Source organism: Parabacteroides leei (assembly GCF_023369805.1).
GTDB classification, from domain to species: Bacteria; Bacteroidota; Bacteroidia; order Bacteroidales; family Tannerellaceae; genus Parabacteroides; species Parabacteroides leei.
Window position 1 is genome coordinate 1 of record NZ_JAMBQG010000026.1, and the last position, 57,671, is coordinate 57,671.

Here is a 57,671-nt window from a genome sequence, read left to right on the forward strand (position 1 = left end):
TTGCCGTAACGACAATTTCGGAAAGGTTTTGAGTATCAGATGCTAGTCTGATATTTACAACCGGTTGAACAGAGGCTTCTTGGCTTTTCATACCTACATACGAAATTACCAGAGTCTTTGCAGAACTTGGTACATCCAAAGAGAACGCACCATCAAAATCAGTCACTGTACCGACCATCGTACCCTTTACGACAATCGATGCACCAATAATTGGCTCATTATCATCCGCCGAGATAACAGTACCTGTTACCTTCGTCGTCTGAGCAGTCGCCAACCCAATACCTAAAATTAGGCAAAACAAAAGATAAGTCAACTTTTTCATAGACACACTTTTTTATTTAACTTATAAATAACTAATTTGCACTATATTTGTGAATACTTTGCCAAAAACCTATTATAAAACATACCTGAGAGACCGCAAATGTAATAATAAATTTATTATAACAACAAAAAACTAATAAGTTTTTACAAAAAAAGGACTGTTAATTAACAAAATAGCGACTAATACGAGCCTTTCGGGAGTTAAAAAGCGGTCTTTTTTTAATGTTTTCTGCAAAGTCACAAATTAAAATTATCTATTTTTAACCCCCATTCGTTTTATGCTTCAGATCAAGATTTATTTGGCCTGAAAAGGTGTGGGTTCCACTCTGGTAGAAAATGCAAACGTTTTTTATCTTTTAATTATGGCAAAAAAAAGAATCTTCGGTTGAAATGTAAAGCGAAAGGAATTCGTCTCTTATTATTTTTTAATAGAAAAATCTGTCCAGCGTTCTGTTCATTTTCTAAAATTGAGAAGTAAATGGAGAGTTTTCTATTTCTGTTTTAATTAGATAAAAAAGTATATAAAAGATACCAATATATATATTCACTCATTTTCTTAGAAGCCTTTGCCTTTGAATTTTGATAGATTGACGCATAAAGAACCGAGTTCTGCAAAGACTTTGGTGATATCATACGTAGGTATGGAAAATCAAGAGCTCCCTGTATCTCCTATTGTTCATGTCAGATTGAAATCCGATACTCAGAATCTTGACGAAGTTGTCGTTGTAGGGTATGGAACTCAACGTAAAAAAGACGTAACAAGCTCTATTGCGAAAGTTGGAGGCGAAACCCTCAGTAACCTGGTGGCATCCTCATTTGATACCCAGTTGGCAGGACGTGCCGCCGGGGTTCAAGTTACCACTCCTAGCGGGGTGCTTGGTGCAGGACCTCAATTTAAGGTTCGTGGTATGAGTACCATCAGCTCCAGCTCTCAGCCTCTGTTCATTGTAGATGGTATGCCTATCGCTACCGGAGACAATGGAGATGGTAAAACCGGTCTGGGACAGTTGTATGCTTCGTTCAATGCGATGTCGGATATAAACCCGAACGATATTGAATCTGTTGAAATATTGAAAGACGGTGCTGCTACAGCTATTTATGGTTCGCGTGCAGCCAATGGCGTTGTTTTGATTACTACTAAAAAAGGAACAAAGGGACGTGCTAAAGTGACCTATGACGGATATGTAAGTGCAGCCAGTGCAGCTAAATTACATGACCTTTTAGGTGCAAAAGATTTTGTCATGATCGCCAACGAAAAATTTGAAAACTGGGATGAGAAAGGACAAGCGGTTTATAATGCTTCAGATCCTGATACAAAATGGAACGATTATATATTCCAGACCGGTTTTCAGCATAATCACAACGTTGCAGCCAGCGGTGGTACAGACAAAAGCCAGTATTATGTATCTTTCGGATTTACAGAACAGGAAGGTATTGTCCGTTCAAATGATATGAATCGTCTGACTTTGAAAGCCGACTTGACCCAGCAGGCGACAAAATGGTTACGCATTGGTTTGAATGGGCAGATGAGCCGTACAAAACTGAATGGTATATCGAATTCTGAAAACTCACTGGGGGGTGTTGGTTTTGCCGGAGTCCGTATGCTTCCGAATGTTGCCGTTTTCGATGCGACCGATCCGACCGGATATAATATTGATAAGGAAAGTCGTAAAACATTGGGACGTGGTAATAACCTTTCTTATATAGATAATGGTATTCAAAACATTATCTGGGCATTGGATAATAATGTGAATCGCTCTACCAATACACGTACCATCGGTGGTGGTTGGGCTGAAATCACTATTATGGACGGACTTACACTAAAAACTCAGGGAGGTCTCGATATCTCTAACGTAAAAGACTTTATGTATTGGGACTCTGAATCAGGTGACGGGTACGGACGTAAAGGTTTGCTCGAAGAAGTAAATACAACTTACGAAAACTGGAACTGGCAGAATATACTGAATTTCAATCGTTCATTTAATGATGTACATAATTTAAGCGCAACTGCTGTTCAGGAATACACTCACAGTGAGTATGAATATACAGATGCTGCTGTTCAGCAGTTGTCTGACAGGTTCTTTACAGACCATATTATCTCCAATACTTTTGGTATAAAAGATATCGGCGGATACAAAACATTTAACGGACTTGCTTCTTATATGTTCCGCGCAAACTATAATTATGATAGTAAGTATTATGCAGGTGCATCTATCCGTTACGACGGATTATCCAGCTTACCGGAAGATACTCGTTGGGGTACATTCTGGGGAGCTTCCGTTGCATGGCGTTTATCTCGTGAGAATTTCTGGAAAGACGCTCAGGTGAACGAATGGTTCAACGATTTGCGTATCCGCGCCAGCTACGCTACATTAGGTAATTCCGATCTGGGTAATAACTTCCCATATCTGGGAACTTATGGTGCAAAACTGTACGGATCGCAATCCGGTATTGCCTGGAACCGTATGGGTAATAACAACCTGAAATGGGAAACGACTGAAACGTTCGACTTGGGTCTGGATGGTTCTTTCTTCAACAACCGTCTGACATTTGAGTTGGCTTATTGGCAAAAGAATTCAAAAGACCTTGTATTGGAAGTTCCGACTCCTCCGACAATGGGTATTCCTTACAACTCATATTACGATAATATCGGTAAAATCAAAAACTCCGGATTTGAGTTGACCGTAAGCGGTACAGTTATCTCAACGAAAGACTGGAACTGGCGTTCAGAGTTGAACTTCTCTACTGTAAAAAACACGGTTAAGTCATTGTATAGCGGAAATGATATTGTTGATAATTACACAATTATCCGCGAAGGTGAATCTTATCGTTCGCTATACGGATACGACTATTACGGTGTCAATATGGAAAACGGTAACCCTATCTGGAGAAAAGCTGATGGCAGCCTGGTTCAGTTCGATACATTCGGTTCGTATGACTATGTTGAATATGATCCGTCCAATGCTAAAGACGTATCCAAACCATCCTCTTTAGGATCCAGCGACCGTAAAATATTAGGTTCATCCATGCCTACCTGGTATGGTGGATGGAACAATACAATTACCTATAAAGATTTCGATTTGAATATATTCCTTCGTTTCTCCGGTGGTAATAAAATCATGAATGCCTCTCGCCAAAGTGCTCTGATGAATATGGAATTTGCCAATAATGGTAAGGAAATTTTAGGCAGATGGGTGTCTCCTACACAAACGGGTGACGGTATGACTCCTAAAATCGGTTATGGAGACCAGTCTGTTTTGTTCAATGACGGTTTTACCGATTCGCACTTTGTAGAAAAAGGAAATTACCTGAAACTCTCTAACCTGGCTCTGGGATATACTTTGCCGAAATCTGTTTTATCGGCAATAAACATAACCAAGATCCGTGTGTATGCACAGGCTCAGAACTTATTCACTATCACAGGATACTCAGGTTTGGATCCGGAAACTAACACTCGTTTAGGCGTAGACTGGAATGGTATGCCTCAGCAGCGTTCGTTTACTTTTGGAGCAAATGTTACATTCTAAGATTATAAAACAGTAGAAAAATTACAATTATGCTAAATAGAAAACTATATAAAAATATATCAGTTGTAGCATTGGGCGCAGCCTTTATTTCGCTACCCCTATTCAGTGCTTGTGAAAGCGATGTGGTGGATCTGTCTCCGGTCGATAAATTCTCCGATTTGACAGCTTACGGTACTCCGGCACGATGTGAGTTATCTATGATCGGAGCTTATGATGCAGCCCAGTGTGGTATGTATATTAACTCCACTAATGGTTGGCAACGTGGTTATCCATTTGGGGCTGCCAGTATACAACAAGGAGAAATGAGAGGTGAAGATATGAACCTGACGGCCGTATTTTACGATTACACCTATTCAGCGACCTACAATTTGTCTACAGCGAATAATGTCGCTATGTGGGAAACCTCTTTTGAGGCTATAAACCGTTATAATACAGTGTATGCAGGTCAGGAATATGCCGGTAGCAATGGTATACTCGATGAAGCGACAGCCAATCAATATAAAGGCGAATGTCTGTTTTTGCGTGCCTTGACATACCATAATTTAATGATTCATTATGCACTTCCTTACAATGTGGATGGTAATAATAATTATGGTATGCCCCTTTATACTACGGCAATTAATACACCGGAAGCTATTCAGGAAGCATTACAGATTGGCCGTTCGACAGTTGCCGAAACATATGCGCAAATCCTTAAAGATCTGGATGATGCAGAACGATTATTGCCGGAGGTTGTCACTGCTGGTAAGATATCCCGTGCATCTAAAGGGGCAGCTATTGCTTTAAAGACCCGTGTTTACTTGCATATGCGGAATTGGGCTAAAGTTATCGAAGAAGCTGAAAAACTGGAAGGCGGACGTTTCCAACTGGAATCAGACCCGGTTACCCCATTTACTTCAAGTGCCGATAACAAAGAATCCGTTTTCTCGATCGAAAATAGTACGGAAGATAATCCGGATGTTAATGGCTCTTTAGGTCAGATGATGTCGGGACGTGACGGAGGACGCGCAATTATAACGTCATCTCCTACCGTTTATAACTCCAAATACTGGACGAAAGACGACAAGCGTCGTAACTTGTTATTATATCGTGAATCCGACAAATATTATTTCTGTGATAAATACCAGGATCCAACTTCTCAGGATGCATGGGCTCCGATTCTCCGTTATTCAGAAGTGCTTCTGAATGAGGCAGAAGCTGCAGCACGTAGTAATAATAAGACATTGGCTCTCGAAAAATTGAACGAAGTGCGCGACAGATCATTGGCAAATCCTGCACAGGAAAGTTATAAGGCTTCGGATTTCGCTGATACCAAAGCCCTGTTAGAAGCTATTCTTTGGGAACGTCGTATTGAATTTCACGGTGAAGGCCGTCGCTGGGAAGATATTCATCGTCTTGCAAATGATGATCTATTCCCTTCCGGTGGTATCCCTGCTAAAATAGAATACAACAACAGCAAGGGCGTAGGTGCATTCGTTGTAAACGGAGAAGTAAAATCTGAATGGTATAGTTCCAGCAAAAAGTTTATTCCTTATACTGATAAACGTTTTATCTGGCCTATTCCGTTAAACGATATTTTAAGAAATCCGACATTAGCAAAACAGCAAAATGCTGGCTGGGAATAAAAGGATTTTTCATAAAAGGAGTGAACCCAGGTAGTCATCTTAGACTTGGGGTTCACTTTTTTTCAGGCTATATTAATAATGTTGAACTACTTTTTTATCGGATATCAAAATGATAATTTAACATTGGTTTGCAGGGAGCATACGAGCTCCTGGTTGAGATTGTTTTCATACAGGCCATTCTGCGTGAGTTTTGAAATGGCATATACACTGAGTGGGTTTGTTATTTCTGTAAAAAAGGAATAAATATGTAGACAAAACGAGTTTTGTGTTTTCAAATTATCTATATTGGTGCATTTTTGGCACTTTGTTTTATTTATTATTTTGTAGCTTCCAGGGCCGATGAGATGTTGTTTAGCATATAAAATCAATCTTTTAACAGGCTATTTTCTCGAAATCCGGACTCCTTTTTGCGTAAATCTCGCTTTAAACGGATCTCAATTTCGTTTAAACAGAAATTATTTTCGTTTAAAACGAAATTGAAGTTTGTTTAAAACGAACTTTCGAGATTGTATTTTGAAATATTTGTGTTAAAATATGTGTGTTCTCATTTTCTGGAAGAGGATTTATGCGTGATGTATGTGTTTTTGATTTATCTTATATAGCATCAAAATGACATTGATATTTGTGTATAAAAATCAATATGTTATTTCAGGCAAGTGTTTTTCCATTTGTTTGCGGAAATACATGAACTCTATCCTTTTGCTTTTTTGTTTCCGTGCAATTTTCATTAGAATTACTCTTTTATAAAGGATGTAATTGAATGGTTTGAAATAGATCGGTTTCAAATTTGTTGGTTAGGTTTATTATATTTATCTTTGTTTTAATCAAAAATACAGAAGAATATGAATACTCCCTTTGTTTATGGTCGTATAGCAGATAAGGAGAACTTCACGGACAGAAATCAGGAAGTGAAGTTACTTACTCAAAACTTCAATAGCCTGGTTAATACCGTCATTATCTCTCCCCGTAGATGGGGAAAAACATCTTTGGTCAACAAAACGGCGCAATTATTGCTCAGTTCAAGTAAAGACTTTTATATCTGTCAGGTTGATATTTTCAATTGTCGCACAGAAGAAGAGTTTTATGTCGCTTTAGCGAATGCGCTCTTGAAAGTATCGACTTCTGCCTGGGAAGAATTCGTTTCCGGAGTGAAAAAATACCTCGGACGGATGGCTCCTATAATTTCCATGTCTGACACCAGTCAAACTTATGAGTTATCATTTGGTATAAACTTCAAGGATAACAAGATGAGTTATGATGAGATACTGGATTTGCCCCAGGTGATAGCGAATGACACAGGTAAGAAAATAATTGTTTGCATTGATGAATTTCAGAATATCAACGAATATGAAGACTCTTTGGCTTTCCAACGAAAATTGCGCGCCCATTGGCAGAAGCAAACCTCTGTTTGTTATTGCCTCTACGGAAGTAAAAGGCATATGCTTCTGGATATCTTCAATGATTATAGTATGCCTTTTTATAAGTTCGGTGATATATTATTTTTACATAAAATAGGCAGGCTTGATTGGATAACGTTTATATCCAGGCGTTTTACCGATACGGGAAAAGAGATTTCTGAAAATTTATGCGATAAAATAGCTGCTAAGGTAAAAGATCATCCGTATTATGTCCAACAGTTGAGCCAGCAAGTTTGGTTACGCACAAAAAAGAAATGCACCGAAGATATAATAAATGAGGCGTTTTTAAGTCTGACAGGCCAACTCAGCCTTCTTTTTGCCAATATTATAGATACGTTGACATCTAAACAAATCAACTTTTTATTGGCTGTGGCGGAAGGTGTTGTCAATTTCTCATCCAAAGATGTACTTACTAAATATAAATTGGGAACTTCTGCGAATATAAAGAATTTGAGAAAAGCTACATTAGAAAAAGATCTGATAGATATTTTACCCGGGAATATAACAGAACTTCAGGATCCGGTTTTTGAATATTGGCTTAAAAATATTTATACAGGCTCGTTAAAATAATATCTTTTATTCCTTTTTCAGGGTAGAATTTGAGTATTTATTTCAATAATATTTGAATTCTGCCTTTTTTATTATTGCAACATTAAATGCCTGATTAGCAGTGTTGTACATACGGTGTTTTCTTTTGCTTATTAATTAAAAATAGAATCTTATTTGATCTTAAGCGGCTCACAAATAGTATTAACTGCTTAAATAACAGAGGATTAGAAAATGCGTAGTTCTGCAAAGACTCTGGTGGTTTCATACGTAGGTATGGAAACTCAGGAGATCTCTGTTAAACCCCAGATTAGAGTGCTTTTACAAACCTCCAGCCAGGCATTGGAGGAAGTGATGGTTGTTGCCTATGGCACTGCTAAAAAAGCCTCTTTTACAGGTTCTGCAAAAGCCGTTAATGCTGAAGAAATTGTATCTGGTTCAAAAGAATCTCTGGATAAAGCATTAGCAGGTAAATTGACAGGTGTACGTGTAACTACTACTACAGGTGATCCAGGTTCTCCTGGTGAGATCAACATTCGTGGTGTTGGGTCCATCAGTGCGTCAAAGTCGCCTCTGTATGTAATAGATGGCGTTCCTGTTAAAAATGATAGCGATATGAGCTATTATGGTAAAACATCCAGCATCCTTAGTTCTTTAAATCCGGATGACATTGAAAACATGACAGTGTTGAAAGATGCTGCTGCTGCTTCTTTGTATGGATCACGTGCCGCTAACGGTGTAATTATTATTACTACTAAATCCGGTAAAAAAGGAAAAACAAAAGTTTCCTATACAGGTGAAGTTGGATGGTCTAATATGGCTGTAAAACAGTTTGTTCCTATGACTGCCAGTCAAATACTAGAATACGGCAAAGAAGCATTGTCGAACTATTACATTTTGAATGGAGATGCCACCAATCGTGATGAAGCATACGCTATCATTGATTCAGAAGGTGATATGGCTTCTTTCTTTAATGATCCTTCCGGTAAGACTGATACTAATTGGAGAGATGAAGTGTATCGCACAGCATTGACTCAAGATCATCAGGTTGCAATTAGCGGCGGAGCGGATAAGACACAATTCTATGTAGGATTCGGCTACAACAAGTCTGAAGGTATTGTTATTGGAACAGATTTTGAACGTTTAACAGGCCGTTTAAACTTAGATCATCAAGTAAATGATTGGTTGAGTTTTGGTGTTAAGCAATCTATCGCTTATTCTAAACAGGCTGGTGGTCGTGACCAAGGTAGCCAAGAGCAAGGGATTGGAACATCGTCTCCTCTTAGTTTGGTATTCTCTTCCGATCCGACAGCTCCGGTAAAGAATCCTGATGGAAGTTATAACGAAAATGCCAATTGGGGAGCAGCTTCCAATCCTCATTTAATGCTGGGTATCGATCAATGGATCAAATCCAAAACAATGCGTAGTTTGACAAATGCAGATGTTCAGGTGAAACTTTCTGATAAAGTTACTTTCAAAAGTATTTTAGGTTATGACTTCATCGATACAAAACACTTCGAATATTGGAGTCCGAACAGTGTGGATGGTGAATCTGTTAAGGGGTTAGGCTCACGTTACAATTATGAAAACCGTAATTTGACAAGTTCTTCCACTTTGCGCTATGCAAACTTGTGGAATGATGTACATTCATTCGATGTATTGGGCGGATTTGAAGTTGAAAATCAACAGTTGACAAACATAATAGCTACCGCTAAACAATACTCGACCGATAAATTGCCTGAATTAGGTAACGGACAGCCTGATAACGCTTACAGTAATGTATATGAATCCGGACTAGTTTCTTACCTGGCAACTGCAAACTACAATTATGACAACAGATATTATTTATCTGCCAGTTTTCGTCGGGATGGTTCTTCCCGTTTAGGTGCTGATAATCGTTGGGCTAACTTCTGGTCTGTATCAGGTGCTTGGAGAATCAATAAAGACTTCCTGAAAGATAACGATCTGTTTTCTGATTTGAAATTACGTCTCTCTTATGGTACGAATGGTAACTTGCCTAGCGATTATTATGCAAACTTAGCTTTGTATTCATTCAGTTCAGGGTATGGTCCTTCTTCTGCTATCTATTGGGATCAGGCCGGAAATACTAAATTAGGCTGGGAAAAATCTCAGAACTTTAATATTGGTTTGGATTGGAATATGTATCAACGCGTAAATCTAACAGTTGAATATTATAATAAAAAGACAACCGATCTTTTATTTAAAGTTCCTACCTCTATTGTAACTGGTTTTGAAAACAACTGGCAAAATTTAGGAGAATTAAAAAATAGTGGCCTTGAAATAGAAGTAAATTCGCAGAATATTAAAAACAACGATTTCTCTTGGGATACGAACTTCAACTTGACTTATCAAAAAGTAAAGATCAATAAGCTTCCTGACGGCAAAGACATCCAATATGGCGATGGAGAAATGTATTTACATCGCGAAGGAGAATCAATGTATACGTTCTATCTGCCGGAATGGAAAGGGGTTAACCCGGAAACCGGATTAGGTGAATTCTGGAAGGATCCGGAAGATCATAGCAAAGGCGTAGTTAATTACTACTCAGAAGCAGAAAAAGGTATTGTAGGAAAAGCTGTACCTGATGTAATCGGAGGTATGACGAATACTTTCAAATATCGTGATTTTGATTTATCATTCCTGATCACTTACCAGTTTGGCGGTGATATGTTTGATTATCCTGGATATTTTTTCCATCATGATGGATTAAGACTCGGTTCGTTTAATGTTGAAAACGATGTAGCCGGCAATTACTGGAAAAATCCGGGTGACGTAGTCGATTATCCTAAGCCTATATATGCCAATCCATATCGTTCAGATCGTTTCTCAAGCAGAACTATTGTATCTTCTGATAATATCCGTATGCGTGAGATCACTTTGGGTTATAATATTCCGGTATGGAAAAATGTATTCAACAACCTGAGAGTCTATTTCCGGGCAAATAATCCGTTTATGATCTGGTCTAAGTGTGATCGTGTAGATCCTGATGTGCCATTGAATGGTTATCGTCAAACAGATACACCTCCTACCAAAAGTTTTGTTTTTGGTGTTAATATCACTTTATAATCTAATTAAAACAGGGAATGAATATGAAAAAAATATATTTGGTTAGTTTAGCATTTATGCTGTTGGGCACAGCCTGTGACGATGTTTTAGAGAAAACACCAGGAACAAGCCTGCCGGTAGATGAAGCTATTACTTCCGTCGATGATTTACAAAATGCAGTAAATGGTGTCTATGCTTATCAGGCAACAGAAGTAGGCTCGTATGGTGCGGATTTTACTTTATTTGCCGATCTGCGTGGCGGTGATTTTCAATCTATATCTACTGTGAATCACGCTGGTCCTATGTACCGTTATCAACTGGATAAAAACCATTCTTTGGTGTTCAGTTTTTATAAGGTATTCTATGTGTCTCTGGCAAGAATTAACAGTGTTTTAGCTGCTTCGGAAAATTTAGAAGGAGATATTACTAATCTTCAAGGGGAATTGTATGCAATGCGTGCTTTGTATCATTTTGATCTGGCTCGACTGTTTGCAAAGTTACCGACAACAGGAGATATGAATGGGTTGGGAGTCGTATTGTCTGATAATGTTTTTGAAACCAGTTATATTGGTGAAAGAGCGACCTTGCAGGCTACTTACGATTTTATAATCAGCGACTTGAATAAAGCACTTCCTATGCTGACAAAGGATAAGGCTCAGGGACATATAAATTATTGGGCAGCCTTAGGTATCCGTGCACGTGCTTATCTGTATCTGGGTAAATATGCTGAAGCATTGAATGATTGTAAGGAAATAATAGCATCTTCCCCTTATAAACTTTATTCTATAGATGAATATCTTTCTGTTTGGGATAAAGAAGGAACAAATGAAGCTATGTTTGAAATACTGACAACTTCCATTTATAATGCTCAACGTAACTCTATCGGTTATTATACACATGCAAAAGGCTATGGAGAATGTGCATTCACAGAAAGTTTTAAAGCCGAATTTGATGCTCGTCCAAATGATATCAGAACACAGCTTATTGCAGAAGAGTCTGATAATGGCTATACTGGATTCTATCCGCAAAAATATAAAGGGCGTGACGGACAAATTTATGTGAACAATCCAAAAGTGATTCGTTTGTCTGAAGTTTATCTTATTGCTGCAGAATGTGCTTTGAAAGAAGGTAATGCTGGAGAAGCTGCTCAGTATATTAATACGCTCCGTCAGAATCGTATAGCCGGTTATGTAGATGTGACTTCCGTTACATTGGATGATATATTAATGGAAAGACGTTTAGAGCTGTTTACAGAAGGACATACTTCCTGGGATTATTGGAGAAATGGAAAATCAGTAAATAATAAGTTTGCAGGAGAAATCAAAGCAGACGATTATCGTACAATTCTTCCTATGCCTATGACTGAAATAAATGTATCTGGTGGAAAGTTACAACAAAACCCTAATTATTAGCCAGAGTATAATCTATAATATGAAGAGCCGCTTCTTTGAGGAGCGGCTTTTTTTATGAATGTAATTGAGTGATACCTACAATGAATTTATGTAATTTCATAAACTGGAAGATAGTTTAGATGCTTTTACCAAGTGCTATAAATTGGGAGGATTAAAAGCCAATTATCCCAAAATGATTATACAATGGATGAGTTAGAAGGAAGTTCGTATGAAGGAATTAAACAAATCCCAATACGAAAGATTTTACGAGAATTCAAGTAGTTTTTCTATATTGCTTGCATGGATAAATGTTAATAATTCTGTTTTTGAGGTAGAAATTTGGTATTTTAAATTGAATATCAGATTTTACCTTTTTTATTAGCTGTCAATATTAATATATTAATTATCAGTGCTATATAGAGAGGTGGATTAAAATTAAAAGTTAAATTGAATATTGTTTTCTCAGGTAATATATATTTTCTCTTTAAATTTAACATGCTGATTATGAATGTATTACACAAAACGTAGTTCTGCAAAGACTCTGGTAATTTCGTATGTAGGTATGAAAAGCCAGGAGGTGGTTATAAAACCTATGGTAGAAGTGGTTTTGAAAACCAATTCCGAATTATTAGAAGAAGTAGTTGTTACTGGTTATGGCTCTTTTAAAAAGTCTACTTTCACCGGAGCTGCTTCTACGATGACAACGGAAAAGTTACAAGATATCCCAACCATGGCTATGGAGGATAAGCTGGCGGGAACTATTCCAGGGGTTCAAATTAGTTCATATTCCGGTGCACCAGGTGCTACGACTTCAATTCGAATCCGCGGTATGGGATCAATGAATGCAGGAAATGATCCATTATATGTTATTGATGGTACTCCGGTACAATCGGGCAATATTAGTGCTTTTAATACTCCGAAAACAGGAGATGGCTATAATAGTACCGGTACAAATGTATTGGCAACTTTGAATACGAATGATATTGAATCTATTACTGTAATCAAGGATGCGGCTGCTGCTTCCCTTTATGGCTCACGTGCTGCAAACGGCGTAATTGTTATTACTACTAAAAGAGGAGCAGCGGGGAAAACTCAGTTTAATTTCCGTAGTGACTGGGGATTTTCTAATATGGCTATAAATTATCGTCCTACACTTAATGGTGACGATCGTCGTGAAATGATTAAGTTCGGTTTGAAAAATTACTACATGGATGAGGAAGGAATGTCTGCTGCACAAGCGGAATCGGCATTACTCGAGGATCTTGATTATTTTGCAACAAAACCTTCAAATGGTTGGACAGACTGGAAAGATATTTTGTTTAAAAATGGTAGTCATCAAAATTACGAAATTAGTGCTCAGGGAGGAAGTGAAAAAACGAAATTCTATACATCTCTGGCTTATGGTAAACAAGATGGTATTACGGAACGCTCTGGACTGGAGCGTATGACTGGTAATGCAAATTTGTCTCATGAGGCGGGGCGTATAAAACTTGAGGCATCGACCTTGTTTTCGCGTATACATCAAAATATGACTAATGAAGGAACGTCTTTTGCAAGTCCGATCATGAATGCTTTTTGGACTGCATCACCTTCCACGGTACCTTATAATGAAGACGGAACTTTTAGTTCGAACTTCCCTTTGACAGGTGGAGCGAATCCTGTTGAAACAAGTACATATAATTATGACCGCAATGATATAACCCGTTCGTTCAATACAGTTGCTGCAACTGTTACTATTTGGGACGAATTAAAATTGCGTGAAAAGATTGCCTACGATTATACTTCTTCTGTGGAATCTGTATGGTGGGATCCACGTAGTAACGACGGCCGTTCTTCCAATGGTGTGTTTCAACGTTATAATCGGTCACTTGGAACATTAACCACACAAACTCAGTTGAGTTACATTAAAACATTTGCTCAGAAGCATAATGTAGATGCACTACTTGGTTTTGAAACAGAAGATTATACTGATTTATGGGTTTATACTCATGGTTCTCAGTATCCTGGTTATAAGAATGAAATTTCTAATGCAGGAGAAACTTCTTCAGATAGCAATCGCGACAAATCACGTTTAACATCTTTCCTGGGGCGTGTAAACTATAATTTTGATAATAAATATTATGCAGGTGTTAGTTTTCGTCGTGATGGCAGCTCCCGTTTAGCAAGAAGCAACCGTTGGGGAAATTTCTGGTCGGTCTCCGGATCTTGGCGTTTTATGCAGGAATCATTCACGGAATCAATCAAAAATGTTTTAACTGATGGGAAATTGCGTTTGTCATATGGTGTTAATGGAACGCAACCAGATGATTTTTATAGCTATATGACTAATATGTATAGGGCAGGTCAAATTTATAACGGACAGTCTGGTATGGGGATCATCGGTATCGGTAATCCGGATTTGAAATGGGAGAAAAATAAAGCTTTTAATATTGGTCTGGATTTGACATTATTGGAGCGTCTGAATTTTACGTTTGATTATTATACCCGTAAAACAAGTGATCTATTGATGAACAAACGTATTTCATATATCCCCGGTTATTATGATCCGATCAGTTATGCCCCGACAACTTTACAAAATGTTGGATCATTAGAAAATAAAGGTGTTGAGTTTAGTTTAACTTCTACAAATATGCAAACACCAGATCTGGTTTGGACAACTACATTTAATATCGGACATAATAAGAATAAGCTGGCTAAATTAGATGGCATTCAAACAGAAGAAATAGACGGTGCTTTGATACATCGTGTGGGTGAATCGTATTATTCTTATTATATGTTTGAATATGCAGGAGTGGATTCAAAGACTGGAAATGAGATGTATTATAAGAATGACGGAACAAACGAAACAACAACAAATGTTTCCGAAGCACAGAAAGTTATCGTTGGATACCATGATCCGAAAGTAGAAGGGGGATTGACTAATTTCCTGAAATGGAAATTTATAGATTTAAACCTGACATTAACTTATTCTTTAGGTGGACAAGCTTTGGATTATGCGACTTGGTTGCATGATAATGGTGGTGACTATACAACGAATGGTGCTATTCCTTCATATTATAAATTGGAAAATATGTGGAAGCAGGAAGGAGATAATGCTAAGTTGCCTAAATTTAAATATGGTAATACCCGTGTACTTTCATCACGTTGGTTAATGCCAACCGACTATCTTCGTGTTAAGAATTTGTCGTTAGGATTTTCTGCACCTAAGACACTCTTATCTAAGAGTGGAGTTTCTAAAGCCAGAATCTATTTTTCTGCAAATAACCTGCTAACTTGGAAGTCAAAAGATTTGTTGGTTGATCCGGAGATGCCGGTGGATGGCTTATGTACTTTTGAAATGCCGGCTTTGAGAACATATACATTTGGCATCGAAATAGGTTTTTAATGATTAAAAAAAGATATAAGTATGAAGAATATAATATATAAGGCATTGGTTGGTGCTACATTGGTAGCGGGCTTATCGTCGTGTGTCAATAACTGGCTCGATGTAGAGCCGGGCAATCAGGTAGAGGCAAATGAGGCTGTCACTACAAGTGCTGACCTTTCTTCTGTACGTGCTGGTATGTATCAGATGATAAAAGGAACTTCTAGTTTTAATGATTATTATGCTGCTCGTATGTTTTATTATGGGGAAGTACGTGGGGATGACATGCAATCTGATAAATCAGGAAGCCGTTCTCAGTTATGCTATAACATGACCTATTCAACAGCTGATAATGCTCCGGATATTTGGCAGACTCCTTATGTGGTTATCGGACGTGCGAATCGAATCATTGAAGCTGCTGAAAGTGGATTGTTGACTGATAAGGAGGATGCAGCTGATATTATTGCACAGTATGCCGCAGAGGCTAAAGTGGCTCGCGCAATGGCACACTTTGATTTGGTTCGTGTTTATGGTAAAACCTATACGGCTCCCGGTGCTCCGGTTTCTTTGGGTGTACCATTGGTTACTTCAGTGATGGATTCTGAAATTAAACTACCGAGAAATACAGTTGAAGAGGTCTATACACAAGTTGTTAAGGATTTGAATGATGCAATTGATTCTAATGCTTTGTCTGAAAAATCCACTCCTGGTTATATTAATTTATGGGCTGCTAAAGCTTTATTAGTCAGAGTTTACCTGACTCAGGGAGAAAATCGGAAAGCATTGGATGTTGCTGAAGATATTATTGAGAACTCACCTTATAAATTGTGGAAAAATGAAGAGTATGTTGCTGCTTGGAGTAAGATCAGTGGAGTTCATCCGAATGAAATGATTTTTGAGATTGCTATAACTGGTTCTACAGACTGGACCGACCGTGAAGGAATTGCATATTTGTATAATGAAGACGGATATGCAGATATAGTAGCTACTAAAAAGTTTCTGGATTTGCTGAATGAAGATCCGAATGATGTTCGTCATGGTGTTTTTCTGGCTCCGGCAACTGCTGACTATAAGAAGACTTATGGAACAAATACTGTGTTCCTGAATAAATATCCGGCAGATGGGTTGAGTGACTTGCGTTATAATAATGTACCGCTACTTCGCTTGTCCGAGGTGTATCTGAATGGGGCAGAGGCAGCAGCAAAATTAGGTAATCAGAATGATAAAGCGACAGAATATCTGGAAGCCATTGTAAAGCGTGCTAATCTGGATAATACCGTACAAGGTACAACTATTACGGTTGATAGAGTGTTGTTGGAAAGAAGAAAAGAATTAATTGGTGAAGGCCATCGTTTCTTTGATTCAATGCGTAATAACGAGACGGTTGTTCGCTATACTTCTGCGGAAGACAGAGGTTGGCACTCAGCACTGAGAGAAGAGGCACGTAGCTTTAGCCGTGATTTCTATAAGGTTTTACTTCCTATTCCCCAGGATGAACTAAATGCAAATCCGGCAATGAAGGGTCAGCAAAATCCCGGATATGGAGAATAATCCAGATGTAGTATTCAAGTCATGTTTCTAGCATGCTGTAAATAAATACCCGATAAAGTTCTATTAATCTTTATCGGGTATTTATATATTGGGGGATCTGTTAAAATAGTGTCGGTCTAATTTTGACTTTATCTATCACTAAGCAACACTTTTTTATTTTTTTTCTTTCTATCACTAAAAAAATGAATCTTCTATGTTTCACTTTCTGAACCAATTACGTTTTTTGTGAATTTTAGTTCCCTTTTTGGGTAGTCTCTTCTTGTTTTTTGTTTTTTATGATTGGTAAGTCTCTTTTATCTTTGTAACCGAAAAGAAGAGCAGCAGCAACAGAATCGGTTGTTTTTTAAGGCAGGTCGGAGTATTCGCCAAATTTTGTCGGAACTCCGGTAAATATGTGATAACAAACTTTTAGTTTGTCTTATACGAAAGAAAGAACTTATTGTCGTTCCTTCGTGTTTCATTCAGAAAATAAAATATATATCATGGAAAAAGTAATTTACAACTTGGTGTTTAACCGTAAGAAACTGTTAAACTCAGAAGGGAAAGCTTTGATTCAGGTAGAGGCCTATCTGAACAAGCAGAAGAAGTATTTTTCAACAAAGGTTTATATTAAGCCTTATCAGTGGGACGCAAAGAGAAAAGCTGTAAAGAATCATCCAAATATGGAGTCTCTGAATCAGTATCTGTCTAATTTTGTTGCGGAATTAGAACAACTGGAGCTTGAAATAGTCCATAGTGGCAAGGAATTTTCATTGAATGATCTGAAAGAGAAACCTGAGGCTGGTCAGACTTCTTTTTCTCTGTTTATGCTAAATGAGATTAAACAGAGTAATCTGAAACCGTCAACGATGAAAAATCATTTTTCAACATTGCAGGTTCTTTCATCTTACCAGGCGGAAGTTAGTTTTAACGACTTAAGTTATAATTTTCTTTGCGATTTTGAGCATTTCCTGTTGGTACATAAGTATCACCGGAATACGATCGCCAAACATATGAAACATCTGAAACGTTATATCAATCTGGCGATCAATAAAGATTTATTCGATTTGCATCGGTATCCTTTCCGTAAATACAAGATCAAATATATGGAAAGTAAAAGATCTCATCTTACTCCGGAAGAGCTGGAGCAATTGGAGAGTCTTAACCTAAAGGGGCGTCGTACACTTCAGCGGACTTTGGATATGTTTCTGTTTAGTTGTTATACTGGACTTCGTTTTTCGGATATAGTAAGTATAACAAGAGAAAATTTTCTTTGCATAGAAGATAAAATATGGTTGATCTACTCTTCTATTAAGACTGATGTAAATGTACGTTTACCTTTGTTTTTGTTGTTTGATGGAAAGTCGCTACCGATCTATGAGCGGTATAAGAATAATCCATGGACCTTGTTTGATATGCCTGCTTCTTCAAATTCGAATGTGAATAAGCAACTTCGCCGGATTTGTAAGATGGCTCATATAGATAAGAAAGTTTCATTCCACACAGCCAGGCATACGAATGCTACATTATTGTTATATAATGGAGCAAATATAACAACTGTGCAGAAACTTCTGGGGCATAAAAGCGTACGAACAACAGAAATATATAGTAATATTATGGATATGACAGTTGTGCGTGACCTTTCCAGCCTGACAGGCATTAAATAATTATACGAAAATGGCATTAGGGAACGTAGAAAATGTATTATGAATTTTTCTGTGTTCTCTAATGCGTGCTGACAAAATGATACAATATACCTGGTAATGTCTAGGTGTGTATGTGGTGTGTCTTGCTTTTTGTTATAAAATACTGCTTTCAAACATTATAATTCCTTGATATTTTTACGGTATTTATGCTTTGAAAAGTAAATAAAATATCCGACTTTTGTCTGCATGATGAGTCAACCTTTAGCAGAAAGATTACGTCCAAAGACGTTGGATGATTATATCGGACAAAAACACCTTGTCGGACAAGGCGCTGTATTAAGGAAAATGATTGATGCAGGACGTATACCCTCATTTATTCTTTGGGGACCTCCGGGAGTGGGGAAGACGACGTTGGCACAAATCATTTCCAATAAACTGGAAGCCCCTTTCTATACTTTGAGTGCGATCAGTTCGGGGGTGAAGGATGTACGTGATGTAATAGAAAAAGCAAAAGGAAATCGCTTTTTCAATACCGTATCTCCGATTTTATTTATTGATGAAATACATCGTTTCAGTAAATCCCAGCAGGATTCTTTGTTGAATGCTGTAGAAACGGGAGTTGTAACGTTGATTGGAGCAACAACGGAGAATCCTTCTTTTGAAGTTATTCGTCCGCTATTATCCAGATGTCAGGTCTATGTTCTGAAGTCGCTGGATAAAAGCGATTTGCTTACATTGTTGAATAAAGCAGTCAAAGAAGACATTATACTGAAGGAGAAAGATATCCAGTTGAAAGAAACGGATGCCATGTTGCGCTATTCCGGTGGTGATGCCAGAAAGCTTCTGAATATCCTGGAGTTGGTTGTCTCTGCCGAAGAGACGGATAAGATAGAAATAACTGATGAAAGGGTTGTAGAGCGTTTGCAGGAGAATCCGGCAGCTTATGATAAAGGCGGTGAAATGCATTATGATATAATTTCAGCTTTTATCAAATCGATTCGGGGAAGTGATCCTGACGGTGCTATTTACTGGCTGGCCCGTATGGTGGCAGGAGGGGAGGATCCGGAGTTTATCGCCCGTCGGCTTGTGATTTCAGCAGCCGAAGATATCGGCTTGGCTAATCCGAATGCCCTGTTATTGGCAAATGCCTGTTTTGATGCTTTGAAGAAAATCGGTTGGCCTGAAGGACGGATCATCTTAGCGGAGACGACTGTTTATCTGGCTAGTAGCCCTAAAAGTAATTCGGCTTATATGGCAATAAACGATGCGCTGGCATTGGTGGAACGTACCGGTAACCTGCCTGTCCCGCTTCATCTGCGTAATGCACCGACAGCTTTGATGAAAGAGCTGGATTACGGCAAAGAGTATAAATATGCTCATGATTATAAAGATAACTTTGTTAAACAGGAGTATTTGCCTAAAGAAGTGCTTAATCAACGCTTCTGGAAAGGGCAGAATAATCCGGCGGAACAAAAACTGGTCGAGCAAATGAGAAAGCTGTGGGGAGACCGGTTTTGATAATTGACAATTAATAATTGAAAAAGGAAGAACTACTGTATAAAAGATGTTAGAAAAGAGGTAAATGTTGCTTTTTGCTAATAATTTATACTTTTTGATTTCTTCATTTCAATTAAATTCGTACATTAGCCGCCTGTTTTAAAAAACACGTTACTTAAATAATATATAACATTAAAAAGAAATTGATATGAAGAAGCACAATTTTTCTGCAGGACCTTCTATTCTGAGCGAATACACGATTAAAAATGCAGCAGCAGCTGTTGAAAATTTCGCAGGTACAGGGTTATCGATTCTTGAAGTATCTCATAGAGGTAAAGAATTTGTTGCAGTAAACGACGAAGCCAGAGCATTGATTAAAGAACTTCTGGATGTTCCGGCTGGTTACGAGGTTGTATTTCTGGGCGGTGGTGCCAGCATGCAGTTCTGTATGGTTCCTTTCAACTTGCTGAATAAGAAAGCTTCTTATCTGGATACCGGAACATGGGCCTCTAATGCGATCAAAGAAGCTAAGTTGTTCGGAGAAGTAGACGTTGTCGCTTCTTCAAAAGATGCAAACTATACTTTTATCCCGAAAGGTTATCAAGTAGCTGAAGATTCGGATTATTTCCATTTTACATCCAATAATACGATCTATGGTACGGAAATGCGTTACGATCCGGATATGAAGGTTCGTTTGGTATCTGATATGTCTTCTGACATTTTCTCCCGTCCGATCGATATCTCCAAATATGATATTATTTATGCCGGTGCCCAGAAGAACCTGGCTCCTGCAGGTGTAACATTGGCTATTGTACGTACGGATGCTTTGGGGCATGTAGATCGTGCCATCCCTACTATGTTGAATTACAATACGCACATCAAGAAAGATTCTATGTTTAATACGCCTCCTGTATTCCCTATTTTTGCAGCTCTGCAAACATTGAAATGGTATAAGGAACTGGGCGGTGTAGCTGCTATCGAAAAGATGAACCTTGAAAAAGCAGCTATCCTTTATGATGAAATTGACCGTAATAAATTATTCAAAGGTACTGCCGCTGTAGAAGACCGTTCTATTATGAACGTTTGCTTCGTAATGAACGACGAATATAAAGAACTGGAAGAAGAATTCAGTAAATTCGCCTCTGCTGCCGGTATGGTAGGTATTAAAGGACACCGTTCAGTAGGCGGATTCCGTGCTTCTCTTTATAACGCGATGCCTAAGGCCAGCGTGGAAGCTTTGGTTGCTACAATGAAAGAATTTGAAAAACAGCATTAATCATGACAAAGGTATTAGTTGCTACAGATAAACCTTTCGCTGCGATAGCAGTGAAAGGTATCCGTGAAGTGGTGGAAGCTGCAGGTTACGAACTGGCTCTTCTGGAAAAGTATACGGACAAAGCTCAATTACTGGATGCTGTAAAAGATGCGAATGCAGTTATTATCCGCAGTGATATTATCGATGCTCCTGTGTTGGATGCTGCTAAAGAACTGAAGATTGTTGTTCGTGCCGGTGCCGGTTACGATAATGTAGACCTGGCTGCTGCTACGGCTCATAATGTATGTGTAATGAATACTCCGGGACAGAATTCCAATGCCGTGGCTGAACTTGTTTTCGGTATGCTGGTTTATGCTGTCAGAAATTTCTATAACGGAACTTCCGGTACAGAACTGATGGGTAAGAAACTCGGTATCCTGGCCTATGGTAATGTCGGACGCAATGTTGCCCGCGTTGCCAAAGGGTTTGGTATGGATGTATATGCTTATGACGCATTTTGTCCGGCAGAGGTAATTGAAAAAGATGGTGTCAAAGCGGTTGCTTCTACTGTCGACTTGTTCAAAACCTGTCAGATTGTTTCTCTTCATATCCCGGCAACGGCTGAAACAAAAGGTTCTATCAATTTTGAATTGATGAACTCTATGCCTAAAGGAGCTATTGTTATCAATACAGCCCGTAAAGAGGTGATTGACGAAGCAGGTTTGACCAAGATGATGGAAGAACGTCCTGACTTTAAGTATATTACAGATATTAAGCCTGCTATCGATGCAGACTTGGCTGCCAAATATCCGGATCGTTACTTTGCTACTCCTAAAAAGATGGGTGCACAGACTGCCGAAGCAAATATCAATGCCGGTATTGCTGCTGCAAAACAAATCGTGGATTTCATTCAGAATGGTAACGAGAAGTTCAGAGTTAATAAATAAATCCGCAACATTATGGCAAAGATAAAACCTTTTAAAGGCATCCGTCCGCCGAAAGATTTAATAAAAGAAGTCGCTTCGCGCCCTTATGATGTGTTGAATTCTGAAGAAGCACGCGAAGAAGCAAAAGGAAACGAAAAGTCATTATATCATATTATTAAGCCGGAAATAGATTTTCCGGTAGGAACAGACGAACATGATCCGGCTGTTTATGAAAAGGCTGCTGAAAACTTCCGGTTGTTTCAGGAGAAAGGCTGGTTGGTTCAGGATCAGAAGGAACAATATTATGTATATGCACAGACTATGAACGGACGTACACAGTATGGTCTGGTTGTATGTGCTTATGTCGATGATTATCTGCGAGGTAACATCAAAAAACATGAATTGACCCGTCGTGATAAAGAAGAAGACCGTATGAAGCATGTTCGTGTGAACAATGCCAATATCGAACCGGTATTTTTTGCTTATCCTGACAATCCCGAACTGGATGCTATCGTAAAGAAATATACGGCGAATGCTCCGGAATATGATTTCGTGGCAGAGTTGGATGGATTTGGCCATACTTTCTGGATCATTGACGAAGATAAAGATATTGCTCGTATCACCGAGTTATTTGAAGCGATGCCCTCATTGTATATAGCTGACGGTCATCACCGTTCGGCAGCGGCAGCTTTGGTAGGAGCGGAGAAGGCGAAGCAAAATCCGAACCATCGTGGAGATGAAGAATATAACTACTTCATGGCTGTTTGTTTTCCGGCTAATCAGTTGACTATTATCGACTATAACCGTGTTGTCAAAGACCTGAACGGACTTACGGAAGAAGAGTTTTTAGCAAAAATAGCTACAAACTTTATAGTAGAAGATAAAGGTATGGATATCTATAAACCGGCAGGTTTACACAATTTTTCCCTTTATTTGGGAGATAAATGGTATTCTCTGACAGCTAAACCGGGAACATACAACGACAATGATCCGATCGGTGTGCTTGACGTTACAATCTCTTCTAATCTGATTCTGGATGAAGTGCTGGGTATTAAAGACCTGCGCTCTGATAAACGAATTGACTTTGTAGGTGGTATCCGTGGCTTGGGCGAATTGAAACGTCGTGTAGACAGCGGAGAAATGAAGGTTGCCTTGGCTCTCTATCCCGTTACTATGAAACAATTGATGGATATAGCCGATACCGGTAATATCATGCCTCCTAAGACAACCTGGTTCGAACCCAAACTACGTTCGGGACTGGTTATTCATAAATTGGTATAAGAATAGGTAATTTATATTTTATAAATAGAAATGCGGATATGCAGGAAATAGCTGACATATCCGCTTTCTTTTATTTCTTTATCCTTTCGGTCACTTTGGTTCCAGTGGCTGTCGCTGTTCCTTGCAGTTCTACATATTCAACACCTAGCGGATTGCTCGGTTTGGTTTTGACATAGAGCGATTCGAGTTTTGCCTGTTGGTTGTCGATAGTAGCCAGACAAATATACTTGCCATCCTTCTTGCAAATAGTCAGTACTTTAGCGGGATAAGCACTTAATGTGACTTCTGCTGAATCGTCTTCTGTCGATACAAGTTTATATCCGTAAGCCATCTTACGTTGGAAATAACTTAATCCGTTGGTTTCTCCCGGACGTTCTTCGCGGTTCACCCAATAGACATTAAGTGGTGATTTGATATTTAGTCTGCCGTTCTCCAGATTAATATCATAGCACACTAAGTTTTTATTGGTACTGCGAGCGATATGAAAAAGCCTTTCTGCAGTTGGATAGGTGTCTTCATCCGGATTGGCAGCAGAAACAGATGCAGATATCATCAGGCAACAGGATAGGAGAATTATAAGTATATGTTTCATATGTTTTATGATGTTATATCTTTATTTGGGATGATAGATAATCCAGATATTCCCTGATACTTTTTTCATCATCCGGTTCCGGACTCCACGGGGCCATGTTTTCCGGACTTAAAGGTGCGAAGGGACCCGGTTTTACTTCATAAACGACTGTGCCCGACTCCAGAACAAGCAGGCAATGCCATATACCCGGAGCGATCTCCGCACCGTATGATCCGGCCTTCGGATCGAGTAGCAGCTTTTCGGTAATATTTCCCTTTTCGTCAAAAAGGAAAAGCATCGCTTTGCCACGGAGAAGCAGGAATATTTCATCCTTATTAGGGTTGAGATGACGATGCGGGCGAATATAGGTTTCCGGTTCCATTGCGTTTAACAGTCGGTTGACCGGATCGTCCAGTTTTTCATGAAAATTGTAATTCATGCGCAGCCGGGGTGATTGTTTTGCTCTGGCTGTTGTTTCGTCAAGTAGCTGTTCATTAATTATTTTCATGTCGTAAAAGTTTTATTTTGAGCTACGAATGTACAAAATAAATCTTGGTTGTTCTACTGATAATCCTTACATTTGCGCAGAACCTAAAAATCAACATATACATGAGGTCTTTTATTCATCGTTTCTGTTTTGTGATCTTTCTTCTCTCCCTGGTTTTATCTTGTAAGCGGGAAGAAAAGGAAAAGACTTATGTTGTAGGAGTCTCACAATGTTTTAGCAACGACCCTTGGCAAAAGGCTATGTTACTGGATTTGCAGGTGAAAGCCTCTGATTATCCCAACCTGAAATTAAAAATAAAAGATGCTGCAGAAGATAATGAGAGGCAGATTGCCGATATTCAGAAGTTTATCAAACAAAAGGTAGATCTTCTCATTATATCCCCCAATGAATCCAAACCTCTGACACCGGTTGCCGTTGAAGCATTTCGGGCCGGAATACCCACAATTATCATCGACCGGAAGATTGAATCGGATGAATACACAGCGTTTATTGGAGCGGATAATTATGAAATCGGACGCTCTGCTGCCTTGTTTGTAAATTCATTACTGAAAGAAAAGACAACAATTGTTGAAGTGTGGGGAAGGAAAGGCTCTTCTTCTGCCCGCGAACGTCACCAGGGATTTGTCGATGCATTGATAGGGAATGATGTTATTACCTTGAAAGAGGTGATGGGTGGGTGGCATAATGAAGAAACAAAAACAAATATTGCGGCCCTGGGTTCGTTTAACGATATCGATATCGTTTATGCTCATAACGATCTGATGGCCATGGCTGCCCGGGAAGTAATTATGACGAAAGACCCGAAGGCAGGAGAAAGGATCAAGTTTATCGGTATAGATGCATTACCGGGCGTGGGGCATGGAATAGAAGCTGTCAGGAATGGATATTTAACGGCTTCGTTCCTGTATCCGACAGGAGGAAGTACGGCAATCAAAGTGGCCTGGCAGATATTGACCGGTCAATTCGTGTCTAAGAAATACGCTCTGACGTCTGCCCTGATTGATAAGGGGAATGCCGGAACCATGTATCTGCAATCTGAACAGTTGACTAACTATCAGGAACAAATCGAGAAACAACGTAATAACCTGGATGAGATCTTTTCACAATACCGTTTCCTGCAAAACTCGGTAGCAATGATCCTCTTGTTGATGGGATTATTGATTCTGCTTGCCTTGTATGTGGTACATATCAACAGAAAGGTACAAAGAAAAAATCATGAACTGAAACAAACGAATATCCAGGTCGAACATCAAAAGGAGGAACTGGCTATAGCCAATCGTAAGATTGAACAGGCAACAGCCCGGAAACTTCAATTTTTCACGAATGTGTCCCACGAAATAAAAACACCGTTAACTCTTATTTTGGGGCCACTGAATAAATTGTCGAAAGAACTGCCGGAGAACTCGCCATTAACCGATGATATCCATATTATCAGGAAGAATGCAGAACGATTGAAGCGTGTAGTCAATCAATTGCTTGACTTCCGTAAGGTGGAGAGTAATAAAATGAATATGCATGTTACGCAAGTCGAACTGGTAACCTTTGTTGAAGAGGTAAAGTCCTATTTTGAGAATATGGCACAGAGTAAACAGATTAACTATTCTTTTTACCATGATATGCTTTCTGTACTTCTTTGGGTGGATACGGATAAAATGGAGAAGATATTGGCTAACCTGTTGTCAAATGCTTTTAAGTTTACGCCGGATGGGGGAACTGTAACCATCCGTCTGCAGGACCATGCAGGTTATGTGATTTTGTCTGTGGAAGATAATGGAAAAGGGATTCCTCCTGAAAACCTTTCTTCCGTATTTGAACAATTCTTTACCGGCGATCAGAATTATATAACCGGAACAGGTATAGGTCTTCATCTTACCAATGAATTTGTCAGTATGCATAAAGGACATATCGAGGTACAAAGTACACCTGGTAAGCTGACAGTCTTTACCGTCGAACTCCTCAAAGGCAAATCTCACTTTGATGAAACCTGTACATTTGCTCCTTCCGTGACTGAACTGTCCAGTGGAGTAGCCAATCTGGATACGAAAGAGATGGAGGAGATTGTAAAGCGAACTTACGATTATACTATTCTTATTGCTGAGGATGATCCTGATATTGGCGCATACTTACAGAAAGAACTGAAACAGAACTTCCGTATTTTATTGGTCGAAAATGGGATAAAGGCTTGGGAAATATTACAAAGAGAAGATGTTTCTATGGTTATGAGCGATATCATGATGCCGGAAATGAATGGATATGAGTTATGTAAGAAGATAAAATCAGATATCGCATTCAGTCATATTCCTGTAATCCTGCTTACTGCCCTGTCTGACGATAAACAGCGTATGTATGGGATAGCCAGTGGGGCGGATGAATATATCCAGAAGCCTTTCAATATGGAAGAAGTTAAATTGCGTATCGTTAAGCGGCTGGAAGAACGGGCACGCTTACGGGATACACTGGCGCAGGAATTTCAATCGTCCGGTTCTTCGGATATGAAATTCGGGAAGGTGGAAAGTATGGATGAATTATTCATGAGTAAGTTCCTGAAACTGATAGAAGAGTCGTATGCAGACTCAGACTTCAGTATAGAGAAAGCTAGCGAGATGATCGGGCTTTCCCGGGTACACCTCTACCGGAAAGTAAAAGAACTGGTCGGAGTAACACCTACTGACTTTTTACGGAATTATCGGTTGAAGCGGGCTGCCGCCTTGTTGCAACAAAAGACATATAATGTGAATGAAGTAGCCTATGCTACCGGTTTCGCTTCTCCGGCATACTTTTCCAAATGCTTTAAAGCCCTGTATAATATTACACCTACCGAATATCTGGGAAAAGAATAACTCTCGTTACATCTATGTAACATCTGTGTATTGCTGTCGATACTAAATTTATTATGTAACGATTGTTATCGATCTTGTAGCATATGTTATTGCCGGTGTTTGTTCCTTCTTTTAGTTTTGCATCATCAAAAGTTAGAAAGCAATTTGAACAAGGAATATCTGCACAATGGAACAAATGAAGCAACAAAATAGAAAGCCGGTTGTAGTCGGTATAGGTGAACTCCTTTGGGATTTACTTCCTACAGGAAAGACTGCAGGCGGTGCACCGATCAATTTTGTTTACCATGCTTCCCGTCTGGGGGCGGAGGGATATGCTATCAGTGCCATTGGTGATGATGATAACGGGCATGAGATATTGAACGAACTGGATAAAAATTCCATCCAGTATCTGATAGATAAAGTACCTTATCCTACCGGGACAGTTAATGTCGAATTGAAAGAGGACGGGATTCCCGAATATACGATTACCGAAAGGGTTGCATGGGATCATATGTCGCCTACATCGGTTGCTGTCGATCTGGCAGAACGTGTAGATGCTATCTGTTTCGGGACATTAGGACAGCGTTCCTTACAATCGCGTGATGCTATTCAGGCAATTCTTTCTTTTGCTCCGGATACGGCTTATCGTTTGTTTGATATTAATTTGCGTCAGCACTATTATGATAAAGTATTGATAGAGGAATCGCTTTATCTGGCGAATGTGTTGAAGATGAATGACGAGGAGCTACTTCGATTGAAAGAGTTATTTGACTTAGCAGGTTCTGAAGAGAAGATCGCTACCTGGTTCATGAAGAATTATAACTTAAGAATGGTGGTACTGACTGCCGGTGCTTCATACAGTACGGTTTACACGCCGGAAGAAATTTCAACGTTACAGACCCCGAAAGTGGAAGTGATCGATACGGTAGGAGCAGGTGATGCATTTTCGGCTGCCCTGATAATGTCACTGTTACATGGGGCGAAACTAAGTGAGGCACATCGGTATGCCGTGAAGATTGCAGCGTTTGTTTGTTCCAATCAGGGGGCATGGCCAGCATACGAATAAATTAAGGATGTTTCAATGTAAGATAATTATGTATAGGTTTACGTTTATGTTTTAAGGCAAAAAGATGGTTAGTTTTAGGTTTTTAATTTAGGTTGGTAAGAAAGGTCCGGTATCCTCCGGGCCTTTTAATTTAATGGTAAGTGACGGATTCAGCCTGAGTTTGGTATATTATTTTCTTAAAGGTGTCCGGCATTATATTAATCTTGTCTGTTGTCAGTTCCGGCACGTTATAACTTTTCAGTAAGGTCATATTTTGTTCCGGGCTTTGTTGAGGTAACAGAAATGCCTTGTAGGCTTGTCCCTCCTTATCGAAGTAAGTAATGTACAAACGAGTATAAGAGCCATCGTCCCTGCGCGAACTGAAAACGATCCATCGGCCATTGCTGCTCCAGCTATGATAACTGTCGGAATCTTTGCTGTTTGTTTCATCTAAAGGGTATATGGAATCGTTCTCTAAATTCTTTACATATAGATCGGCACTTTTATGCCAGATATGGAATTGTCCATAATTGCTTTGTGTGAAAAGCAGGAACCGTCCGTCCGGACTTATGCGGGGAACGGATGCACTTTGTCCGCGTGCGGAGCAATCCACTTCTATTACCGGTTCACCGAAACTACAGGAAGAAGAATCGAAGGGCAAGCTCATTATATTGTAATGTAAACGATCGTATTTACGCAGAAAATCGGCAGTCGTTATCGACCCGGAATCTGAACGTAAAGTATTCAGGTCGGCTACACAATAATAAATCCGGTTGCCGTCTGGTGACCAACAAGGAAATGTCTCCAGCAAACTGTCTGTTTTGAATATATTCCTGACTTTCTTTTGTTCAATATCATAAAATATAATATCCGAAGCCTGGTCTATCACTTCAACCTTCTCCCGGTTCATCGTATGGAAAGCCTGTCCAGTTTTATTAGAGGAGAACACGATCCAATCTCTATTCGGGTGCCAGGACGGATAGACAGCCCCACCGAGAATCGAATCATGACGGAAATCGATCTTCTCGATCTTTTCTCCACGTGCAATAATTGTTCCGCTATGATTCGTCCGGACATGAAAAAGCATGTTCCGTGTACTATAATTCTGATAGTTGTGGCAGTTTACGCAATGATTCTCATGGAAATCGAACGTACGGTTATTTTCGTAAATAGGCTGTTCCTCAAATGTAGTCAGGTTGCGTTGGTATAATCCCAATTGGCGATAAAGCGAATATCCCGGTTCGATCAGACGATAAGAAATGTAAGGATCGATATTTTCGTTGGCGATCCCGATTGTATAGGATGGATAGCGTACCCATTCTTTCCCGGTATTTGCATAGATTGTCATTTTCAGTGGCTCTCCTTTATGCTTGCGAATAAAATCCTGCCAGTCTGGTTCTTTAAAACAGATTGAAGGCGTTCCGGAAGAAGATGTTTCCAACTGTGAATGTTTCCCGGCTAAAACCGCAACGAACTCTTTACCGGGAGAACGTACCAGAAAATTAAGCGGAGCTATATTAGGAGGAATGATGATATCTTTATAGTCTGGATAGATAGATACCGATTGCTGTGCATCTGTATAGGCAGCAGGTACTCCGGGTTTTGACGAACAGGCAGTAAACAGGCAAAGATACAATGCCAACGTCAGATTCAGTATGTATATTATTTGTTTTTTCATTAGTTGACGCCTCCTTTCATTAATGATTGATATTTAGCCATGTCAGTTTCATTAATTATATTTTCGCAATAAAAGTAATAAGGGTAGAAGTTACTATATTCCTTTCTTAACTCTTCAAAGTTATCCGGGTCGACAGAACCATTCCTGACGTAGCGGGTAACAAACTCTTTTACCCGACTTATCGTTTGCGGATTGATTTTGAAATATTTCAGAATATCAGCATTGCTGGTCAGGCTGTATAAGACGATTGCCTGTTCAACGAGGGGAGGTAATTGCTTTCCTGCATAAGGGCGGGTCCGGTTGAAAGTTTCCGGTAACATTTTTGTGTATAAGCAAGCAGCCAGTGATACTTCGAATGCCTGTAAATTCCGAGCGTTCGTTATCTGCACGTTATATCCTACAAAAACCGGGGAGCGGTATTCCTGCTCGAAGTGATCTTCCATAGGAACCAATTCCAATATTTTACTAAAATAAGGATGGGTCATTATCTTCTCAGGGTTAGCGACCAGAGGCATATATTTGCGTACAAACCCTCTTTCGGTGGGAACCTGCATCAGTAGATATAAATATTTGTTAGCCAGCACATATTCCTCATTCAGTAATGAACAAAAGAACAGTTGTTTCAATGTATAGCAATTCGGGCCGTCGATAACCATTCGTTCCATTGCCTGATGATAGGCCTGATAGAACAGTCCGGTAGCGAAGCAACAATCGGCCAGATATAGGTCGGTTCCGTCATCCGGCTGGCCACCGCGATTAATTAATCCCGGGTCCGGATACTGATAAGGGATCTCGAATAAACGGGTTAGTAGCTGGTTGGTCTGAAGGAGAGCGATGGCATGATAAGCGGCAACGCTACGGGTTGGATGCTTAGCTTTTTGTGCTATTTCTATCATACTATTCCAGTCTTGTTCTTGCATAAGACGCTGTGATGTAGCTGTTAAACGTTCATTCTCTTTGCCTGTCCATCCATAAATATAGAGTGTTGCGAATAAGAGAACAGAGATCCCCCATGAGAAACGATTTGAAGGAGTTACTTTTGGTTTCTCTTTTTTTAAAAAGCATCTTTTTAAAATAGCGATAACTCCGGTACATAATAATAAGGCAACCGGCCACAGAAAGACAACCGAAGGTTCCTGCTGGTAATAAAGATTCGAGCCTTTCTGAACTAAATACCATATAACCAGAATGGAGGGCAGGAGGGAAAAACATTCCCATTTCCCTTGTAAAGAGAAGATATATTTAAGTAGACATACCGTAGCGGTCAGGATCAATGAGAGTAACATTCCACCCAGTATGGGTTCATGAAAGGATAACAGTAGGAAACGTCCTGTACAAAGCGCTTCACCAAACGGTTGGTTCAGGATAAACTGCATAACCTGGCGGTCAAAAACAAATAAGCTATGTTGTTCCGCCATATAAAACATATCTTTATATAATATGCCTGTGAAAAAACAGAATCCGAAGAAGGATAATAACGGAAACAATGGAATGGGCGATTTCAAAAAAGTCTTTAACATCATACTAGCTTTAACGGTTAAATATACAAAAAAAGAAAGACTAGAGGTCTTTATACATGAAAAGGGATTATCCGGTAACGAATATCCCTTTTCAGATTATTAATAATAAGTAGTTTACTTATATATAAATCTTCTATTAATCACCCAATCAATATTGTCTTTCCAGCAACCATGCATCCTGGAAATTAGGAGCATATTTAGATTTAATAGCGTCGCGGCTGTCGGCTGCATCGGCTTTATCATTGAAGCTGGCAACGATCACACGCAACATACCTTGTTCGTTTTCACCTAACACTGCATTGTAGCCATCATTCTGCATACGTTCTTTCAGGGCGTAAGCATTTGTTTTGTTTTTGAAGCTACCGATTACTACACTGTAACGTTTCAGACGGCTTGCATCTTCACCCTGTGCGGCATTGATTCTTTCCGCACGTGTTGTCGCAGTTGAAGTTCTGGGTTTGGAAACCGGAGCGACTTCCTCTACCACCTCTTCTTCTTGTTCTACTACCTCAACAGGAGCTGTAGATTCTTTTTCTTTGGCTTGTTCGTAAGCAGCCTTATAAGCACTCTGTTTAGGTTTACATGAGCCGAATGCTAATACCATACTTATAGCGGCTCCAAATAACCAAATCTTGTTCATACTGTTCAGTTCTTAAATTACTTGTGCAAAGATATAAATTATATTTACTAATTTCGCACACAGAATATAATATATTATAATGTACATGAATAAATCTATTGCAACAATGGTTATGGCAACATCCGTATTACTAGGTGCTTGTAACCAAGATGCTAAAAAAGCAGAGGACACAAGACCCGTTATCGGACGCTCGGAAATCAAGATTACCGACGGACGAATGACGCCTGAGGCTCTTTGGGCTATGGGCCGTATCGGAGGGATGAACGTATCTCCGGACGGACAAAAAGTCGTTTATACGGTTGCCTATTACAGTGTACCGTTGAACACTAGTAACCGGGAAGTATTTGTAATGAACGCCGACGGATCTGACAATAAACAGATCACTCACACTCCCTTCTCGGAAAATGAAGCAACCTGGATTAAAGGAGGAACAAAGATCGCTTTCCTTTCGGGTGAAAGTGGTAGCAGCCAACTTTGGGAAATGAATCCGGACGGAACCGATCGCAAGCAACTGTCCAACTATGACGGCGATATCGAAGGATTTGCTTTCTCACCGGACGAAAAGAAAGTCCTTTTTATTTCGCAGGTAAAGACGGTACCGAGCACAGCCGATAAATATCCGGATCTGGATAAGGCTACCGGTGTCATTGTTACTGACCTGATGTACAAGCATTGGGATGAATGGGTGACAACCGCTCCGCATCCTTTCGTTGCCGACTTCGATGGAAGCAAGATGAGCAATCCTGTCGATGTGATGGAAGGTGAACTGTTCGAATCGCCGTTGAAGCCTTTCGGCGGTATTGAACAACTGGCATGGAATACTACTTCCGACAAGGTAGCTTATACCAGCCGCAAGAAAACAGGAAAGGAATACAGCCTTTCTACTAACTCGGATATTTATGTATATGATCTGAATACGAAGCAGACGGTAAATATCAGTGAAGGTATGATGGGATACGATACTAATCCGCAATACTCTCCTGACGGTAAAAGTATTGCCTGGTTGAGTATGGAACATGACGGTTATGAATCTGACCAGAACCGTCTGATGGTAATGAACCTGGAGACGGGTGAGAAGACTTTCGTAAGTAAAGCGTTCGATTCCAGTGTCGACGGATTCTGCTGGAGCAAAGATGCTCAGAAGTTGTATTTTACAGGCGTATGGCATGGTGAGAGCCAGGTATATCAAATAGATCTGACAACCGGTAATACACTCACTCCGTTGACAAGTGGAATGTATGATTACGAGGGTGTGACTTTGTGTGGCGATAACAAATTGCTGGCAAAACGTCATTCTATGAGTATGGGGGATGAAATCTATGCTATCGATCTGGCAGGCGATCATGCTGTTGCTCAGTTGACTACTGAAAACCAGTATATCTACGATCAGCTCACAATGGGTAAGGTGGAAGAACGTTGGATGAAAACTACCGATGGCAAGGAAATGCTTACCTGGGTGATCTATCCTGTTAACTTCGACCCGAATAAAAAATATCCTACTTTATTGTTCTGCCAGGGTGGTCCTCAGAGTCCGGTCAGCCAGTTCTGGTCTTACCGTTGGAACTTCCAGATTATGGCTGCCAACGATTATATAATCGTAGCTCCCAACCGTCGCGGTTTGCCGGGCTTCGGTAAAGAGTGGAACGAGGCCATCAGTGGCGATTACGGTGGCCAGTGTATGAAGGACTACTTTACAGCTATTGACGAAATGGCGAAAGAACCGTATGTAGACAATGATCGTCTGGGTTGTGTCGGTGCCAGCTTCGGAGGTTTCTCAGTGTATTGGTTAGCCGGTCATCACAATAAACGCTTTAAGGCATTCATTGCCCACGATGGTATCTTCAATATGGAAATGCAATATCTGGAAACAGAAGAAATGTGGTTCGCCAACTGGGATATGGGCGGTGCTTACTGGGAAAAGAACAATCCGGTAGCTCAACGTACATTCGCTAATTCTCCGCACCTGTTTGTAGACAAATGGGACACTCCCATCCTGTGTATTCACGGGGAAAAGGATTACCGTATCCTTGCCGGTCAGGGAATGGCTGCTTTCAATGCTGCCGTACTTCGCGGTGTTCCTGCCGAACTGTTGATCTACCCGGATGAAAACCATTGGGTTTTGAAACCGCAGAACGGCGTGTTGTGGCAACGTACTTTCTTCGAATGGCTGGATCAGTGGTTGAAGAAGAATTAAAAAACGTTCACCGTTCACCCTTTAAGGGCTTATTAGTTGTAAAACAGTATATTGAATGTGTGCGATATGGGTGAATGGTTTATATAAACCATTCACTTTTTTTCTCCTTTCAAGATTGCTTATTATTAGTACTTATGTCTTTGTCTATTGAATGACAGATGCCTGATAAATAAACCATTCCCTATATCTTATTTGCTTAACGACCTTGGTCGCAAAGCTTGACGACAAAGGTTGCTTGATTTGTAAGTTATTACTAAAGGCTTAGTTCCTAACCGGTTTGATGATAGTGGGTGACGGGATGTTGGTTAAATGGTACTTATTGCTGGTATCGGGTGAATGTTTTTTGCAAAAACTCAATCTTACATGCTTACCTGGAGCGTCTTTGCGTCTTGCTCTTAGGGTTGTAAGACGTTTTTCTGCCGGCTGCCGGCTTAGCCGATTTGAAGTTGCTACCCGATGCTGACCGTTCCTTTTTAGCGGGGGAAGGCTTGGCCTGTTGACTTTTGGTAACCGTACTGTTTTTAGGAGCAGTACTGCTTTTCCCGGCAGGTTTACCTTTCTTAGCTGAGGCCTCTTCTGTTTTCACTGAGTTGGCAATCTTCTTGTACAATGTTTCGGACTCTTCGGGATTGAGGTTGCGGTATTGTCCGATTTTCAGGTCTTTCAGGTGAATGTGCATGATGCGGGTGCGTTGCAGTTTTGTAACATTGTAGCCTAAATACTCGCACATACGGCGAATCTGCCGGTTGAGTCCCTGGCGTAAAACGATATTAAACGAGTTTGTTCCCTTCTGGGTAATCTCGCATTTACGGGTGACGACTCCTAAAATGGGAATGCCTCCCTGCATACGCTTGATAAAATCAGTTGTAACCGGTTTATCTACCGTTACGAAATATTCTTTATCATGATTGTTGTTGACGCGGAGTATCTTGTTGACTATATCCCCTTCATTGGTAAGCAATAACAACCCCTGAGAATCTTTGTCCAGGCGGCCGATAGGGAAGATGCGTTCGGGATGCCCGATAGCATTTATTACGTTGTCGCGTTCGGCCGGATCGGTTGTGCTGACAATGCCTACCGGTTTGTTGTAAACGATGATAATCGATTCAGCTTTACCGCTGATGATCTCGCCGAATACTCTCACCACTTGTCCGGGAGAGACCTGGGTTCCCATTTCTACCCTTTTTCCGTCAAGGGTTACGGCACCTTGCTCGATATATTTGTCGGCTTCCCGTCGCGAACAGAATCCGCTTTCGCTAATGTATTTATTAATTCGTATTTGCATTGTGAAAACTGGAATCTGATTTAGTGAAGGCACAAAGATAATATAATTTATCGAATCTCCTCCAAAGCAATATACCTAACGTTGTCAGGCTGACCGGAAAACCACACCAGATACCGATCGCTCCCCAATCAAATACAAATCCACAGATGTATCCGATTGGTAAAGCCAGTCCGAAATGACAGAAGAACGCCATGTAAGCCATATATTTTACATCGGCTATGCCGCGTAAAGCGTTTGCGAATAGTATTTGCAACCCGTCTCCGAACTGATACAGGATGACCGACCAGGATAAAAGAGCTACCATCGCTACCACGTCATGCTCTGGTGTGAACAGATATCCCATATTCTTATGGAAAGCGAGGATAAACAGGACAAATATAACGGCTACTCCCATAATCAGGTGCAGCCCGGCGAAGGATGCCCGACGTATATCCAGCCAGTCTCCCCGGCCTTTGAAAGCACTTACCCGTATAGTAACGGCGGCGGCTATACCGTAATAGACCATGAATCCCAGTGTGGTAATGACTCCAAGTACCTGATGGGCAGCCAATGCCGTACTGCCTATCCATCCCATCATGATTACACTTAAGCTGAATGAACCTGTTTCGACCCCCATTAACAGGCCGACAGGAAATCCCATCCGGATCAGATTGCTCAGATTCACCCGGTTGATGACACCTTCCTTGAAACCTTTCAGGTATTCTTTGTATTTATTATGCCGCAGGAAAAGGATAAAGAAAACGATGAATGTCAGGATACGGCTGGCGAGCGTAGATATCCCGGCTCCGGTCAGTCCCATTTCCGGCACACCGCATTTACCGTAAATAAGAAAATAGTTCCCGATAATATTCAATACATTGGCTCCCAGCATGATCCACATAGGAGTAACCGTATCGGTCGTCCCGTCGCTGAATTGTTTGAAAGAGTTGAACAACATGGCGAATACGACGGAAAATAACTGAAGAATATAATAAGGAACGATATAAGGCATCAGCTCTTCCGGCTGATCCAATATCTCAATATTGAAGAGCAATAGAAGCATGCAAAGGCTGAGTAATATACCGACGATGAAGTTGATAAATAAACTGTTCTTCAGTGTTTCGCCGGCTTTTTTGAGCTCATTACCGGCAAAAAGTCCACCGATAATAGGAGTGAGGCCATAGGAGAAACCCATTCCGAAGATAAAAGCCAGGTTAAAGAAGTTATTGACGAACGAGGCGGCAGCCAGTTCGTTGGTACTGTGATGCCCCACCATGATGTTGTCGGCAAACCCGACAATAATAATGCCCAGCTGTCCCAACATGATCGGGACACCCAGGCAGATTGTATCTTTGTAATGTTCTTTATAAGCAGAGAATTGTATCATTCAAGTATCTCAACCGATTCGATAACCACATTTTCCAACGGACGGTCCTGTCGGTTGGTCTTGACATTTTGGATGGCGTCCACAATATCCAATCCTTCTACCACTTCGCCATAAACCGTATATTCATTGTCCAGGAAAGGAACGCCGCCGATTGTTTTGTAGGCTTCCCGTTGTTCCGGAGTCAGTTTGGCTTCATCCTTACGCTTTTCTGCTTCCATTTCTGTCTTGCCGATCAGGGTATCGCGGATAATAGCCAGTTCGGCTTTGTCACCACTTTGATAAGCCGCTTTGATCTTGGCACTGTTTTCTTTTTGCAGGCGTGCGAAAATCGCTTGTTTCAGGCGGCCTTCTTTTTGTTTCTCCATCTGGTCCAGTTCGGCATCTTTGTATACCTTTCCGGTGACGATATAGAACTGGGAGGCAGAAGATTCTTTCTCCGGATTAACCTCGTCACTAGTACGGGCGGCAGAAAGAGCTCCTTTTTTATGGAAATATTTCGGATAAACAAATTCGGCCGGTACGGTATATCCCAGGTCACCGGCTCCTAACTGTTTACTCATAGGAGCATCTTTTGAGGTTACATCACCACCTTGCACCATGAAATCCTTGATCACACGATGGAAAAGCAGGCCGTTGTAAGTTCCGTCCTCTACCTGTTTGATAAAGTTATCACGATGTTTCGGTGTTTCGTTGTATAGTTTCAGTTTGATGTTGCCCAAGCTGGTTTTCATCAATACCTGTGTCTCTTTTGTTTGCGTTTCCATTCTTATTTTGTTTAATGATTATTTATCGACAAGAGTCATTGTCTTGATCTTTATATTCTTTAACGGCCTGTCGTCCTCATTTGTTTCGACAAACTGTATTTTATCTACAACTTTCATTCCTTTGACAACTTCACCGAAAACGGTATATTTATTATCCAGATGAGGTGCCCCGCCTTCAAGCATATAGGCTTGGCGTTCTTCGGGGGTAAAGGTTTTATTGTCGCTCTTCTCCATCTTATCCAGTTCCATTTCAGTATAGAACTTTCCGGTCACGATATAGAATTGCGTACCGGATGAGGCGCGTTCCGGATTTTCGTCGTCACTGGTACGGGCTGCACATAGCATGCCACGTTTGTGGAAATATTTCGGATAAATGATTTCGGCGGGAATGGTATAACCCGGATCACCATCGCCCAAATGCTGTTCGATAGGTGCATCTTTCGAATTAATGTCGCCGCCTTGTATCATAAACTGTTTGATCACACGGTGGAACAGTAGGCCGTCGTAACGTTTTTCTTTCACATTTTTGATAAAATTATCCCGGTGTTGCGGGGTGTCGTTAAATAACTTTACCTTGATCTTTCCCATGTCGGTGTCGATCTGAACGAGTGTCTCAACATCCTGCGCTTGCGAATGAACGGATGTCAATAATCCGGCAACTAATACACATATAGCAAACAGCTTCTTCATCTTCGTTTTATTTTGTTATTAAGGCAACAAAAATAGTTACTTTTAGTCGTTAACGCAACCTTTTAACACAACCTTTTCATGTGATGCTTGTTCCTTACTGGTAAAACGTCTAAACAAAACACATTTATGAAATCATTTGTTAAAGGAGCGATCTTTCTGCTCGGGTTAGGATTGTTGCCGGGCCATGCTCAGGCTCAGAAAGTGGTGATAGAGGATGAAGTGCCGAACTCTATCATGTTTATTTCGATGGATAAGGCCGGAAGTGAAATTGTCAGGATTATGAATGATACGGAAAATAAGCGTTTTCATGATCCGAAAGCACCCCGTTTCGTGCTGACAGACAGGAAAGGTAAGTTTGCATTAGGTATCGGCGGATATGTAAAAGCAACTGCCGAGTATGATTTCGGAGGTATTTCCGATGATGTGGACTTTTATCCTTCGTTGATACCCAATAAAGGGGCTTCTAATGTAAATAACCAGTTCCAGATGGATGTAACCACCAGTACGATTTTCCTGAAGTTGGTAGGGCGGACTGGTAAACTGGGTGATATTGTGGTGTATACAGCCGGTAACTTTCGGGGCGATGGAAAGACATTCGAATTGCAGAATGCCTATGCCTCTTTTATGGGTTTTACGGTCGGATATAACTATGGTTTATTTATGGATCTGTCGGCTCTTCCGCCTACGATAGACTTTGCCGGACCTAACGGACAAATATTCTATCGTTCCACACAATTCAGTTATGAACGTTCTTTTGCTAAAGGATGGAAAGCCGGATTGGGAGTAGAAATGCCTGTGGTAGATGGTATAACTAATAAGAATACGAATATCACGACTCAGCGTATGCCCAATTTCCCTGCCTATATTCAGTATGGCTGGAATAGCGGTCATGTGCGTGCAGCCGGTATCGTCCGTAGTATGACTTATGATAATTTGGAGCAACAGAAAGCCGAGTCGAAAGTGGGATGGGGTACTTTTGTTTCAACAACATTTAATCTCTGTAAAAAGCTACAGTTTTACGGACAGGCAACCTATGGTCGTGGCATCGGGCAATACCTGAACGATTTAAGTAATTTAAACGTCGATATTGTGCCGGATCCGGAGAAACAAGGCGCTATGCAGGTACTTCCTATGATGGGGTGGTATGCCGGATTGCAGTATAATATCACACCGAAAGTTTTTATTTCAAGTACTTACAGTCAATCCCGCTTGTATAGCGACAACAACTACCCCGTAACTCCTTCCGAACAATACCGGTATGGGCAGTATCTGGTGGCGAACCTGTTCTGGAATGTGACTCCGGATCTGCAGGTTGGCGCCGAATATCTTAGAGGATGGCGAACCGACTTTAATGATCAGACACGTCATGCCAACCGTTTGAATGTGGCAATACAGTATAGTTTCTAAAAGATTAAGCATATAAATAGTTACTGAATGAGAATCTTGTCATCGCGTTTCAAGCGCAGGATGACAAGATTTTTCTTATTATGACTGTTAATGTGTATTAAATAATACTTATCGACCCCTAGACGGGAATCTTTTGTGTGTATCCTTTATAAACAGACTAAAAAAAACAATTATTTTATAAAGATACTTATGAGAGACACGATCATCATATCGCTTCTTCAAAAATATATAAAAGATCAATGTTCGGAACAGGAATTGCGAACATTGCTTCAATGGCTGAAATCTCCGGATAGCCATGCCGGGTTGGATTCTGCTATCCAGCCGCTTTGGGATGCTATCGATAGGGATATGGCCCAACCGACTTCAGAAAGGGAAACAGAATTACGCAAAGAAGTTTCTTCCTTATTATCAAAGATCGAACATAAAAATAAGTCCGCTAACACGGGTGTTAGGAATAAAAACCGTTTGAACGGTTTTTATCGGATTGCAGCTATTTTAATTCTTGCTTTCAGTGTGACGTTCGGTTTATTAAAAATCTACGACCGTCCGCAACGGATGATTACTTATACGGAAAAGATATCAGCAAAAGGCGAAAAGAAAAGTATACAGTTGGCAGATGGCACGAAGATTATTCTTAATTCTGATACAAAGGTTCGCATCCCCAATAATTTTAATAAAGAAGAACGTACCATAGAGATAGAAGGAGAGGGGTTCTTCGATGTGACTCCCGATCCGGATAAACCTTTTGTTATAAAAAGCGGAGAGGCCCAGGTAAAGGTATTGGGTACTTCATTCGATTTCAAATCTTACAAAGAAGATGAATTTATCAAACTAACCGTATCGACAGGAAAAGTCAGGGTAAATGTTGCCGACCAGGACCTTCAGCTGGCTGTTTCACCGAATGAACACCTTTCGATCAATAAAATAGACGGGAACGTTCGTAAGGAAACCATTGAGGAAAACAACTATATAAAATGGATACATGGTTCCCTGTATTTTAACAAAGAACCGATCCGTGAAGTAATTAAAACAATCAACCGTACTTATAATCGAAAAGTGATTCTGCAATGTAAAGATTGTGATTACCGCATTACGGGTACCCATGATAACAAAAGTATCGAGGCTGTAATTGAAGCCATCTGCTTTACGACAGGGCTTCGAAGCCGACTCGAAGGAGATAATATTATATTAATATTATAAACATTAAGTCTAACATAAAAAAAACGGAATGCCTATGATAAACACTAGATGATAAAATACATGAAAAAAGCAGTAGTGCTGCTACACTACTGCCTTCACTGATTTTCAGCAGGGACTTTCAGAACAGTATTGAGCCACTGGGTTGTAAAGTATCTCTGCCTGTCTTAACAAACATCATTTATTAAAACATTACAAATGTATGAATTATAATCTAATCTATAACAAGACTCTTATGCGAACTTCGTTAACAGTTTGTGCTATCGCTCTGTCGTCGCAGTTACTTTGTGCGGAAGGAGCTTTAGGGCAAAGTCTTAAAGAAAACGATATCACTTATGTGGTGAAACAGACGTCGGTCAGCGACGCTTTTGAACAATTAAGTAAAATTACCGGCTTTAATTTCTTTTATGACGAATCCGTTTTAAAAGGCTTGAAAAATGTAAGTGTACAAATTAAAGAAGGTTCGATAGATACTATTCTGAATGAATTATCCCGCCAAACGGGATTGTCTTTTAAAAAGATCAATAATACGATATCGGTCAGTCGGGGACAAGTTAAAGCTTCTTTTCCGGCTGTTGAACAAAATGTCAAAAAAATAACCGGTACTATCCGTGATAATCATGGCGAGCCTATTATTGGTGCTAACGTGTTTGTAAAAGGAACTACCAGTGGTACCGTGACGGATATGGATGGTAATTTTTCTCTGGAAGTACCGGAGAAAGGAACTTTGGTCGTTTCATACATCGGTTATCTGACAAAAGAAATGCCGATAGGAAAAGGACAACAGAGTGTGGAAGTTGCGTTGATTGAGGATACACAGGCCCTGGATGAAGTCGTAGTTGTCGGTTTTGCGAAACAGAAAAAAGCCAACCTGACCGGTTCCGTAAGTAGCGTTAAAATGGATGAGGTGATGGGAGACCGCCCGGTTCCGACTACAGGTGCTTTGTTGCAGGGAGCAGTTCCGGGTTTGCAGGTTACTTCCGGTAGCGGTGAGCCTGGTGGCGGTCTGGATTTTAATATTCGCGGTACAACGAGTATAAATGACGGCGACCCCCTTATTCTTGTCGATAATGTGCCGTTTTCCGGTTCGTTGAACTTACTCAATCCGAATGATATCGAGTCGGTTACAGTCCTGAAGGATGCGGCATCTGCCTCTATCTACGGAGCTCGTTCTGCTTTTGGTGTTATCCTGATTACAACCAAAGGGGTCCAGAAAGAACAGAAGGTACAACTGACATACAGTAATAATTTTTCTTTTTCAAAGCCGACGAATTTGCCGGTAAAAGCGAATCCGCTCCAGACCGTTCAGGCCTATTCGGATATGGGTTATATAACATATTATTCCGGTCAGACTGTGGATACATGGCTGGATCTGCTTCATGAATACGGTTCTAATCCGTCTGCTTATCCGGATGGATATGCAGATATAGGTGGCATGCGTTATCAGTTGGCACAAACGGATATAATGAAGGATTTCTTGTCGGAAACAGGTTTCCAGCAGAAACATGATTTCTCTGTGAGCGGGGGTACCGAACGTTCTTCATACCGTATTTCTTTGGGATATACGGGTTCCGATGGTATCATGACAACCGATATGGATAGCTATAAACGTTATAATGCGAAAGGTTTTATCAGTTCGAAAATAACGAACTGGCTGACAGGACAGTTGGATCTTAGTTTCTATAAATCGGATAAAGGCATGCCTAGCGGTGCCAACTATTCCAAGGCGGTGTGGGCTCCGTCTTACAACCCGACAGGAATGATCACGATCAATGACGAAGATCTATATTCCGGTACGGCAGGTAACCTGACTCGTCTGGGCGGTCAGAACACGAATGCGATCTCTGATACGCGTGTTTTTGCCAAGTTGATAGCAACGCCGATCAAAGACATGGTTCTGAATGCAGAGTTTACATATGATAACCTGAATGAAACCGAGACAAAGTATTCAAAACGTATCCGTTTTGCCAATGCCGATAAGTTTTCGGATGAATACACTTCAGATTATTCAACGTATAGCCGCCAACGTGCTGTTACAAATTATACGGCTTTGAACATTTACGGCTCATACGCTAAAAGTTTTGCCGATAATAATTTTTCTTTATTATTAGGATACAACCAGGAATCCAATCATTATGATTATCTGAAAGCTGAAACTTCAAATATGATCAATGACGATATGCCTTCGATTTCCCAGTCTGTGGGTGTACAGAAAGCGTATGATAAGTTTACCGAATATACGGTGATGGGATTTTTCGGACGTTTGAATTATGACTACGCAAACCGTTACCTGCTTGAGCTGAACGGACGTTATGATGCTTCTTCCAAATTCCCGTCGGGTAGCCGTTGGGGATTCTTCCCGTCTTTGTCTGTGGGGTGGAGAGTGATGGAAGAAAGTTTCATGGAACCGTTACGCGATTATATTCCTGAATTTAAGATAAGAGGATCAATCGGTACGGTTGGTAATCAGAATATCGATCCTTACCAGTTTGTTCCGAGTATGGAGTCCGCAAAATCTACTTGGCTGGACAATAATACACAGCCGATTACTCTGAAGCAGCCGGGTCTGGTGAGTGGAAATTTCACCTGGGAAACGGTTCGTACCTTAAACCTCGGTTTCGATATCAGTGCCTTGAAGAATCGTCTTTCCGCCAACTTCGATCTTTTCCGTCGCGATACGAAGGATATGTTGACCAGCGGATCGCAATTGCCAGCGACTTTGGGTGCAACAGCTCCTTTACAGAATGTAGCCGATTTGAAATCTACCGGTTTCGAACTGGAATTGGCATGGCGTGACCAGATCGGTAAAGTACATTATAATATCGGTTTCAACCTGTATGATTACAAAGCCTATATCACGAAGTTTAAAAATAATGTAGCCGGTGTGATTCGTACTTCTGATAATAAAACGTATGTGGAAGGACAGCAGATAGGTGAAATATGGGGATATGTAACAGATAGGTTGTATACGGTCGATGATTTTGTAGAAGGAACTTTGGATGCGAATCTGAAAAATGGTACCCTGAAAGACGGTATTCCTCATGTGGAAGGTGTGAAACCGAATCCGGGTGATATGATGTTCAAGGATTTGGATGGCAATGGTATCATCAATTCAGGAAATGAAACGATTTATGATCCGGGCGACCGTAAGATTATCGGGAATAATTCATTACGTTTCCAATATGGCATAAACGGTGGTTTGTCATGGAATAACTTCAGCTTCTCCTTCCTTTTACAGGGAGTCGGAAAATGTGACAAGTGGCTGACAAACGATTTGATCTTCCCGTATTATTATGAATTCGGTACGATCTATGAACATCAATTGGATTACTGGACTCCTGAAAATACCGGGGCTTTCTTCCCTCGTTTGTATGAAACAGGTATGAGAAATACGAACTATGCTGCGAATGTTCGTGCCCAGACAAAGTACCTGACTAACGGAGCTTATCTGCGGGTGAAGAACCTGACACTGGGATATACAATCCCTCAGAGTGTAATTTCTAAAATTGGTATCAGTAACCTGAGAGTGTATGTTTCTGCAGAAAATCCGTTTACGTTCGATCATATGCCTAAAGGTCTCGACCCGGCAGTCGAAAGTAAAGCGAACGGACTGGGTTATCCGTTCATGAGTTCGTATGCTTTTGGCTTCAGCGTAAGCTTGTAATTCTGTATTATTATGAAACTATTAAAAAGAAAGAATATGAATTTGAAAAAATATATCGTATTACCGGTCATAGCTTTAACCGGTTTGGGATTGACGGGATGTTCAAGTGATTTTTTGGATAAAATCCCCTTGGACCAGCAGACTGAGGCGACTGCATTTAAAACGAATGATAACTTCAAAACGTATGCCTGGGGATTGTATGAATATTTCAACGGATTTCCAACGGATGGCGGTTATACGCCTGCCAATATATCGAGTGAGTATGATACGGATAATATAATTTATGCCAATTCAGGAGGAGAGTCCGATTATGCATATCAGTTAAAGAAATTACCGGCAACCAGCGATTCCTGGAGCTTTACGTATATCCGTCGTGTAAATATAATGTTGCAGAATATCGATGGTTCTTCCATGAGTGATGTCGATAAAGACCACTGGAGAAGTGTCGGTTACTTTTTCAGAGCTTTACGTTATTTTGATATGATGGCGGCTTATGGCGATGTGCCCTGGATTGACAAAGTGTTGGATGATACGGATACGGAAGAACTTTACTGCGAACGGACTCCGAGAGACGAAGTCGCCAAACATATTCTGGAAGAGCTGCAATGGGCGGAAGAACATATCAAAGAGGATGGTACAGGAACAAATACAATCAATGTTCATGTGGTCAGAGCCCTGATTTCACGTTTCGGATTGTTTGAAGGTACCTGGCGTAAATACCACGGATTGAATGATAGCGAAACGTATTTGAAAGCTTGTGCTAATGCATCAGAAAAGTTGATGAATGCTTATCCTTCTATCATGCCTAATTATGATGACCTTTACAACTCGGAAGAATTGGTCGGAAAAGCAGGTGTGATCCTGGCTAAACAATATGAAACGGATATGGTAACGCATAGTATCACACGCGTGATCCGCTCTTCGGCATGGTATGTCGATCTGACAAAAGATGCTGTGGACAGTTATCTGTGTTCAGACGGACGTCCGGTTTCTACCAGTAAGGTGTATGAAGGCGATAAGGATCTGAATGCTCAGTTCCGTCACCGTGACCGCCGTTTATATTGGACGGTAGTTCCTCCTTATAAAGTAAACTTGACCGGTGCTGCCGGTACGTCATTCGGTTGGGAGCATACAGGAGTGGCCAGTGACCGTGAATATATTGATTATATGGAAGAAATAGGCGGTTCGGCAACAGGCAAGAGTTTACCGGTATCTAACTTCGTCGGGTATCAGGTTTCCGGTTTTCCGCACTTCCGTAACTACCCGAACGGACAGGGATTCCTTGTAACCCATTTAGGGTTCTATTTCTGGAAATATTATAACCGTCATGTCGATAATATGGCGTTACGTTCTTCTACTGTCGATTATCTCTTATTCGGTATAGAAGAAGTGATGCTGAATTATGCTGAAGCTAAATTTGAATTAGGCGAATTTTCTCAGTCCGTAGCTGATGCCACTATCAATAAACTTCGTGTTCGTGCGGTTATTCCGTCTATGAATGTGTCGGAAATAGATGCTTCTTTCGATTTGAACAGAGACCAGAGCGTAGATCCTGTTTTGTGGGAGATCCGTCGTGAGCGTCGTATAGAACTGATGGGTGACGGTTTCCGTTTCCGCGACCTGAAACGTTGGAAGAAAGGGGAATATGTGAATAAACAACCATTAGGCGCATGGGTGAAGAGCAGTGACTATGGTGGTAAGCTCAATATTCTCAATGGGGCTGATGAGGGATATTCCATCCTGTTCGCAAAACCGTCGGGATGGCTGGAAAAATATTATCTGGAACCGATTCCTACTCAGGAAATAGCGTTGAATCCTAAGTTAAAACAAAACCCGGGTTGGGAAACTGCCGAATAATTAGTATCGATACTCTCTTAAAGGTTGTTTCCGGACTGTGTTGTCGTAGAAACAACCTTTATTATTTAATACATAAAATATGAACACTAGAAAATATTTATATATCGTTGCTTTTATTTTTTTATTTGCCAATATATCGTTTGCAGCCAAATGGAAGGCTAAACATGTCATATTGATCGGCCTCGACGGCTGGGGAGCCTATAGCGTGGAGAAAGCGGAAATGCCTACGGTTAAGAAACTGATGGCGGATGGTTCCTATACGTTGAAGAAAAGAAGTGTACTGCCATCTTCCAGTGCAGTGAACTGGGCTTCCATGTTTATGGGGGCAGGTCCTGAATTACACGGGTATACGGAATGGGGGTCGAGAACACCGGAACTTCCTTCGCGGGTATTGGGTAAAGACGGTATTTTCCCGACTGTATTTGGCCTGTTGCGCGAATCGGAACCGAAGGCTGAGATCGGTTGTGTCTGCGAATGGAAAGGGATCCGTTATGTAGTGGATACCCTGGCTCTGAATTACGACAAGCATGTGGCCGAGGCTTCAAAAGAACCTGATGCTACGGTTCGTTATGCTGTCGATTATATCCAATCGGCTAAGCCGAACCTGTGTGCGGTCATTTTTGATAACCCGGATCATATCGGGCATGCGGACGGACACGACACTCCGGAATATTATAATATGCTGAAAGTATTGGATGGTTATATCGCTCGGATCGTAGAAGCTGTAAAAAATGCCGGTATGTTGGATGATACGATCTTTATTGTTACTTCCGACCACGGGGGAATCAATAAAGGACATGGTGGTAAGACGATGCAGGAAATGGAAACCGCTTTCATTATTTCCGGAAAAGGAATCAAGAAAGGCTATGAATTTTCTGAAAGCATGATGCAGTTTGACACGGCGGCCACTATCGCTCATATCTTCAATCTGAAACAGCCGCAGGTATGGATCGGTCGTCCGATGTTACAGGTATTTAAGTAATAAGGAAAAGATACAGGTAAGAAAAGAAAAATGAATAATCATATAAAAATAGCTTTAGCATTGCTGCCGGTACCTTTGTGCCAGACGGTAGCTAAAGAAAACAAGACTACCCGCCCGAATATCGTTATTATTTACTGTGACGATATGGGGTATGGGGATATAGGTGTGATGGGGCATCCGGATATAAAGACTCCTAATCTGGACCGGATGGCTCTGGACGGTATGCGCTTTACGAACTATTACAGTGCATCCCCGGCTTCAACAGCAAGTCGTTATTCTTTGTTAACCGGACGTTATCCGGTGCGTGCCGGTTTCCGGTGGGTATTGAGCCCGGATGCTGAAAAAGGCATTCATCCTCGGGAACTGACGATGGCCGAATTGCTGAAAGAGCAGGGATATGCTACGGCTATCTATGGTAAATGGCATCTGGGAAGTACGAAGAAGGAATATTTGCCTTTGCAGAACGGCTTTGATGAATATGTAGGTCTTCCGTACAGCAATGATATGATCCCCCCGAAATATCCGGATATAGCTTTGATGTGTGGAAATGATACGCTCAAAATGAATCCCGACCAGTCGGAACTGACGGCGCTTTACACGGAAAAAGCGATATCGTTCATTAAAAAGCATAAGAAAGAAAACTTCTTTGTCTATGTCCCTTATGCAATGCCTCATGTTCCGTTATATCCCGGAAAAGCCTTTATCGGTAAATCCAAGAGGGGTACTTACGGCGATGCGGTGGAAGAGATCGACTGGGGAGTAGGGGAGATTTTGTCTGCTCTCAGGAAAGAAGGTCTTGATAAGAATACGATCGTTTGGTTTATGAGCGATAACGGGCCCTGGCTGCCCCGGAACGAGGAAGGCGGATCGGCCGGTATCTTCCGCGATGGTAAAGGCAGTACTTGGGAAGGTGGTGTCCGTGTACCATGTTTCGTTAGCTGGGCGGGCCATCTCAACGGCCAGGTCAATGAAGAGGTCATTACTTCCATGGATGTTTTTGCAACTTCCGTATGGATGGGCGGTGCAAAAATTCCGACAGACCGGGTCATCGACGGAAAGAATGTAGCCTCTTACCTGGGATACGAAGGTGTAGCTCCGAAACCGGAAACGCCATTCTTCTATTTTGGTATCGACCATCAGTTGATGGCGGTACGGAAAGGCAAATGGAAGTTGCATGTGAAAACATACAGCCAGTTGGGACTGGATTATTTTAAGGGCGAATTGCCTTTATTGTTTAACATAAATGCCGATCCTTCGGAGAAATATAATCTGGTTACCAAATATCCGGATATAGTAAAGGAATTGACGGCCCTGATAGAAGAAAAGCTGGAAGAAGTTAAAACAACCGGCGACTTTTTCAGTAATAACTAAGTATTATTTATACAAGATAAAAGCTGCCAGCAACAGGCTTATGGACATATCCGCATGTTTGCTGAAATAGGCTTTTATAAATTTGAGCGCCTCTGAAATATGCTCCTGTACGGTATTGACCGAAATACCTAATTCGGCGGCAATTTCCTTATGAGACATACTTTCGATGCGGCTCATGTTGAATATCTTCCGGCGTTGCGGGGGAAGCTGGCTGATTGCATTCTGAAGGATCACCTGATATTCAGTGTAGATTATTTTGGAATCGATCGCTTCTTCCTCCGTAACTTTTTGTGTGGCAAGTATTTCTTTTACCTTTTCATCGATATCGATATCCCGGAAATAATTAAGTATCCTGTTGCGTGCCATTGTATAGAGGAACGATGAAAAAGAGAGGTCCGGGTTGATGAAGTTACGTGATTCCCAGATACGGATAAATATTTCCTGAACGATATCGCTGGCTTCTTCTTTTGATTTGAGTAAATGGAGGCAGAAGTAATACAGTTTGTCTTTATAGCGCACATATAGCTCACTGAAAGCCGCTTCATTATTTCGGGTGAGTAAGATAGCTAATTCCGTGTCTGTTTTTTCTTTGATCCTCATGTGTACGATTACATAGTTTGGAACAATATTACAGATTTTTGATGAGAAAAAGAAATTCCCGGTAGAATAACTGGAAATAACAGCTCCACCGGGAATTGGTATGATTGTTTTTTGTTAAAACAGTTTTTCAGGATATTCACCTGCATCGACCAATGCCTGGATCTTATCGACAACTTCCTGACGGTCTTCCGGATAAGTAACGCCGAACCATTTGCTGTTCGTATCCAATACTTTTACAGTAGCCGTATCGGTGCTGATCAGCTTATCGACCATCAAAGGAATGAAAAATTCGCTTTTCAGATTTTCCATATTCTTCGGATCGCTCAGGAACACTTTGAAGAAATCTTTGCTGTAAGCGAAATAGTCGGGTGTGAAGCCCCAGAAGTTCATACTTACCGGAGTTGTGTCGGGAGTAGCCACCCATTCGCCGTCGTCGCCGATGTATTTAACTTCACCGTCCAGACGCTGGATCTTGGTGCGTTCGACAACGGAAGTCAACAACTCGTTTTCGTTTGTGCTGCAAATACCACGGGATACGGTACCGCTTTCGCTCAACGTATTTCCTACGCGGAAACCGACCATTGCATACGTGTTTTCAGAACCGTCAGGCAGTGCTGAAAGGAATTTGCCCATTACCTGGAAAGAATCGCGGCCATAGAAGTCGTCACAGTTGATTACGGCGAACGGTTCCTTGATCACGTCGGCACCCATCATAACGGCATGGTTCGTACCCCATGGTTTTGTGCGTTCTGCCGGGCAGGTAAATCCTTCGGGAAGATTATCGATAGCCTGGAATACTAATTCGCAAGGAATATGACCTTCATATTTAGAAATGATCTTATCACGAAAATCTTGTTCAAAATCTTTACGGATAACAAAGACGAGCTTTCCGAAACCGGCTTGAATAGCATCGTAGATTGAATAATCCATGATTGTTTCCCCGTTAGGACCCAGTCCGTCCAACTGTTTCAAACCTCCGTAGCGGCTACCCATACCGGCAGCCAGTAGAAATAATGTAGGTTTCATAATTCTTTTATTTTAATTAGATAGTGTATTTTTCATTCTGCTGGCAAAGGTAGAAAACTATTGATAATTGACAATTCACATTTGGAATTAATTTCATCTTATCAGGCAGAAACAGAATCTCGATTATTTCACTTCCAGAACCACAATCGATTTGGCTGGCATACTGATCTTCAGCTGACCTTTTTCCACTTTTGCACCGTTGAAAGCTACCGGTTTTACGAGATCGGGCTTTTCAAAAGTGTTGTGGTCGTTGATGGAAGGTGAGGTGAGGATACGGCCGTTCACACCGGTTATTTTTTGTCCTTGCAGGTCGAGGGTGATGTTTTGTGTGTTGTCTGTATCTACGTTTGCCAATGTGATGTGGATCACTCCGCTTTTGTCCCTGGAGGCGGAAGCACTCAGCATCGGAACTTCCCGGTTGTCACGTACCAGGGCCTTGTCGCAGATCAGGTCCATCGGAAGGAATGTGGCATCCTGATGCACTTTATACATTTCGAAGACATGGTACGTCGGAGTCAGCATCATTTTCGGACCGTTGGTCAGGATCATGGACTGAAGTACATTTACGATCTGGGCGATATTGGTCATTTTCAGACGGTCGGTGTATTTATGGAATACATTTAGGGAGAGGGCGGCAACGAAAGCATCCCGCATTGTGTTTTGCTGGTAAAGGTGACCATTGATAGTTCCCGGTTCTTCGTCCCACCAGGTACCCCATTCGTCGAGCATCAGGGCTACGTTCTTTTTCGGATCGTATTTGTCCATGATGGTGATGTGTTTTTTGATAACATCTTCTATTTCGAGGCATTTGCCCATCGTCCAGTAATAATCATCTTTGTTGAAGTCGGTAGCGGATCCTTTGCTACCACTCCATCCGGTCACAGTGTAATAGTGCAAGGAAAGTCCATCCATGCGACCACCTACGTTTTTCATCAGAGTCTCCGTCCAGTTGTAATCGTAATCGCTGGCACCGCTGGCGATCTTGAATAAACGGTTGCCATCGTAATTACGGCAATAAGTCGAGTAGCGGCGGTAGAGGTCAGCATAATATTCCGGACGCATACTACCTCCGCAACCCCAACTCTCGTTGCCGACACCGATAAACTTTACGTTCCATGCCTTATCGCGGCCATTTTGCCGACGCAGGCGTGCCATTGGGCTGTCGCCTTCCGAGGTCATATATTCGATCCATTTAGCCATTTCCTCCACAGTTCCGCTTCCTACATTGGCACTGACATAAGGCTCACAACCCAATAGTTCACAGAGGTTCAGGAATTCGTGGGTACCGAAACTGTTGTCTTCGATTGTTCCTCCCCAGTTGTTGTTTACCATCTTAGGGCGGTTTTCTTTAGGGCCGATGCCGTCCATCCAGTGGTATTCGTCGGCAAAACATCCACCCGGCCAGCGCAAGTTGGGAATATGCAATTCTTTTAATGCCTGCAATACGTCGTTGCGGTAACCTTGTGTATTGGGGATATCCGACTCCGGACCGACCCAGAGGCCACCATAGATACAAGTTCCGAGGTGTTCGGCAAACTGGCCGTAGATATGTTTACTGATCTGTTGTGTACCCTGTTGGGGATATACACGGATACTGGCATCTTTCTGGGCGAACAGGGGGAGTGCCAGAAAAGCAAGGGCACTAATGATTAACTTTTTCATGATATTTTTTTTGAGATTAGTATTCGTCTATTTTTCGGGAGTTAATTTGTATAATACGGATGCATGTGGCTGAAGGCTGCAACTGATCTTGTCTCCTTTTTGATCGACCTCTTTATCGCTCCACATTTCCGTTACGCGGCAATTTTCGATACCCAGGTCTTTAAGAGGTATGTCGATAACGGATATACCTTCATCGTTGAGGTTGAACAATGCCAGGTACACTTCACCGGTTTTTTCGTTTCCGGAAGTGATAGCTGCTTTCCCGTCCTGCTGGAAAAGCTGGCGTACATCCGTCCCTTCTCGGTGCATTCTGAGCACTTCTTTATTTGTCAACAAGGAAAGGGTAAACTCGTCGTTGCTGGGCAGGTCGCCACCGAACATCAACGGGGAACGGAAGATACAGAACAGGTTCATTAAAGTATATTGTTCGTCGTGGGTCAGGCGGGTCATACGGTCTTCCCCCCGTTCTCCGCGGATAGAGATACGTCCGAGCGGGATCATATCGCAATCAGGCCAAGTACCCGGGGCAATATACGGATACCATTTCCGGGCTACATCGAACAGGTGGGTGATATGAGGCCAGGTATCCCAAACATCGTCTACCATACGCCACATATTCGCATGGCTGCGTACGTGGTCTGCGTTGGTAATCGGAGTTTCGCCTGGGGAAGTGCTCAATACGATCGGCCGTCCGCAATGGTCGATGGCGTTTCGTATTAACTCGATTTCGCCGAGGTGGTAGGGGCGCGACAGATCGTCTATCTTGATAAAGTCCACTCCCCAGGATGCATAAAGTTCGAAGATGGAATTATAATATTCCTGTGCACCCGGCTTATCGGCAACGACCGTGTAGTTATCTCTCAGCCATTCGCATTGCAGTTCCGGCGAATAGATCTGATCGGCAGTGATCCCGTCGGCACCTTTTATCGGCAGTTTCTTTTCGACGGCCACTTTCGGAATGCCGCGCATAATATGTATACCGAATTTCAAACCTTTGCCATGTACGTAATCTGCCAATTCCTTGAAACCTTTTCCATCTTTAGCGGATGGGAAACGGTTTACGGCCGGCTGGTAACGTCCGTATTCATCCAATACATAACGGGGATCGGTCTGATTGTAACCGCCTGCCTTGTCGTTTTCCACGAACCAGCGGATATCTACTACTATATATTCCCAGCCGTATTCTTTCAGCTTGTCGGCCATATAGTCGGCATTCGCCTTCACTTCGTGTTCTTCCACTGTCGGGCCATAACAATCCCAACTGTTCCAACCCATAGGAGGAGTTTGTGCCCATTCTTTAAATTCGCCGGCTTTGAACGGTTCGGGCTGACTTGTTTCTTTTTTCTGTGCGCAAGAGCTGCATAGAACGGTCGCTGCGACCCATAATAATAACTGTTTTTTCATGATATACTGTTGTGATTTTTTATTATGTGTCAAAAATACGTTATATTTTTTGTTTCGCAGTACCACTAATTCGTCAAAAAGGGCGTATTTTGAGCCAAAACCCTACGAATTATTGTTTTTTATACAAATATTCCTTGAAACCGACAAAAAAAGGCCGGCTCAAAAATTTCTGTAATGAAACAGTGATGAGTCGGCCTTTTATTATTTTATTCGATCACCGGGCGATCGTCGGGATCGGGTTCCGGTGTGGGATCGGGTTTGGGAGTCGGATCGACGGGGATATCGGGTTTCGTTCCGGCTTTGCGGCGTGAGAGGGTTTCGGAGAACTGCACGATCAATGCGTTGACGTTGTCGATCAGGCCGGCCAGCTTCGTTGCCTGGGCGGCATCGTGGGTAATCGTTTCGTTCACCAGCCAGAGGGCATTGACAGCCTTCACGATTGCGCGGTAGGCATCGTCCACCTGCGAGCGGACGGCTTTCAGGCTGTCGTTGCTGACACGTCCGAGTTTGACGTCGGAACGGTTCACATACAATTCATTGAACTCATTATTCGCTTGTTTCAATAGGGGAAGCACGTCGGTAAGGCCCAGGGCGGTGATATACGCCTGGTTGGCTTCACTTTCCAGTACCTGGAGGCAGTTGGTCACTTGCGCCGTGTTTTCGGCTGCCGGTTTCGAGGCTGCATCTTTGTAAGGTCTCATCTCGAACTCGATCTTTTGCGCTGCGGTCTTTTTTTCCGGCACCGGGCTGTAGAGCATGGCGGCGACCATTTGTTTGATGTAGATGTAAAGATCGTCGCGTTCGCGGTCTTTTTCGTTCATGGCCTGTGTTTCTTCGTAAGCGCGGGCCTGTAGATAGAGGTCGTCTTCGCGTTTGAAAAGGTCTGCATAGGTTTTCTGGAGGCTTTCGATCTTCAACTCGGTGGCCAGGGCGGGGGTGGCGAAGGTGAGGACGTTGGCGTGGAACTGGAAATGCTCGGCGTTGCGGGCGTTGTTCAAGTTGGTAGTAACAATTTCCTTCATGGCATTTTTTTTATAAGGTTTATACTAAAAAAATCGATCAGATAGTTCTGAAAGTACCCTGTCGTGAAAAAAATATTTTCAGAAAGCTCTGAAAGTACTTTTTCAATCAAAAAACAAAATCAGAATACTCTGAAACAACTAAATTGACAGAAATATAAAATCAGAAGGTTCTGAATTCATTTTTTGAAGAAAAAAACGTTTTCAGAACCTTCTGAAAACATCAAATCATCAAAACAGAGCTATCAGAGAGTTCTGATAGGCCAAATGTAGTCTTTTAAAAGTGTTTTACCTAGCGTCTCGTCCTGAATTTCAAAAAATAAACTGCTCTATCCTCGCGAACCGGGCAGTTTTCAACAAATTAATATGCCCTACTTAAAGCATATGAAATCTGATGTACCTATCATCGATCTCTATTTCCCCTTTCAAAAATTAGTAGGAGATGTGTTTTTGGGTTCTAAAATCATGTTTAGGCTTTGGTTTTACAAAGGTCGGTGATTTTCTGTTCTCTGAAAAAAACATTTGCTCATAAAATATGCGGCGCATTGCATATTTTATGCAGTTTTCTTTCTGTCCTGGACAGATACTTAATTGTTTGTCCTTATATTTGTCTTCAATAAAATAAATAAGGTATGGAAAAAGATGCAGAACTGAAAAGAAGCAAAAATGTAAACGAGGGTGCGAATGTCCGGAAATTACGCCAGATATTAGGTATCAAGCAGAGTGCTTTTGCTGAAAAGTTGGGAATAGACCAATCGGCCGTTTCCCGTCTGGAAAGTCGCCGGGTGATCGAAGAGGATACGTTGCTGAAAATAGCTAATATATTTAATGTATCTCCTAAAATTATTCAGGAACTGGAGGAGAACCCGCTGTCGGTGGTGGTTGAGAATACAATATTCGAAAGTGGAAGTTCTAATAATGGAACAGTTGGATATAATGAGAAAATAGAGAACACTATCCATCCTTTCGAAAAAATCATAGAATTAAACAAGCAAACGACTGAACTTTACGAGCGCATGGTAGCCCTCGAAAAAGAGAAATCAGCCTTGCTGGAACAGTTGTTGAAGGAAAAGCAAGGATAATATAGAAGTAATTGAACCTACTTTTGGCTTGATCCAAAAGTAGTCAAAAGATCAAGGCTGCACCTGCCTCGCTACTTCGCATCCTACGTTCGCTGTCGCCTCCGAACTCGCTTCGCTCAAACAGCGGATGCTCCGGCCGCTCTCTCCGGCTGCTGCGTTTAACGCTCGCCAGCTGAGGCCTTTCCTAGGAAGCTTTGCTTCCTCTTTGGATTGCCGATACCGTCTGTTAAAGTCGAAAACTTCTGTTGTATTATAAAGGTGTCGGTATCGGCCATCCCAAAAGAACGCTTGGCGTTCTCTAAAAGGCCTTCGGCGGGTGAGCGTCCGCGAAGGGGAAAGACGAAGCGTTAGGGAGGCTGCGCTGTTTGAGCGAAGCGAGTTCGCAGACGACAGCGGAGTCTTTCACCGTAGCAGCGAAGCCGGTGCAGCCTTGAACTTTTGGTTACTTTTCTTTCAAGAGAAAAGTAACATTCAAATCTGTCAATAACTGAAATATTAATATAGGGTAAGGGCAGAAACAAAATCAGCCAGATTGTTATAGATTAAAAACAATCTGGCTGATTTAATTTAATGAGCAATAATAAATAACAATTCGTTATTTTCGATACCCTGTTTTAATACTTAAACGGTGTCATCCTCGTATACGCCTTGTAATCTTTGATCATTCCCGGGTATCCTTCTTCGGCACGGGGCAGGTAGCGGAAACCCGAAACTGTTACGGTTTCACGTAAATCGATCACCACCTGATGCGGGTATTTAGCCCCTCTGGCCGTGCTCCAATAGGTCGACTCCTGCAAATCATAAATTTTATCGGCTGTGAAGTTTCCTCCGTATGTCTCTTCGCTGTCCGCGTAACCGATCTGCCAATGCTGGCGTCCGAGCGGATTGCCGTTTTCGTCGAGCAGATAGAATTCAGCGATGGCAGCCGTATTTCCTCCATCCTGTGCATTCAATGCTTCCAGGCAGAAGTGACGGGCCTCGACTGGTACATCGAACCTGACTTCCTGCCAGCCGTTGCCGGCCTTTAACGAACCCTGTCCGACAGGTTTCTCATTTTTCAGGTCCAGATTCTGGCCTTCTTTGCGGTTGGTGAGCGGTGCTTCGGCACGCAACAGATCCAGAATCGGTTGGTTGAGTCCTTTGATCGTTGCCTTTTCCGGGCCTTTCAGGTCGAGAACGATGATTTCGTTTTCCCCTTTCTTCAACCAGCAGCCGGGCATGAACAGTGTTTGCTGCGGACCGATTTCCCAGAAACGTCCCATGGCTTTGCCGTTTACCCAAACCATACCTTTTCCCCAAGTTTGCATATCGAGGAATACATCACCGGGAGTTTCGAGGTTGAAGGTTGCACGGTAATAAGCCGGGCCTTCTGCTTTTTTTCCGGTTGCGAACTTTTTGTCTTTTACGAAAGAATAGTCAACCGGGAGATTGTATACCTGCCAGTCTTTCAACTCGTCGGAAGACGATTCGGTGATAAGAGCTACTTTTTTGGTGATCCCTTTCCTGTCGTGGATGGCTTTGTCGAAGTTGACACGTCCCATCGCTTCGATCAGGATGTCCAGTTGTGAACCGGCTGCTGCTGCGGGTAACTTAATCGTATTTTCTCCGCGGCGGCGATCCAGACGGCCGATCAGTTTACCGTCGATGAAAACCTGTGCCCAGTCATGTACTTCGTCGATCAGCAGTGTTGTACCCGCTTTTACAGCCGGAAGAGTGGTACGATACAGGATACTTCCCCATCCTTGGTCGAACTGTTCCATCGGCTTGATGTCGTGGCTGGTCTTCGGTTCCGGCAGGTTGTCGAACAATAAGGCTGTTTCTTTTAATTCGAATTCGGGGATTTCAATGACAGGGAAAGCCTCCGGTATGTCGGCCATCACTTCGCCCGGTTCCATATAACCGGCCATGAACTCGCGTAGTTTGTAAT

37 protein-coding genes and 1 pseudogene (1 of these 38 running past the window's edge) are annotated in these 57,671 nt (G+C 41.5%); 22 read left to right on the plus strand and 16 right to left on the minus strand.

The genetic code is table 11. The features are described 5' to 3' along the window. A partial coding sequence (locus M1P97_RS23840; RefSeq protein WP_249390394.1) for a carboxypeptidase-like regulatory domain-containing protein occupies positions 1 to 322 on the minus strand: 322 nt, incomplete at its 3' end. 601 nt (positions 323 to 923) lie between these two features. Here M1P97_RS23840 and M1P97_RS23845 point away from each other — a divergent pair. The 12 genes and pseudogenes from M1P97_RS23845 to M1P97_RS23900 all read left to right on the plus strand — a co-directional run. After that, positions 924 to 3,848: pseudogene (locus M1P97_RS23845) on the plus strand (SusC/RagA family TonB-linked outer membrane protein); the annotation flags it as partial. Between the two features lie 29 nt (positions 3,849 to 3,877). Continuing rightward, entirely contained in the window at positions 3,878 to 5,473 is a 1,596-nt protein-coding gene (locus M1P97_RS23850) for a RagB/SusD family nutrient uptake outer membrane protein (RefSeq protein ID WP_249390395.1), read from the plus strand. 842 nt (positions 5,474 to 6,315) lie between these two features. Then, positions 6,316 to 7,461 (plus strand): AAA family ATPase, encoded by a 1,146-nt coding sequence (locus M1P97_RS23855; RefSeq protein WP_249390396.1) that lies wholly within the window; start codon positions 6,316 to 6,318, stop codon positions 7,459 to 7,461. 210 nt (positions 7,462 to 7,671) lie between these two features. Continuing rightward, a complete protein-coding gene (locus M1P97_RS23860; RefSeq protein WP_195372030.1) occupies positions 7,672 to 10,524 on the plus strand; it encodes a SusC/RagA family TonB-linked outer membrane protein in 2,853 nt (950 codons plus the stop codon). Between the two features lie 23 nt (positions 10,525 to 10,547). Further along, positions 10,548 to 11,915 (plus strand): RagB/SusD family nutrient uptake outer membrane protein, encoded by a 1,368-nt coding sequence (locus M1P97_RS23865; protein ID WP_249390397.1) that lies wholly within the window; start codon positions 10,548 to 10,550, stop codon positions 11,913 to 11,915. 487 nt (positions 11,916 to 12,402) lie between these two features. Beyond that, a complete protein-coding gene (locus M1P97_RS23870) occupies positions 12,403 to 15,279 on the plus strand; it encodes a SusC/RagA family TonB-linked outer membrane protein (protein WP_262923256.1) in 2,877 nt (958 codons plus the stop codon). A 21-nt stretch (positions 15,280 to 15,300) separates the two neighbouring features. Further along, on the plus strand, positions 15,301 to 16,809 hold the full coding sequence (locus M1P97_RS23875) for a RagB/SusD family nutrient uptake outer membrane protein (RefSeq protein ID WP_249390398.1): 1,509 nt from the start codon (positions 15,301 to 15,303) through the stop codon (positions 16,807 to 16,809). 482 nt (positions 16,810 to 17,291) lie between these two features. Continuing rightward, positions 17,292 to 18,455, plus strand: a complete 1,164-nt coding sequence (locus tag M1P97_RS23880) for a site-specific integrase (protein ID WP_195372033.1) — start codon at positions 17,292 to 17,294, stop codon at positions 18,453 to 18,455. 225 nt (positions 18,456 to 18,680) lie between these two features. Next, positions 18,681 to 19,952 carry a replication-associated recombination protein A gene (locus M1P97_RS23885; RefSeq protein ID WP_249390399.1) on the plus strand — a complete coding sequence of 424 codons (1,272 nt, stop codon included), beginning with the start codon at positions 18,681 to 18,683 and terminating at the stop codon, positions 19,950 to 19,952. A gap of 187 nt (positions 19,953 to 20,139) precedes the next feature. Further along, the gene (gene serC, locus M1P97_RS23890) at positions 20,140 to 21,207 is read left to right on the plus strand and encodes a 3-phosphoserine/phosphohydroxythreonine transaminase (RefSeq protein WP_195372035.1); all 1,068 of its coding nucleotides are present in this window, start codon (positions 20,140 to 20,142) and stop codon (positions 21,205 to 21,207) included. Positions 21,208 to 21,209: 2 nt separating this feature from the next. Then, complete coding sequence (locus M1P97_RS23895; RefSeq protein WP_195372036.1) at positions 21,210 to 22,133, plus strand: NAD(P)-dependent oxidoreductase; 924 nt, start codon at positions 21,210 to 21,212, stop codon at positions 22,131 to 22,133. Positions 22,134 to 22,145: 12 nt separating this feature from the next. Further along, on the plus strand, positions 22,146 to 23,393 hold the full coding sequence (locus tag M1P97_RS23900; RefSeq protein ID WP_195372037.1) for a DUF1015 domain-containing protein: 1,248 nt from the start codon (positions 22,146 to 22,148) through the stop codon (positions 23,391 to 23,393). A 70-nt stretch (positions 23,394 to 23,463) separates the two neighbouring features. Here the strand turns inward: M1P97_RS23900 and M1P97_RS23905 are convergent, their stop codons facing one another. After that, on the minus strand, positions 23,464 to 23,985 hold the full coding sequence (locus M1P97_RS23905) for a DUF4833 domain-containing protein (RefSeq protein ID WP_195372038.1): 522 nt from the start codon (positions 23,983 to 23,985) through the stop codon (positions 23,464 to 23,466). Positions 23,986 to 23,998: 13 nt separating this feature from the next. Beyond that, on the minus strand, positions 23,999 to 24,472 hold the full coding sequence (locus M1P97_RS23910; RefSeq protein WP_195372039.1) for a WbuC family cupin fold metalloprotein: 474 nt from the start codon (positions 24,470 to 24,472) through the stop codon (positions 23,999 to 24,001). Positions 24,473 to 24,573: 101 nt separating this feature from the next. On the opposite strand from M1P97_RS23910, the gene M1P97_RS23915 reads away from it, so the two are divergent. Continuing rightward, positions 24,574 to 27,312 carry a substrate-binding domain-containing protein gene (locus M1P97_RS23915; protein ID WP_249390400.1) on the plus strand — a complete coding sequence of 913 codons (2,739 nt, stop codon included), beginning with the start codon at positions 24,574 to 24,576 and terminating at the stop codon, positions 27,310 to 27,312. A 166-nt stretch (positions 27,313 to 27,478) separates the two neighbouring features. Further along, positions 27,479 to 28,357 carry a carbohydrate kinase family protein gene (locus tag M1P97_RS23920; protein WP_249390401.1) on the plus strand — a complete coding sequence of 293 codons (879 nt, stop codon included), beginning with the start codon at positions 27,479 to 27,481 and terminating at the stop codon, positions 28,355 to 28,357. A gap of 130 nt (positions 28,358 to 28,487) precedes the next feature. Here the strand turns inward: M1P97_RS23920 and M1P97_RS23925 are convergent, their stop codons facing one another. From M1P97_RS23925 to M1P97_RS23935, 3 genes are all read right to left on the minus strand, one after another. Then, positions 28,488 to 30,014: a TolB family protein gene (locus tag M1P97_RS23925; RefSeq protein WP_249390402.1), complete on the minus strand. Its 1,527-nt coding sequence runs from the start codon at positions 30,012 to 30,014 to the stop codon at positions 28,488 to 28,490. Then, complete coding sequence (locus tag M1P97_RS23930) at positions 30,014 to 31,537, minus strand: DUF6057 family protein (RefSeq protein WP_317243509.1); 1,524 nt, start codon at positions 31,535 to 31,537, stop codon at positions 30,014 to 30,016. The genes M1P97_RS23925 and M1P97_RS23930 overlap by 1 nt, the downstream gene beginning before the upstream one ends. 145 nt (positions 31,538 to 31,682) lie before the next feature. Beyond that, complete coding sequence (locus M1P97_RS23935) at positions 31,683 to 32,174, minus strand: SPOR domain-containing protein (RefSeq protein ID WP_075556798.1); 492 nt, start codon at positions 32,172 to 32,174, stop codon at positions 31,683 to 31,685. 85 nt (positions 32,175 to 32,259) lie between these two features. On the opposite strand from M1P97_RS23935, the gene M1P97_RS23940 reads away from it, so the two are divergent. Beyond that, a complete protein-coding gene (locus M1P97_RS23940; protein WP_394803944.1) occupies positions 32,260 to 34,368 on the plus strand; it encodes a dipeptidyl-peptidase 5 in 2,109 nt (702 codons plus the stop codon). A 367-nt stretch (positions 34,369 to 34,735) separates the two neighbouring features. Here the strand turns inward: M1P97_RS23940 and rluF are convergent, their stop codons facing one another. From rluF to M1P97_RS23960, 4 genes are read right to left on the minus strand one after another with little or no spacing between them, the layout of a single operon-like run. Next, positions 34,736 to 35,653: a 23S rRNA pseudouridine(2604) synthase RluF gene (gene rluF / locus M1P97_RS23945; RefSeq protein ID WP_195372045.1), complete on the minus strand. Its 918-nt coding sequence runs from the start codon at positions 35,651 to 35,653 to the stop codon at positions 34,736 to 34,738. Further along, complete coding sequence (locus tag M1P97_RS23950) at positions 35,637 to 37,019, minus strand: MATE family efflux transporter (protein WP_249390404.1); 1,383 nt, start codon at positions 37,017 to 37,019, stop codon at positions 35,637 to 35,639. The genes rluF and M1P97_RS23950 overlap by 17 nt, the downstream gene beginning before the upstream one ends. Beyond that, entirely contained in the window at positions 37,016 to 37,783 is a 768-nt protein-coding gene (locus M1P97_RS23955) for a peptidylprolyl isomerase (protein ID WP_249390405.1), read from the minus strand. Before M1P97_RS23955 ends, M1P97_RS23950 begins: the two co-directional genes overlap by 4 nt. An 18-nt stretch (positions 37,784 to 37,801) precedes the next feature. Next, the gene (locus M1P97_RS23960) at positions 37,802 to 38,473 is read right to left on the minus strand and encodes a peptidylprolyl isomerase (protein ID WP_195372048.1); all 672 of its coding nucleotides are present in this window, start codon (positions 38,471 to 38,473) and stop codon (positions 37,802 to 37,804) included. A gap of 126 nt (positions 38,474 to 38,599) precedes the next feature. Here M1P97_RS23960 and M1P97_RS23965 point away from each other — a divergent pair, with 126 nt between their 5' ends. The 6 genes from M1P97_RS23965 to M1P97_RS23990 all read left to right on the plus strand — a co-directional run bounded on the left by M1P97_RS23965 (position 38,600) and on the right by M1P97_RS23990 (position 48,951). Then, on the plus strand, positions 38,600 to 39,880 hold the full coding sequence (locus tag M1P97_RS23965; RefSeq protein WP_249390406.1) for a DcaP family trimeric outer membrane transporter: 1,281 nt from the start codon (positions 38,600 to 38,602) through the stop codon (positions 39,878 to 39,880). A gap of 189 nt (positions 39,881 to 40,069) precedes the next feature. Continuing rightward, the gene (locus M1P97_RS23970) at positions 40,070 to 41,080 is read left to right on the plus strand and encodes a FecR family protein (RefSeq protein ID WP_249390407.1); all 1,011 of its coding nucleotides are present in this window, start codon (positions 40,070 to 40,072) and stop codon (positions 41,078 to 41,080) included. A 199-nt stretch (positions 41,081 to 41,279) separates the two neighbouring features. Continuing rightward, on the plus strand, positions 41,280 to 44,741 hold the full coding sequence (locus M1P97_RS23975; protein ID WP_249390408.1) for a TonB-dependent receptor: 3,462 nt from the start codon (positions 41,280 to 41,282) through the stop codon (positions 44,739 to 44,741). A 36-nt stretch (positions 44,742 to 44,777) separates the two neighbouring features. Next, positions 44,778 to 46,598 (plus strand): RagB/SusD family nutrient uptake outer membrane protein, encoded by a 1,821-nt coding sequence (locus M1P97_RS23980; protein WP_249390409.1) that lies wholly within the window; start codon positions 44,778 to 44,780, stop codon positions 46,596 to 46,598. A gap of 79 nt (positions 46,599 to 46,677) precedes the next feature. Then, positions 46,678 to 47,580 carry an alkaline phosphatase gene (locus M1P97_RS23985; protein WP_249390410.1) on the plus strand — a complete coding sequence of 301 codons (903 nt, stop codon included), beginning with the start codon at positions 46,678 to 46,680 and terminating at the stop codon, positions 47,578 to 47,580. A 30-nt stretch (positions 47,581 to 47,610) separates the two neighbouring features. Beyond that, positions 47,611 to 48,951 (plus strand): sulfatase family protein, encoded by a 1,341-nt coding sequence (locus M1P97_RS23990; protein ID WP_249390411.1) that lies wholly within the window; start codon positions 47,611 to 47,613, stop codon positions 48,949 to 48,951. Positions 48,952 to 48,954: 3 nt separating this feature from the next. Here M1P97_RS23990 and M1P97_RS23995 read toward each other — a convergent pair whose 3' ends face one another. The 5 genes from M1P97_RS23995 to M1P97_RS24015 all read right to left on the minus strand — a co-directional run bounded on the left by M1P97_RS23995 (position 48,955) and on the right by M1P97_RS24015 (position 54,665). Continuing rightward, a complete protein-coding gene (locus tag M1P97_RS23995; RefSeq protein ID WP_195372054.1) occupies positions 48,955 to 49,551 on the minus strand; it encodes an RNA polymerase sigma-70 factor in 597 nt (198 codons plus the stop codon). 114 nt (positions 49,552 to 49,665) lie between these two features. After that, positions 49,666 to 50,577: a glycosyltransferase family protein gene (locus M1P97_RS24000; protein WP_195372055.1), complete on the minus strand. Its 912-nt coding sequence runs from the start codon at positions 50,575 to 50,577 to the stop codon at positions 49,666 to 49,668. 123 nt (positions 50,578 to 50,700) lie between these two features. Beyond that, a complete protein-coding gene (locus tag M1P97_RS24005) occupies positions 50,701 to 52,239 on the minus strand; it encodes an alpha-N-arabinofuranosidase (protein ID WP_249390412.1) in 1,539 nt (512 codons plus the stop codon). 27 nt (positions 52,240 to 52,266) lie between these two features. Beyond that, entirely contained in the window at positions 52,267 to 53,643 is a 1,377-nt protein-coding gene (locus M1P97_RS24010) for a glycoside hydrolase family 27 protein (protein ID WP_249390413.1), read from the minus strand. A 206-nt stretch (positions 53,644 to 53,849) separates the two neighbouring features. Beyond that, entirely contained in the window at positions 53,850 to 54,665 is an 816-nt protein-coding gene (locus M1P97_RS24015) for a DUF6261 family protein (protein WP_249390414.1), read from the minus strand. A gap of 629 nt (positions 54,666 to 55,294) precedes the next feature. On the opposite strand from M1P97_RS24015, the gene M1P97_RS24020 reads away from it, so the two are divergent. Beyond that, positions 55,295 to 55,744, plus strand: a complete 450-nt coding sequence (locus M1P97_RS24020) for a helix-turn-helix domain-containing protein (protein WP_249390415.1) — start codon at positions 55,295 to 55,297, stop codon at positions 55,742 to 55,744. A 614-nt stretch (positions 55,745 to 56,358) separates the two neighbouring features. Here the strand turns inward: M1P97_RS24020 and M1P97_RS24025 are convergent. Next, positions 56,359 to 57,671, minus strand: partial view of a beta-galactosidase gene (locus tag M1P97_RS24025; protein WP_249390416.1) — the 3' portion only. Its footprint extends 1,027 nt past the window's final position; 1,313 of the gene's 2,340 nt are visible here — the last part of the coding sequence; its start codon lies off the right edge, out of view — the gene reads right to left on this strand; it ends in the stop codon at positions 56,359 to 56,361.

What these genes read in the sequence shown, in the direction of transcription:
- M1P97_RS23975 (WP_249390408.1), top strand. Translation starts at nt 41,280, where the DNA reads ATGAATTATAATCTAATCTATAACAAGACTCTTATGCGAACTTCGTTA.
- M1P97_RS23850 (WP_249390395.1), top strand. Translation starts at nt 3,878, where the DNA reads ATGCTAAATAGAAAACTATATAAAAATATATCAGTTGTAGCATTGGGC.
- M1P97_RS23870 (WP_262923256.1), top strand. Translation starts at nt 12,403, where the DNA reads ATGTATTACACAAAACGTAGTTCTGCAAAGACTCTGGTAATTTCGTAT.
- M1P97_RS23965 (WP_249390406.1), top strand. Translation starts at nt 38,600, where the DNA reads ATGAAATCATTTGTTAAAGGAGCGATCTTTCTGCTCGGGTTAGGATTG.
- M1P97_RS23980 (WP_249390409.1), top strand. Translation starts at nt 44,778, where the DNA reads ATGAATTTGAAAAAATATATCGTATTACCGGTCATAGCTTTAACCGGT.
- M1P97_RS23885 (WP_249390399.1), top strand. Translation starts at nt 18,681, where the DNA reads ATGATGAGTCAACCTTTAGCAGAAAGATTACGTCCAAAGACGTTGGAT.
- M1P97_RS23925 (WP_249390402.1), bottom strand. Translation starts at nt 30,014, where the DNA reads ATGAAAAAACAAATAATATACATACTGAATCTGACGTTGGCATTGTAT.
- serC (WP_195372035.1), top strand. Translation starts at nt 20,140, where the DNA reads ATGAAGAAGCACAATTTTTCTGCAGGACCTTCTATTCTGAGCGAATAC.
- M1P97_RS23935 (WP_075556798.1), bottom strand. Translation starts at nt 32,174, where the DNA reads ATGAACAAGATTTGGTTATTTGGAGCCGCTATAAGTATGGTATTAGCA.
- M1P97_RS23970 (WP_249390407.1), top strand. Translation starts at nt 40,070, where the DNA reads ATGAGAGACACGATCATCATATCGCTTCTTCAAAAATATATAAAAGAT.
- M1P97_RS23940 (WP_394803944.1), top strand. Translation starts at nt 32,260, where the DNA reads ATGAATAAATCTATTGCAACAATGGTTATGGCAACATCCGTATTACTA.
- M1P97_RS23950 (WP_249390404.1), bottom strand. Translation starts at nt 37,019, where the DNA reads ATGATACAATTCTCTGCTTATAAAGAACATTACAAAGATACAATCTGC.
- M1P97_RS24005 (WP_249390412.1), bottom strand. Translation starts at nt 52,239, where the DNA reads ATGAAAAAGTTAATCATTAGTGCCCTTGCTTTTCTGGCACTCCCCCTG.
- M1P97_RS23895 (WP_195372036.1), top strand. Translation starts at nt 21,210, where the DNA reads ATGACAAAGGTATTAGTTGCTACAGATAAACCTTTCGCTGCGATAGCA.
- M1P97_RS23960 (WP_195372048.1), bottom strand. Translation starts at nt 38,473, where the DNA reads ATGAAGAAGCTGTTTGCTATATGTGTATTAGTTGCCGGATTATTGACA.
- M1P97_RS23995 (WP_195372054.1), bottom strand. Translation starts at nt 49,551, where the DNA reads ATGAGGATCAAAGAAAAAACAGACACGGAATTAGCTATCTTACTCACC.
- M1P97_RS23920 (WP_249390401.1), top strand. Translation starts at nt 27,479, where the DNA reads ATGGAACAAATGAAGCAACAAAATAGAAAGCCGGTTGTAGTCGGTATA.
- M1P97_RS23985 (WP_249390410.1), top strand. Translation starts at nt 46,678, where the DNA reads ATGAACACTAGAAAATATTTATATATCGTTGCTTTTATTTTTTTATTT.
- M1P97_RS23860 (WP_195372030.1), top strand. Translation starts at nt 7,672, where the DNA reads ATGCGTAGTTCTGCAAAGACTCTGGTGGTTTCATACGTAGGTATGGAA.
- M1P97_RS23865 (WP_249390397.1), top strand. Translation starts at nt 10,548, where the DNA reads ATGAAAAAAATATATTTGGTTAGTTTAGCATTTATGCTGTTGGGCACA.
- M1P97_RS23910 (WP_195372039.1), bottom strand. Translation starts at nt 24,472, where the DNA reads ATGAAAATAATTAATGAACAGCTACTTGACGAAACAACAGCCAGAGCA.
- M1P97_RS24000 (WP_195372055.1), bottom strand. Translation starts at nt 50,577, where the DNA reads ATGAAACCTACATTATTTCTACTGGCTGCCGGTATGGGTAGCCGCTAC.
- M1P97_RS23905 (WP_195372038.1), bottom strand. Translation starts at nt 23,985, where the DNA reads ATGAAACATATACTTATAATTCTCCTATCCTGTTGCCTGATGATATCT.
- M1P97_RS24015 (WP_249390414.1), bottom strand. Translation starts at nt 54,665, where the DNA reads ATGAAGGAAATTGTTACTACCAACTTGAACAACGCCCGCAACGCCGAG.
- M1P97_RS24020 (WP_249390415.1), top strand. Translation starts at nt 55,295, where the DNA reads ATGGAAAAAGATGCAGAACTGAAAAGAAGCAAAAATGTAAACGAGGGT.
- M1P97_RS24010 (WP_249390413.1), bottom strand. Translation starts at nt 53,643, where the DNA reads ATGAAAAAACAGTTATTATTATGGGTCGCAGCGACCGTTCTATGCAGC.
- M1P97_RS23990 (WP_249390411.1), top strand. Translation starts at nt 47,611, where the DNA reads ATGAATAATCATATAAAAATAGCTTTAGCATTGCTGCCGGTACCTTTG.
- rluF (WP_195372045.1), bottom strand. Translation starts at nt 35,653, where the DNA reads ATGCAAATACGAATTAATAAATACATTAGCGAAAGCGGATTCTGTTCG.
- M1P97_RS23900 (WP_195372037.1), top strand. Translation starts at nt 22,146, where the DNA reads ATGGCAAAGATAAAACCTTTTAAAGGCATCCGTCCGCCGAAAGATTTA.
- M1P97_RS23915 (WP_249390400.1), top strand. Translation starts at nt 24,574, where the DNA reads ATGAGGTCTTTTATTCATCGTTTCTGTTTTGTGATCTTTCTTCTCTCC.
- M1P97_RS23855 (WP_249390396.1), top strand. Translation starts at nt 6,316, where the DNA reads ATGAATACTCCCTTTGTTTATGGTCGTATAGCAGATAAGGAGAACTTC.
- M1P97_RS23955 (WP_249390405.1), bottom strand. Translation starts at nt 37,783, where the DNA reads ATGGAAACGCAAACAAAAGAGACACAGGTATTGATGAAAACCAGCTTG.
- M1P97_RS23880 (WP_195372033.1), top strand. Translation starts at nt 17,292, where the DNA reads ATGGAAAAAGTAATTTACAACTTGGTGTTTAACCGTAAGAAACTGTTA.
- M1P97_RS23875 (WP_249390398.1), top strand. Translation starts at nt 15,301, where the DNA reads ATGAAGAATATAATATATAAGGCATTGGTTGGTGCTACATTGGTAGCG.
- M1P97_RS23930 (WP_317243509.1), bottom strand. Translation starts at nt 31,537, where the DNA reads ATGATGTTAAAGACTTTTTTGAAATCGCCCATTCCATTGTTTCCGTTA.